Source organism: Ruegeria sp. AL2, assembly GCF_056540845.1.
In genome coordinates this window covers 287,255-343,395 of the sequence record NZ_JBQFXM010000002.1, presented here as the reverse complement: position 1 = coordinate 343,395, position 56,141 = coordinate 287,255, and the positions used below count along the sequence as shown (strand labels likewise).

Sequence of the window (56,141 nt, the reverse complement as noted above, 5' to 3'; positions counted from 1 at the left end):
GCCTTCCGGAAATACTGAACCCTTAATCAGCAAGCAGCCTACCTAAGGGTAAGCCGCACCCTGTCTACTCACGAACTCTGGCACAATTCGCATTTATCTCAAAGCACTAGAGCCGCCCCTTGCGCGTTGACAGCAGCAGGTTCGTTTCCGAACGTGTAACGCCGTCGATCCTGCGAATATGAAACAGAACCTCGTCCAGCTCGGCGAGAGTTTCCGTACTGATTTCGGCAATCAAATCCCAACTGCCGTTGGTCGAATGGACCGCCGTGACCTGCCGCATGGCCCCGATCCGGGACATCACGCGCTCGGTACCGCGCCCCTCGATTTCTAGCATCATCAGCCCACGCACAGGGCTTTGTGCCAGATCCCGACGCGTCAACACAGTAAAACCGACGATCTCACCAGATTGCTTGAGCCGTTGCAAACGGCTGCGCACCGTAGTGCGGGTTACGCCCAGCGTTTCCGACAGCTCTGACAGGCTGGCGCGCGCGTCACGCTGCAATGCGCCCAGCAGACGACTATCCAATTCGTCCATATCACTTTCTCATTAAGGAGTTTCCTGAACCATTTTGAGCAATTTGCGCTCTTCACGCAAGACACAGTGACGGCCTAAATGGACCACATGGAACGCAATAACATCATTTTAGTCGGCGCGCCGATGGACGCCGGAAAACGGCGTCAGGGTTGCCGAATGGGTCCTGACGCATATCGCGTGGCCGGGCTGGATCAGGCTTTGACAGATCTTGGTCACTCCGTTTGCGATTGGGGCGACGTGCAACCTGAAGAAACCGGCTTGCCCGAACATCCGCACCTGTTCGCGCTGCCCGAATGCATCGGTTGGACGCAAGCGCTGAGCAAGGTCGCGCTAAAAGCGGCTGATCGGGGCATTCCGATCTTCATGGGCGGCGATCACGCGTTGTCCATGGGAACCGTGACCGGGATGGCCGCTTATGCTGCAAAGATTGACCGCCCACTGTTCGTTCTGTGGCTGGATGCCCATAGTGACTTTCACACCCCCGACAGCACAGACAGCGGCAACCTGCATGGCACACCCGTCGCCTATTTCACAGGAAGGCCGGGGTTCGAGGCATTTCCTTCCTTACCTGCCATCGTGCCAACGGACCGCGTCGGCATGATCGGCCTACGCTCTGTCGACCCGGCAGAACGTTCGGCGCTGGAACAAAACCGGGCCATGCTGGCCGACATGCGCAGCATTGACGAACATGGGATCAAGGCCCCGTTGCTGGCGTTTCTGGACCGCGTCAAAGTTGAAAACGCCCTTCTCCACGTTTCGTTGGATGTTGATTTCCTGGACCCGGCCATCGCCCCTGCCGTCGGCACCACTGTTCCTGGCGGTGCGACCGAGCGCGAGGCTCATCTGGTCATGGAACTGCTGCATGAAAGCGGACTGGTCAGTTCGCTGGATCTTGTCGAACTGAACCCGTTTCTGGATGAACGTGGCCGCACTGCAAAACTGATGGTCGATCTGGCCGCCTCACTTATGGGCCGTCGCGTCTTTGACCGCCCCACCCGGAGTTTCTGATGCTATCGCTACAAGCACCGTCTGCAGCAGTAATGATCCGGCCACATGCCTTTGCCTCCAACCCGGAAACACGCGATGACAATGCGTTTCAAACGCTGAGTATCACGTCGGCCGCAGCCACGTCGGAAGCTGCGAGAGATGAACATGACCAGGCAGTTCAACGCCTGCGCGACACAGGAATCACTGTTCACGTTTTTGATGATTTTGGCGATCTCGACACACCCGACAGCGTTTTCCCAAACAATTGGTTTTCCACACATCCTGGTGGTCACATAGCAGTTTACCCGATGTTCGTGCCGTCTCGCCGACGCGAGCGGCGAACCGATGTCATCGAACTGCTCAAACATGAGTATCGCGTGCAGGATGTCATAGACTATTCCGGGCTGGAACAAGACAAACTTGCGCTGGAAGGGACAGGTGCGATGGTGTTGGACCACATTGCCCGCATCGCGTATACAGTCACGTCCAATCGCGCCGACCCGGTCTTGCTGGAGCGGTTCTGCACTCATTTCAACTATGAACCAATTGCCTTTCAGGCCCGCGACGCAAAAGGCAGGGACGTTTATCATACCAACGTATTGATGGGGATCGGCACTCATTACGCGTTAATCTGCCTCGACATGATATCGGACCCCGACCGTCGCTTGAACATTCGCAATCGGTTAGAGGAATCCGGTCGAACCGTGATTGATCTGACTCATGACCAAATCGCCGAATTTGCGGGGAATGCAATTGAGTTGAAGGGACGCGATGGATTGGTGCTGGCATTGTCGAGCCGAGCGTTAGGCGCCCTCACTCCTGATCAAATCAAAATAATCCAAGCCAGTGCAACGCCTTTGCCACTGTCCGTCCCAACAATCGAAACCGCTGGTGGGTCAGTACGCTGCATGATTGCAGGCGTCCACCTTGCCCGCCGATAGGAGAGTACGATGCAACCTTCTGACAAGGCACTCGTGCCTTTTGTGTCCGTCGACAACATGATGCGTTTGATCCACCACATTGGCGTCGAACAGATGATCGTTCAGATCGCCGATCAAATCGAATCCGATTTCAAACGGTGGGAAAGCTTTGACAAGACCCCGCGTATCCCGGCGCATTCTCCGCACGGTGTGATTGAACTGATGCCCACCTCGGATGGTGAGGCATATGGGTTCAAATACGTGAACGGTCATCCCAAAAACACCTCCGAGGGTCTGCAAACTGTGACCGCATTCGGATTGCTGGCGGATGTTTACACCGGATATCCCACTCTGCTGACCGAAATGACGATGCTGACGGCGTTGCGCACGGCGGCAACGTCGGCTCTGGTCGGACGCTATCTTGCCCCGAAGAATGCCACAACCATGGCCATGATCGGCAATGGGGCGCAGTCCGAGTTCCAATGCCTCGCTTTCAAAGCAATGTGCGGGATCGACACTGTGCGGCTTTACGATATCGATCCCGGTGCAACAGCGAAATGCGCCGCAAACCTACAAGGCAAGGGCCTGACGGTCGTCCCATGCAAGACGCCGGAAGATGCTATTGAAGGCGCTCAGATCATCACCACCTGCACGGCAGACAAGAAAAACGCCACCATCCTCACCGACAACATGGTCGGTCCCGGCGTCCACATCAACGCCATCGGTGGCGATTGCCCCGGCAAGACAGAATTGCATCGCGACATCTTGCTGCGCTCAGACATTTTCGTCGAATATCCCGAGCAAACCCGGATCGAGGGCGAGATTCAGGCGCTGGATGCTGATCATCCCGTGACCGAGATGTGGCAGGTCATGACCGGTGCTGCCAAAGGGCGCACAGACAACCGCCAAATCACCCTGTTCGACAGCGTTGGCTTCGCGATTGAAGATTTCTCAGCCCTGCGTTATGTCAAGCAGGCGATCGAAGGCACCGCATTCTTTGAACCTCTGGACATGCTGGCAGACCCGGACGATCCGCGCGACCTGTTCGGAATGCTGATGCGGGCCGGTTAGGCGCACCTAAGGGGGCTCTGCCCCCGTCGCCCGTGCCGGGCGCCTCCCCCGGGATATTTATTGGCCAGATGAAGCAGGGGATCCGTTCTTCATCTGGCTTTAAATATCCCGGAGCGCGAGGCAGAGCCTCGCATCCCACCTAACCCGCAAGCGATGGCAGGTAGAGTACAATACCAGGGAACGCCACAAGCATTGCTATGGTCAGGGCGTCGGCCACGAAAAACGGCGTCACACCTCTGAAGACATCCTGAACACTCAAATCCGGACGCACCCCGGCGACGACAAAGCAATTCAATCCAATTGGCGGTGTAATCAGGCAGAATTCGGCCATTTTGACTACCAGAATTCCGAACCAGATCGCGCACATCGGGCCGGACATGCCAAACGCACTGTCTGCGGCACTGACAGATTCACCACCGTTCAGCGCCATAACCGCCGGATAAACAACAGGTAAGGTCAAGAGCAGCATTCCAATCGCATCCATGAACATGCCCAACACGGCGTAGGCAAGAAGAATACAGATCAGGATCAACATGGGCGACATCTCGAGCCCGGTTATCCAGTCAGAAAAGGCGCCGGGAAGGTCTGCAAATCCTAGAAACCGCACATAGATCAGAACGCCCCAGATGATCGAAAAGATCATCGCGGTAAGCTTGGCCGTTTCCAGCAGCGCGGATTTGAATTCACTCCACCGCATCCCGTGGAACAGGGCGAAGCAGAAGACGATAAAGGCGCCGATTGCACCGCCTTCCGTCGGTGTGCCCCACGCTTTTTCACCAAACGGGTTATAGACAAAGCAGATGATGATCAGGATGACGGCGACAATAGGAATGGCTCCGGGAAGGGCCGAAAAGCGCTGTTTCCATGTAAAGCCTGTGACCGGAGGACCGACGGACTTAAAGATCACAGCGATCCCGACAATCAGCACGGCATAGATGATCGCTGAAAAAGCACCCGGAATGAACCCCGCCAGAAGTAGCTTCCCGACATCCTGCTCGACGATGATCGCGTAGATCACCAGTATGGCCGATGGTGGGATCAACGAGGCCAGCGTTCCTCCGGCGGCCACCACACCAGCAGCAAAGCGTTTGTTGTAGCCGACCTTTAGCATTTCCGGGATCGCGATGCGGGCAAAGACGGCAGAGGTGGCGACCGAGGCACCCGAAACCGCGGCGAAACCGGCGGTGGCAAAAACAGTTGAAACCGCCAACCCTCCAGGAACCCAGGCGACCCAGCGTTTGGCAGCTTCAAACAACGCCCGCGTGAGCCCTGCGTAATAGGCCAGATACCCGATCAGGATAAAGGTCGGGATCAGGCTGAGGGTGTGAGAGGCAACTTTGGAATGCGGCACTTGCCCGGCGGTTTTGACCGCAACTGTCAGCGCCTTTCCAAACCGCGCAGGATCATACCCAAACTTGGCCCAAAAAATCCAAACCAGCCCGATAAGCCCGGCCAAGCCCGCAGCGAACGCCACGCGCATGCCGACCACGACAAAGACCAGAAGCCCGCCCGTGACCCAGAGGCCAATTTCAATCGTGTCCATAAATCAGTCCTGCCCTTCGAACTGTTCGGCCTCAGCCGCTGCTTGTGCTGCCGCGTCCTGTATCAACGGAACGGCCACCGGAGCTTCCAGTCCCAGCCATAATGCGCGGCCATAGCCCCAAGCCTGCAAAGCAAGCCGCAGGCACAGTACGGAAAACGCGATGGGGGCCAGTAGTTTCGCGGGCCACAATGGAATTCCGATATCAATGGAACTGTCGCGGCTCCACAATGGTGCGCCCAAGTCAAAGGAGCGGTCGAAGTGAGACCAACTGCCCCAAACCAGTGCAAGCATCAGAAGCAGGATCAAAACCACCGAGACCAGTTCGAACAGCCACAACCCCCTGCCGTGAAGGCGCGATAGAACGATGTCCATGCGGATGTGGCCGCCATCGCGCTGAACATATGAAATGCCCAGAAATGCGATCAGTGGCATCGCCTGTTCGATCCAGTCAACATATCCTGGCAATGGGGCATTCAGGGCATTGCGCCCACTGACCGAAATAACGGCCAGCACCATCAAGCCAAATACTGCGAAACCGCTGATGAGCGCCAGAAAACGCTCCAGTTTCAACAACTTCTGATCCAGCTGGCTCAGACGGCTTCCGTCCACCAGCACTGTGGCCTGTCCTGCCATTCCGGTGTTCCCCAATATTTGTGTACCGGGTGCCCGTTGGGCACCCGGGTTTAGGATCAGTTGCCGCCGCGCTGTTGGGTCAGCGTCGCCTGAACGAGATCATAAAGATCCTGCGCTGGCAGTCCCTGTTCCGTCATTTCCGCGATCCACTTTTCACGGATCGGGTCGGCTGCCTTGGTGCGGAATTCTGCGATCACGGCATCATCGATCATGACTTTCTGGACACCCTTTTCTTGCAGAACACTGTCCCATTGCTCGAGCAATCCGTCGTAATTTGTCAGGTAATGGTCAATCGCCTCATCAATCGAGTTGTCCAGCGCTTCGCGATGCGCGGCTGGCAGGGCCTCATAGGCGTCAATGTTGACCACAACTGGGCAGTTTACCGTTCCTGGGTTCAGGTTTGCCGTCCACCAGTCGGCTTCGTTGATCGTCCCGAAAGACAGATGTGCGTGCTGGGCAAAGGCTACAGTGTCGACGACACCTGATTCCATGGCGTTGAACGCTTCGGTTGCGGGGACCGATGTCGGAACACCTCCGACCGCCTCAAAGGCTTGCCCCAAACCGCCAGTTGCACGGACCCGCATTCCGTCAAAATCGGCCAGTTCATCGCGTGGCTCGCCGGTACCGACCAAGTTATACTGCGGCATCGGCGAGGTCATGATGATGCGGGCGTTCCATTGGGCCATCTCATCTTTGACTGCGGGATGGTCATATACCGCATGGCTTATCGCCACCTCCTCCTGCAGGTTGTTCACGCCAAGGAAGGGCAGCTCCAGAACAGTAATCGCGCGGTTTTTGTCGCGGTGGTAGCCTGCGCAGAACTGAGCCATCTCGAAGGCGCCGATTTCAATACCGTCCAAGTTCTCGCGCGGCTTGGATAGTCCGCCATAGCTGACATTGATGGTGAATTCACCGCCGGTTTTTTCGCTGACAAGCTCGGCCAGTTTTTCAACATGCTCGGTGAAGGCACGACGTTTGCCCCAGACTGATGCGTTCCATTCAGTTGCAAAGGCTTCACCGACAAAAGCAAAGCTCAGGGCGGCGACGGCCGCGCCGCTCAACATCTTTTTCATCATTTGATCTCCCATTGCTGCGCCTCCTCCCGAGGCGCTTGAGGATCAAGCTAGCGCCAACATTCTACTGTGCCAACCCTGCCTTGGCTTTCCGCTGGTATCAGAAGAAGTTCCCGCTTGGATTGCGCATGCAGGAAAACCAGGTGTTCGTGGACTGACCCCCGCTTGTGTCAAGCAATGCAAGCAGGACATGTGTTACACCTATCCATTTACTTTAAAAAGATTTTCACAAAATTTACGCATTTTCTTTACTAGATGTGGCCGTGGTTAGAAATTTCTTTACAAATAAATTCAGGGATTCCGGCAATTTATTTATTTATTTTCAGAACTCGGTAATATTCGACCTTGGGGAGGAACGGGATCGACATTGCCGGACCAAGTGGCAAAAAATGTCCCAACGTAATCCAGTCCAGAGGGAGGAGCCTCAAAAATGACCACCGCTGCCCAGGCAGATGCCAAGACCTATCCGCCATCCGCAGAAACCGTCGCCCGTGCGCATGTTGATGCCGAAAAATATGCCGGCTTGTACGCCGCTTCGATCAGTGACCCCGACGCATTCTGGGGCGAGCAAGGCAAGCGCGTCGACTGGATCAAACCCTTCACCCAGGTCAAAGACGTTAACTACGATTTCGGTTCGGTTAAAATAAACTGGTATGCCGATGGCACCTTGAATGTCTCGGCCAACTGTTTGGATCGCCACCTGAAAACCCGTGGTGATCAAACGGCAATCATCTGGGAACCGGACGATCCAAATGATCCGGCTCAGCATATCTCTTACGCAGAACTGCACCGCCGCACCTGCCGCATGGCCAACATCCTTGAATCTATGGGTGTGCGCAAAGGCGACCGCGTCGTCATTTATCTGCCTATGATCCCCGAGGCCGCTTATGCCATGCTGGCCTGCGCGCGGATCGGCGCAATCCACTCTATTGTTTTTGCAGGCTTCTCGCCGGACGCTCTGGCAGCCCGGATCAACGGCTGTGACGCCAAGGTTGTCATCACCGCGGACGAGGCTCCGCGCGGTGGTCGTAAGACGCCGCTGAAATCCAATGCTGACGCGGCACTGCTACACTGCAAGGATACGGTCAAGTGCCTTGTCGTCAAACGCACCGGTGGCCAGACCACCTGGATTGACGGTCGTGACTTTGACTACAACGAAATGGCCCTTGAGGCGGACGACTACTGCGCACCAGCCGAAATGAGCGCCGAAGATCCGCTGTTCATCCTCTACACCTCCGGCTCGACAGGTCAGCCAAAAGGCGTTGTTCACACAACCGGCGGCTATCTTGTTTACGCCGCAATGACGCATGAGATCACCTTCGATTACCACGAAGGCGACGTGTACTGGTGTACGGCGGATGTGGGCTGGGTGACCGGCCACAGCTATATTGTCTATGGCCCGCTGGCCAATGGTGCGACAACGCTGATGTTCGAAGGCGTTCCAACCTTCCCCGACGCGTCGCGTTTCTGGCAGGTCTGCGAAAAACACAAGGTGAACCAGTTTTACACCGCGCCCACAGCGATCCGCGCCCTGATGGGTCAGGGCAAAGAGTTTGTCGAGAAATGCGACCTCAGCGATCTGCGCACTCTGGGAACCGTGGGTGAACCGATCAACCCCGAAGCCTGGAATTGGTACAACGAAGTCGTTGGCAAGGGCAAATGTCCCATCGTTGATACATGGTGGCAAACTGAAACCGGCGGTCACCTAATGACCCCCCTGCCCGGCGCCCATGCAATGAAGCCCGGATCGGCAATGAAACCGTTCTTTGGCATCGAACCTGTGGTGTTGGACCCTCAGTCCGGCGTTGAGATCGAAGGTAATGGTGTCGAGGGTGTGCTCTGCATCAAAGACAGCTGGCCCGGCCAGATGCGCACTGTCTGGGGCGATCATGAGCGGTTCGAAAAGACCTATTTTTCGGATTACAAAGGCTACTACTTCACTGGTGATGGCTGTCGTCGCGATGAAGATGGCGACTACTGGATCACCGGCCGCGTGGACGATGTGATCAACGTGTCTGGCCACCGCATGGGAACGGCCGAGGTGGAAAGCGCTCTGGTTGCACACGCCGCCGTAGCAGAAGCTGCGGTTGTTGGGTATCCCCATGAAATCAAGGGGCAAGGCATCTATTGCTATGTCACTTTGATGAATGACCGTGAACCAAGCGAAGAGCTCCGTAAGGAGTTGCGCACCTGGGTCCGGACCGAAATCGGACCGATTGCCAGCCCCGATGTGATCCAATGGGCCCCGGGCCTGCCCAAAACACGTTCCGGTAAGATCATGCGCCGCATCCTGCGCAAGATCGCCGAAAATGATTTTGGTTCGCTGGGTGACACCTCGACACTGGCCGATCCGTCGGTGGTCGAAGACCTGATCGAAAACCGCGCAAGCAAGTGAGGATGTGATGGACGCCGCCACGATCACCACTCCCGCAGTACTCATCCTTCTCGGCCCTCCGGGCGCCGGGAAGGGCACGCAGGCCCGGATGCTGGAAGAGAAATTCGGGCTTGTTCAACTCAGCACGGGTGACCTGCTGCGCGAAGCCGTTGCCGCAGGCACGGACGCAGGCAAAGCCGCCAAAGCCGTGATGGAAGCCGGTGATCTGGTCAGTGACGAGCTCGTCATTGCGATCCTGCGCGACCGTATGGCGCAATCAGATTGCGCCAAGGGCGTCATTCTGGATGGGTTCCCCCGCACAACGGTTCAGGCAGAGGCGCTGGATGGTCTGCTGGCGTCCAATGACCAGAAGATCAACGCAGCAATCAGCCTGGAAGTGGAAGATGCCGAAATGGTGATCCGCATTTCGGGCCGCTACACCTGCGCGGGCTGCGGCGAAGGGTACCACGACCAGTTCAAGAAGCCAGCCGAAGACGGAAAGTGCGACAAGTGCGGCAGCACCGAATTCAAGCGCCGCGCGGATGACAACGCTGAAACCGTGGCTTCGCGCCTGGCGGCTTATCATGCACAGACCGCGCCGCTGATCACCTATTACGACGGTCACGGTGTTCTGAAACGCATCAATGCCATGGGCAGGATCGAAGATATCGCTGGCGATCTCGAAGGGATCGTGAGCGACACCATGAGTTAAGGGGAGGAGATAAGCCACAAGGCTTTGATCCTAAAAAGAATACTTCAAAAGACCGCTTTGGCGGACTGGTGAAGTTTTACCTGGCACCATACGGTGTTGGGCATTGTCGAGAAGCGGACCGACGCACTGGAGGAGTTGAGCACCGGGCCGCCAAACGAGGAAGCGAAGGAGGAACCCGCAATGGCGGATCAATCTACAAACTCCGCGCAGGCAGCCGAAGCCGACAAGGGCTATTGGCAGGCCAACCTGCGCCTCATCTACATCAGCCTCGTGATCTGGGCGCTGGTGTCATTTGGATTCGGCATCCTGCTGCGTCCGCTGCTGTCGGGCATCGCCGTCGGTGGTACTGATCTGGGCTTTTGGTTCGCTCAGCAAGGATCGATCCTGGTCTTTCTGGTGCTGATCTTCAACTACGCCTGGCGCATGAACAAGCTAGACGCCGAACACGGCGTGGATGAAGAGTAAGGGAGAGCGGGGATAATGGATCAGTTTACCATCAACCTGCTGTTTGTCGGCGCATCCTTCGCGCTGTACATCGGCATTGCGATTTGGGCCCGCGCGGGTTCCACATCAGAGTTCTACGCCGCCGGTCGCGGCGTACACCCGGTCACCAACGGTATGGCAACAGCGGCGGACTGGATGTCTGCGGCCTCGTTCATCTCGATGGCGGGCCTGATTGCCTTTACCGGCTATGACAACTCGACCTTCCTGATGGGGTGGACGGGTGGCTACGTGCTGTTGGCCCTGCTGCTTGCGCCGTACCTGCGCAAATTCGGCAAGTTCACCGTATCGGAATTCATCGGCGACCGTTTCTACAGCCAGACAGCGCGCATCGTTGCGGTGATCTGTCTGATTGTCGCATCGGTGACCTACGTTATCGGTCAGATGACCGGTGTTGGGGTTGCCTTTGGCCGCTTCTTGGAAGTGTCGAACACCACCGGGCTGTTGATCGGTGCAGGCGTTGTGTTTGCCTACGCGGTGTTCGGAGGGATGAAGGGCGTGACCTATACACAGGTCGCTCAGTACTGCGTGCTGATCACCGCCTACACCATCCCTGCCATCTTTATCTCGCTACAGCTGACCGGCACTCCGATTCCGGCGCTGGGTCTGTTTGGCGACACTGCAAGCGGTGTACCGCTACTGACCAAACTGGACGGCATCGTAACAGAGCTGGGCTTCAACGAATACACGGCCCATCACTCCAACACGCTGAATATGGTGCTGTTCACCCTGTCGCTGATGATCGGTACCGCCGGTCTGCCGCACGTTATCATGCGCTTCTTCACCGTCCCCAAAGTGTCTGACGCACGTTGGTCGGCTGGCTGGGCGTTGGTCTTCATCGCGCTGCTGTATCTGACCGCTCCGGCTGTTGGCGCAATGGCCCGTCTGAACATCACCGACATGATGTGGCCCAATGGTGGCATCGAAGGTGGTGCCGTTACAGTCGAACAGATCGACAATGATGCACGGTACGACTGGATGGCCACATGGCAGAAAACCGGCCTGCTGGATTGGGAGGACAAGAACGGCGACGGCAAGATTCAGTACTACAATGACAAATCTGAATCGATGCAGGCGATTGCGGAACAAAAAGGCTGGGTCGGTAACGAGCTGACCAAGTTCAACCGCGATATCCTGGTTCTGGCCAACCCCGAGATTGCCAACCTGCCCGGTTGGGTAATCGGTCTGGTCGCTGCCGGTGGTCTTGCGGCTGCTCTGTCGACTGCTGCGGGCTTGCTGCTGGCGATTTCGTCGGCCGTGTCCCACGACTTGATCAAGGGCGCAATCAACCCGCAGATCTCGGAAAAAGGCGAGCTTCTGTCGGCACGGATTGCGATGGCTGTGGCGATTGCTGTAGCGACCTGGTTGGGTCTGAATCCTCCGGGCTTTGCAGCACAGACTGTTGCTCTGGCCTTTGGTCTGGCGGCAGCCTCGATCTTCCCGGCACTGATGATGGGGATCTTCTCGACCCGCATCAACAACACCGGTGCGGTTGCAGGTATGCTGGCAGGTCTGGTCGTTACCCTGGTCTACATCTTCCTGCACAAGGGTTGGATGTTTATTCCGGACACCAACTCGTTCACCGATGCCGATCCGTTGCTGGGTCCGATCCAGTCGACCTCGTTCGGCGCTGTCGGTGCCATGGTCAACTTTGCTGTCGCCTATGTTGTGGCTGGCATGACCAAGGAAACTCCGCCGGAGATCAAGGAACTGGTCGAAAGCGTTCGCATTCCCCGTGGTGCGGGTGCAGCTCAGAACAAGTGAGCATGATGCGGTCGTTGGCTCTTGCCTTCGACCGCGTCTTTCGATCCACTACTCCCGCCCGGCATACCACTGGGCGGGATTTTTTCACCAGAACACCGGAGACATCAGATGCCCCTGTCCCACGATGAAATCGCCCGGTTTCTGAAATCCGTTCATCCCTATGACGCGTTACCGGCTGAAGCCCTGGATCAGATCGTAAAACAGATCGAGGTCTGGGAAGTAGAGGAAGACACCTCGGTCTATGAACTGGGTCATGCGCTTCCCGGCGTATTCGTGATCTATGAAGGACAGGTTGAAATCACCGATGAGAATGGTGCCGTTGTCTCTCAACTAGGCTTGCGCAATTCTTTTGGAGAGCGCGGACTGCTGAAAGACGGCAAGGCAGCCACCAAGGCGCGTGCGCACACTCCGTCGGTCCTGATTGTTTTGCCACCGGATCTGGTGCGCGAGTTGATCGACGGTCACGATGTGGTCGCCAAGTTCTTCAACCGCACACGCGGCGACAGAAGCGGCCCGCAAAGCCTTGCGACCAGTTCCATTGATATTCTGATGGCGCATAACCCGGCTACCTGCCCCGCGGATACGCCTGTTCAGAAAGCGGCGCAGATCATGCGCGACAAACACATCTCGTCACTATGCATCACAGACGGCGACACGTTGCAGGGCATCGCGACGCTCCGGGATATCTCAGGCAAATATGTTGCGGACGGCCTGCCTCCGTCCACACCGGTTTCCGAGATCATGACCGCGAACCCCGTCACCCTGTCACCCGGTGACATCGGCTCAGACGTGTTGCACATCATGATGGAACGCGGCATCGGCCACGTCCCGATTTCAGAGGGCGGTCGGCTGGTCGGTATCGTCACACAAACCGACCTGACACATTACCAGGCCGTGAACTCGGCCGAACTGGTGCGACGCATCGCCCAGGCAAATACCGCCGAAGATATGGCGCGGGTAACGGCGGAAATCCCACAGCTGCTGGTACAACTGGTTGCAGGAGGGAATCGGCACGAAATCGTCACACGCCTGATCACCGACGTTGCTGACACGGTTACCCGGCGCCTTCTGGCCCTTGCTGAACAGAAACTGGGCCCGCCCCCTGTGCCGTATCTGTGGCTGGCATGCGGCTCGCAAGGGCGGCAGGAGCAGACAGGCGTGTCGGATCAGGACAACTGCCTGATGCTGGATGACAGCCTAACCGATGCGGATATGGAGTACTTTGTAATGCTGGCCAGGTTCGTGTCGGACGGGCTGGATACCTGTGGCTATTTCTATTGTCCCGGCGACATGATGGCGACCAATCCGCGCTGGTGTCAGCCGGTGCGTGTCTGGCGCGACTATTTCAAGGGATGGATCGCCAAACCGAACCCCGAAGCGCAGATGCTGGCCTCGGTCATGTTTGACTTGCGCCCGATAGGCGGCACGTTCGACCTGTTCGCCGACCTGCAAGCCGACACATTGGCGGCGGCCAGGTCCAATTCGATCTTCGTCGCACATATGATCTCGAACTCGTTGAAACACACGCCGCCGCTGGGGTTGCTGCGTGGGTTTGCAACCATCCGGTCGGGCGAGCACCGCAACACGCTGGATATGAAACACAATGGTGTTGTTCCGGTCGTGGATCTGGCGCGGATCTACGCCTTGCAAGGCGAACTGCCCGAGGCCAATACCCGCGCCCGCCTTAAAGCGGCTGAGGCCAATAGCGTTCTCAGCGCGTCGGGTGCACGCGATTTACTGGACGCCTATGATCTGATCGCCGAAACCCGGCTGGAACATCAGGTCCAACTGGTCAAATCGGGCAAGAAACCAGACAATTATCTGCCACCTTCCGATCTTTCGGACTTTGAGCGAAGTCATCTTCGTGACGCCTTCGTTGTGGTAAAAACCATGCAATCAGCGGTCGGCCACGGCAAGGGAATGCTGGGCTGACATGCATCTGAAGAACGGAGAGACACGATGTTTCTGGAATTGATCGGCACTGTTTTTGCGGGCTTCGCTTTTGCGGGTATCGTTCTTGTGCTGAACAAGCTGACCGGAGGGCGGTTGCCGAAATGGGTTACTCCGGTCGCGGCGGGTTTGGGGATGATCGCTGTGACCATATCCAGCGAGTATTCCTGGTACGACCGTACGCGCGAACAGCTTCCCGAGGAAATGGCAATCGTGCAAGAGGTTGAAAGCCGCGCCCTCTACCGCCCGTGGACCTATGCCGTGCCCTTCGTCGACCGCTTTGCCGCTATCGACACCGTGTCGGTGCGAACAAACGAAAACGTTCCCGACCAACGACTTGTCGATCTTTATTTCTTCGGTCGCTGGGCTCCGGTTTCAAAACTGCCCGTGGCCGTAAACTGTGCCGAGAATCGTCGCGCCAACCTTGCGGACGGTGCTGAGTTTTCCGATGACGGACGTCTGCTGAATGCAGACTGGATATCTGCCGGGCCTGCCGACCCCATCATCGACGCCACCTGCGGGGTTTGACAATGCTCACAGGGTTAAGCCTGCGGCTCAGGATATTTCTGTTTTTCTGCCTGCTCGCGCTCGGCGGGATATCAATCAGTTCCGCCGCCCTGTGGATCACCTATGCCCGGGCCGCACAACCTGACCTGTTTGATGACTTCATCTTTGCCGAGGTTCTGATCGGGTTTGGATTGCTGGCTTTGATCGCCGGTGTCTGGCTGTTGTTTGACGACAATGTCGCCAAGCCGATCGAACGGCTTTCAGCGCAACTGCGGGCCCGCGCTCATGCCGGTGTCAGCACGGACCTGGACATGCAGGCCGCGCGGTATTTGGGAGATCTGGCCCCTGCTGCAGCTGGCCTGGCCGAGCAACTTGCCGCAAATGCCATGCACACAGCCGAGGCGGTGGCTGCTGAAACCGCTCATCTGGCGGCGGAAAAACAGCGCCTTACTGCCCTTCTGACCGAGATCCCGGTCGCCATGTTGCTGGCCAGTCCAAAACACCAGATCGTTTTGTATGACGGTCAGGCGGCCGAGGTGCTGGCCCAGATCGCGCATCCCCGCCTGAACGCCTCGCTCTTCGAGTATATCGAATCGACGGGGCTGACGGACGCGTATGGAAAGTTGTGCAAATCAGGTAAGGATGTTTTCTGCACCCTGACCAGCGTGGACGGCCGACAAACCTATTCGGCCCGAATGAAGCCATTGGGTGACGCACCCGGTTACATGCTGGTGTTCGAAGACAGCGTTGCCCGTATGTCGCCAGATGAGGCCCGCCCACTGGTCTATGATTTCGAATTGCTGGACACGCCGGGTGACGGCGCGTTTGAAAACCGCTCTTTGCTGGATCTATGTTTTGTGGTCTTCGACACGGAAACAACCGGCTTGCTGCCACACAAGGATGAGATCGTTCAGATCGGCGCGGTCCGCGTTGTGAAAGGCAAGATCGTCGCGGGCGAGCATCTGGACATGCTTGTAGATCCGGGCATTCCGATCCCTGCTGCCTCGACCCGCGTGCACAAGATCAGTGATCACATGGTTCAGGGCGCACCGGATATTGCCAAAGCCGGACGTGTGTTTCACCAATTCTCACGCGATGCGGTGATTGTGGCCCATAACGCGCCGTTCGACATGGCGTTCCTTCGCCGCCATGCCAAGCGTATGGAAGTCGAATGGGATCATCCGATACTCGACACTGTGCTGTTGTCGGCCGTTTTGTTCGGCGCCAGCGATACACATACACTGGACGCGCTGTGTGAACGGCTGGACATCACTATCCCCGAGGCGCTACGTCATACGGCATTGGGCGACGCGGTGGCAACAGCCGAGGCGCTGGTCAAGATGCTGCCCATCCTGCAAGCGCGCGGGCTGAACACCTTTGGCGAAGTCATCGTCCAGACCCGCAAACACGGGCGTCTGCTGGAAGACCTTAATTAACTCCGAAAATTGCAATAGCCGTTCAGCTTTTCGTGGACAATCCGGGCCACGCATGGCACCTGATGCGCGGCCAAGGAACACGCGCGCGATATGACGGAAAAGATTTTCACACCAACCCCGGATCAAAGCCACGCCTTTCGTGAGGCTCTGGGATGTTTCGGAACGGGTGTCACCGTGATCACTGCGCAAACCGAAGACGGCCCACGTGCAATCACCGTAAACTCGTTTGCGTCGGTGTCCCTGGACCCGCCGCTGGTGCTGTGGTGCCTGGCCAGAGAGTCAAACCGCTTCGATACGTTCAGCACCTGCACGCATTACTCGATCCACGTCATGGCTCAGGATCAACAGGATCAGGCGCTAAGATTTGCACGCGACGGTGTGGATTTCACCCATGCCGAGTGGACGACAGACGAGGCTGATCGCCCGCAGCTGGCCAATTGCCTGGCTCGGTTTGACTGCCGTTTGCATGCCCGGCACGAGGCCGGAGATCATCTGATCATTGTCGGTCATGTGGATCAGGTCATGTACCGCACTGGCAAGGGTCTGATCTTCAAGCGCGGTCAGTTCGGCGGGTTTGTAGACCCTTTCTAGTCGTCCAGAGACCCATGCACCGCCAGCACCTCTAGCTGTGCGTCTTGCGGAGTGATCACACGAAAGGATTCGTGCACTCCTGTCTCAGATAATTCTCTGGCGACGGTCAGCAGCGTGTTGGCGGCATGGTCTTCACACAGATCTGACATGTGATCAATCTCAGCCTGTGCCACGCCTAATGCGGCTTCGACCGAGGGCGCTCCATAATACTGCACGAAGTGTTCTGCCAAGTTGCGGGTGACCTGATCCCTTTCAGCGGCTTCGATCTGGGTTACCGCCACAAATGTCACCCGGCCAAAGGTTTCCAGCCCCAGCCAGCCATTCGCAAAAGCCTGACGCGCCTTACCTTCCAGATCCGCGCCGCTCCAGTTCGAAAACTCGAACCCGCCCGAAACGCACCATTCGCCCGTACGTGCCGGAGAATGAAACACGTTCATGTCGCTTTCATCGAAATGGATGGCGCGGGCCAGTTTCATCGTCCGTTCTCCAATAATTCCGTCAACGGGCGCAAACGGGTGTTGACCCCGTCGCGGATCAGCATTCCGAACCGCTCATCCGCTCCAAGGAATACACCGCCATCGACCCGTGGCTCACCTACCCCACGCAGCAGGCCCATCCATTCGGCATGCAGCGGCGCGTTGCCATCCTCCTGCCAGCGGTTGAGCCAGGTCAGCATATGGCGTGACCAGCTTTCGACCAGTTGCGTGGCCGACACCTCGGCGCAGCCTTCATCATAAAGGGCTGTGACATCCGGTGTCTCGCCGGGCGCGGTGCTGGTTTGCATCAATGCGAGCTCCCAGCCGACAATCAGCCAATCCGGTTCTTCTTCCGCGTTTTCCCCGGATGCCGAAACGCGGAACACACCGCATTTCGCGCCATTCACACAGATCACACCGTCCCATTCCAGATGCACCGCCACTTCAGGCGGGGCCAGAGCGCCCAGCGCATTCTGAAACCCGACAGCACAAAGCGGCAGCATCGCCATCGCGTCCCGCAGTGGCACCTCGGGCGCAAATACGATCGCGACACGCAGGTAATCGGCCTGAATGTTATAAACAACCGCCCCCGCATCGCAGCCCAAAGCCGCCATAGCCTGGGCCCGTTCAAACGGGTCTTCCCCACCCTGAACCGGGTGACCCGTCAACAAGGGGGGAAAGACCGGTTGGCTCATGCGGTGCCTTTGGTGATCATGTCGCGGGCGATCTTGCGGAAAGCCTCGGCCTGAGGACTGTCTGGCTTGCTGACCACAATTGGCGCGCCCCCGTCTGCGGCTACACGAATGTCCAGATGCAACGGGATTTCACCCAGCAGCGGCACGCCCATCGCCTCGGCCTCAGACTTGACACCACCATGACCGAAAACATGTTCTTCGTGCCCACAGTTCGAACAGATATGCGTGGACATGTTTTCGATCATCCCAACAATAGGTGTCTTGAGCTGATTGAACATGTCGATCCCCTTGCGGGCATCAATCAGCGCCACGTCCTGCGGCGTCGAGACGACAATAGCGCCGTCCACCTTGAATTTCTGGCTTAGCGTCAGTTGCACGTCACCGGTGCCGGGCGGCAGGTCGACGATCAGCACGTCCAGGGCACCCCATTGCACCTGGCTCATCATCTGTTGCAGCGCCCCCATCAGCATCGGCCCGCGCCAGACAACCGCCTGCCCTTCGTTGGTCATCAACCCCATCGACATCATGGTGACGCCGTGGTTGCGCAGCGGTAGGATCGTCTTGCCATCGGGGCTGGCCGGGCGGCCCGAGACGCCTAACATCCGAGGCTGCGACGGCCCGTAAACATCCGCGTCCAGCAGACCCACGCGCCGCCCTTCTGCGGCCAGTGCACAGGCCAGATTGGCCGACACGGTGGATTTGCCCACCCCCCCCTTGCCAGAAGCAACCGCGAGGATCCGGTCAACACCGGGAACGGCCTGCGGTCCAGTTTGGGATGGTTTGGGTTTCGGCTTCAAATCCGGCGGCGCCTTATCGGAATGCGCAGTCATCAGGGCCGATACATTTGCAACGCCCTCAACCATCTGCGCAGCCTTCTCAGCTGTTGCGCGCACAGGTTCCATCTTGTCGGCATGCTTCGGATCAATCTCAAGAACAAAGCGAACCGTGTCGCCCTCAACATTCAGCGCGCGCACGATGCCCGCGCTGACAATGTCCTGACCCGAAACCGGATCGGTGATCTTTTTCAGGTTCGCCAGAACCGCGTCACGAACACTCATGCTGTTCTCTCCTTGGTGTGCCCCGCCGACAGGGGCGTGCGTGTCGACATGTATTGGTCGCCGCTCATTGCATGTGTCTCCGTCTCTTTCTGTTCATTTGACGCATCGCAGCCTTCATAGTTAGGCTAAACCATGCGCCTTGTCTTGTTGTGCCTGAGCCTGACGCTCACCGCCACCCCCTCCTTGTCGCAGGAGGCGATTGGCCTTGCGGCTCCGGCAGAGGTTAAAGACTCCGGTCTGTTGCAACATATCCTTCCTCGCTTCTCTCTCAAGACCGGGATACGCGTTGTCGCAGATGATGCCGGTGCCATGGTGCTGGAAACCGCGCCGCCCGGTGATCCTGTCTTTGCCCGTGGTGGAGTGGTCTATCACCTGCGGATCGAAGGTGATAATCGTCAAATCCGGTTTCGCGACTGGCTGCAATCAGATATCGGCAAGCGCACTGTCGAAGGTTTTCTTCCTGCGGTGGGTGAACCGTTCAGCACCGGCTTTGATCCCACATTCACCCAGTCGGACGATACCCTGGATGGCAACACCGTGCTGGGCGAAGAACTATCTATGACCCATTGTGGTCGATGTCATGTGATTGGCCCCCGAAACCGGATGAGCGGGCTTGGCTCAACCCCCTCTTTCGCGGTTCTGCGCGCGATGCCGGATTGGTCGGAACGGTTCGAGGCGTTCTTTGCCCTCAATCCCCACCCCGCATTCACGCAGATCGACGGGTTGACACCCCCCTTTGATCCCGAGCGACCATCCCCAATTCACCCGGTCAAGATGACGTTGGACGATCTTGAAGCCATCCTGGCATTTGTTTCGCGCATTGACGCCGCAGATCTGGGCTCGCCGCTAAAGCTTCAGTGATCCTTTCTATCCGAATAGTAATCCTCGGTGGTAACGACCCGAGGCTTTGGTTTTGACTGGAACGGATTGTCCTGCTGCTGGAAATGAGCATTCACCCGGCAATTGTCACACATCTGGATCATCCGCGCCTGTTCCGTTGAGGCAAACATCGGGTGCGTGCCCGAAAGCTTTTCCATGATCCGTTCAACGGTTGATTTCACCCCAAACAAAGCCCCGCATTCGACGCAGGCAAATGGTTCCTCCTCGTTCAGGACCTGCTGAGACAAGGCAGCATCGCTCAGGTCCAGTTGTGGTACCAAGGTGATCGCATCTTCGGGGCAGATCGTCTTGCACATTCCGCATTGCAGGCACGCATCCTGCTGAAAGTTCAACTGGGGCTTGTCAGGGTTATCCATCAAAGCCCCGGACGGGCACAGAGACACACAACTAAGACAGAGCGTGCAACTGTCAGTATTCACTGCAACGGCACCGTAAGGCGCACCTTCAGGCAATGGCAGCGGGGCTTTGGCCTGCGGATTCAGGGCCTGTGCGGCCAGTCGCGCGATTTGTCGGCGGTTGCCAAGTGGCAAGACCGGATCTGCCAACGGTTCGGGGACATTTTGCGCATACAGCAAGTCTGCCATCGCATTAGGGTCCACCTCCTCAATCAGCCCGATCCCATCCGAACTGGCTATGGCACGTGCCAGTTCAAGTTCGCGATCCAGCGCATCCCGCTCGGTCCTCGGTGCCAGCAGCACATCCACACGCGCAAATCCATGAGCCAGTGAGGCCAGCATTTCCGAATGACCGAACCCGGATATCACTTTCAATTCCAGCGGGATAACATCCGAAGGCAATCCCCGCCCGAACCTTGCTGCAAGCCTTATCATTTCGGCCCCGTGGGCGTCGTGCACAAGCAACCGGGGTGCGATACCGCCTGCCCTTCGGTACGTGCGCGCCAGAGTGTGCATCCGTGACAACAAGGCCGAAACAGGTGGATCTTCATAGGTTATCGCCGTCGACGGGCAGACCGCCGCGCATTCACCACACCCGGCGCAGACCATCGGATCAATCGCTACATGCTCGCCCGAGGGCGTGATTGCACCGGTTGGGCAGATATCCAGACAGTTTGAGCACCCGACCTGTTCCGCCCGCGAATGGGCGCAAAGTGTTTCTTCCAGTCGCACGTACAGGGGTTTTTCGAATGTTCCGACCAGTTGGGCGGCGTCGAAAGCCAGACGTTCTACAGAAACCGCATCCTTGGGATCAGCCCGCAAGTACCCCTCGCGCTTGGCCGGGGCCTGCACAAAGGGCGTGCCCCCCGTCAGATCAACAATGATATCGCAGGCCGATTGCGCCCCATCTCTTGGTTCCGTCCAATTGAAAGCACCCCTGCCTGCGGGAACCACTTGCTGCACATTGTCCAGACGCAAAGAAAACCCACCCAGAGCACCCGAAACAGACCGCAACTGTCCCCGAATGACGTCGAAGGCCCGAGAGTCCGGCTCAGCCTGATCTGTGACCAGAACGGTTACAGCCAGTGTCCGGGCCAACCTTTCCGCCAGTCCAAAGGCAACGGTGCCCGGACCCACGATGAAACACGTGCCTTCGCTGATGACATCAACGCTGGGCGTCACGGGTTGCGGCAGGAACGCTTCGGCGGCTAAGGCAGCCATTTTGGCCGTCGCATCCGCGCCCTGATCGGACCACCCAGCGCGATCCCGCAGGTCGACAAAGCCGGGGGTCTCGATATTCATATCTTCGGCAAGCGACCGGAACACCTCTTGTTCTTGCAGACAGGCGATGACGATATCGCCCTCTTGCATCGAGGCCGCAGCGGATTGCAGTTCTTTTGTACAAAGCGCGGTATGCACCTTTGAACAGGAAATTCCGCAGGCGCTTTCGATCCTGTCGGTATCCAGCGCCTGAGTTCCCGCGCAATCGCAGAGCAAAAGTTTCGTGCCCATGTCCCCTCCCTCGGGAAGCAGTCCCGATCCTCTGCACTTTAGGCTGCATTCCCGATGAAGCAACTTCAACCCTGTGCAGCGCGCAGGGCGCCGGGCAGAATTGCGCGGCAAAATCCCATAAAACAAAAGCATTCTCAGGCTTTGATCACGAAGACGCTACCGGGAATACGACCAAAGTATTAACGCACGGGCTTGGCACGTGGCTATTTTGTGTACCATAGTGGACGTGGAAAGGCAGGGGAGAGCCTTTCGGGGAGGATCCAGTGGCCAAGGCCGCAAGCCAGATCGACATGCCGGTTGGCGTCATTGTGCGCAAAACACCCGGGGTCACGCGTTGGGCCCGCTGGAACTGGCGCGCGGTCGCCGTGTTGCCTGGTGCAGGGCCAGCCGATTGGCAGGAACTGCGCCGCGAAGGCGAGGCGGTCGAATACCACGCTGCCACCCTTCCTCTGACCCTTTGGGCGGACGAGACCGAAGCCTACCTGGTCAACCTGTCGGACGGGCAGCCCTCGATCTATCTTGTACTGCGGAATGAGCTGAAGGGCGACACGCCGCTGAATGCAGTTCTGATCACCGCTTCTCCGTTCCAGGGGCAGGATTACGCAGATACCGGCGAAGAAATTGTCGAGAAAATCCCAATGACCGAAGGGCTGATCGCCTGGGTGCGGGATTTCACCCTGAAACATCACCAGCACGAAGTGTTCGTCAAGCGCCGTCGCGACAAGAAGCGGACGGATCTGGTTGAAGACGGCAAAGGTGATGCACGTATCCGGCAGGCATCGGACGTGTACCGCTCGCCGAGACGGGTGCTGCAATGACAGAGCGGCGTGATTTCTGGTCGCGCCGGAAGGCAGCCGTTCAGGCCGAAGCTGAAGCCGAGGCGATGGCCCTCGAAGAACGGGTGATAGCAGCACATCACACCGAACTTGAAGAAAAGAGTGACGCCGAGATTTTGGCCGAATTCAACCTTCCCGATCCGGATACCCTCGGACCCGGCGATGATGTTTCGGGCTTTATGTCCAAGGCAGTGCCTGATCGCCTGCGGCGCCGCGCCCTGCGTCGGCTGTGGCGGTTGAACCCTGTTCTAGCCAATGTCGACGGGCTGGTCGATTACGGCGAGGACTATACCGATGCGGCCTGCGTGATCGAAAACATCCAAACCGCCTATCAGGTTGGAAAAGGCATGCTGGCGCATGTCGAAGCGCTGGCCGCCGACGCGCAAGAAACGGAAGAAAACGAAATCGAAACTGATACGCTCTCTGAACCAGAGGTCGTGCCAGTTGACCCCGATCCCGTGCCACAGCCGGTTTCAGTGGTTCAGGTGGAAGAGCCGGAAGAAGTCGACCGTCCCCCGTCTCCACGTCGAATGACATTTGAATTTGAAGGATGACCGAATGACCGCAAGTGACGCGCACACTCTGGATGTTTCAGCCGAGGATCGCCTGCGCGCGGATTTCTATAACTTTCTGGGTCTGTTACTGGCAGGTCCTCCGGACCAGATGTTGCTGAACCAAATGGCTGGTCTGGTCGGAGATAACACGGATCTCGGCAAGGCCATTCAATCCATGGCGCGGGTTGCCAAGGTCACCAAGCCAGCCGCTGCCGAACGGGAATTCAATGCGTTGTTCATCGGATTGGGCCGGGGTGAGTTGCTGCCTTACGCCAGTTTCTACCTGACGGGCTTCCTGAACGAGAAACCCTTGGCTCAGCTGCGCAATGACATGGCGGTTCGCGGGATCACACGTGCCCAAAACGTGTTCGAGCCCGAAGATAACATCGCCTCATTGATGGAGATGATGGCCGGAATGATCGTCGGGCGTTTTGGCAGCCCGGCATCCCTGGATGACCAAAAGGCATTCTGGAGCAAGCATATCGGCCCCTGGGCCACGCATTTCTATTCGGATTTGGAAGCAGCCGAGAACTCGGTTCTTTATGCATCCGTCGGCACTGCCGGTCGGGTGTTCATGGAGATCGAGCGCGAAGCGTTCCGGATGACGGCGGGGTAACCCGCACATCGCCGGTGTCCTATGGGCGCCAAACCGCAATTGGGAAAGGAGGTTCCCATGAGCAAGACCAAGGAAGAAGGCGCCACCCGCCGTGACTTCCTCAAACTGGCCGGAACCGCAGCACCCGCTGCCGTTGCCGCCGCCAGCCTGACCGGGAAGGCCGAAGCCGCCGCGCTGCCGGCCGACGAAACCCGCATTCAGGATACTGCGCATACACGCGCCTACATCGAGAGCACCCGGTTCTAGGATCGGACGCTCTCACACCGACAGACGGTTGCGATTGGCCCTGACGTCGGTTTCAGCAGTACCAAGCCAGCCGTGGCTTACACGGCGCGCAAGGGAGGAAAGACATGCTTAGGAAAAAGACCAACGGGGTTGCGAGACGCCCCCAGCGGACAAGTATCCTGTCCCAGGTCGGCGAGAAAACCGTCGATCGCCGCGCATTCCTGCGTGGCTCGGGCCTGACGATCGGCGGCCTTGCCGCGATCAGCGCCACAGGTGGAACCGTGACGCCAGCCAGTGCCCAGACGGCGGCCAAACAGGCCGTTGAAAACATCAAATCCGTATGCACCCACTGTTCGGTCGGCTGTACTGTCGTTGCCGAAGTGCAGAACGGTGTCTGGGTCGGGCAGGAACCCGGCTGGGATAGCCCGTTCAACCTGGGTGCACACTGTGCCAAGGGAGCCTCGGTTCGCGAGCACGCCCATGGTGAACGCCGACTGAAATATCCGATGAAAAAGGAAGGCGGCGAGTGGAAGCGCATTAGCTGGGAAGAGGCGATCAACGAGATCGGCGATGGCATGATGTCGATCCGCGAAGAATCCGGGCCCGACAGCGTGTATTGGCTGGGCTCTGCAAAGCACAATAACGAACAGGCCTATCTGTTCCGCAAATTCGCCGCCTACTGGGGCACGAACAACGTGGACCATCAGGCCCGTATCTGCCACTCGACCACGGTTGCGGGTGTTGCGAATACATGGGGCTACGGCGCCATGACCAATTCGTATAACGACATCCACAACTCGCGCGCCATCTTCATCATCGGCGGCAACCCGGCTGAAGCGCACCCTGTCTCTCTGCTGCACGTTCTGCGCGCGAAAGAGCAGAACAACGCACCGCTGATCGTCTGCGACCCGCGATTTACGCGCACCGCGGCCCATGCGGATGAATATGTCCGTTTCCGCCCGGGCACAGACGTTGCGTTGATCTGGGGCATCCTGTGGCACATCTTCGACAACGGTTGGGAGGATAAAGAATTCATCCGCACCCGTGTCTGGGGCATGGACCAGATTCAGGATGAGGTGGCCAAATGGACGCCTGAAGAAACAGAACGCGTCACCGGCGTGCCTGGCTCGCAACTGAAACGTGTTGCCCGAACCATGGCCAACAACCGCCCCGGCACGGTCATCTGGTGCATGGGCGGCACACAGCACACCAACGGCAACAACAACACCCGCGCCTATTGCGTGCTTCAGCTTGCGCTGGGCAATATGGGTACCTCGGGTGGTGGCACCAATATCTTCCGCGGCCACGACAACGTGCAGGGCGCGACAGACCTTGGTGTATTGTCCCATACCCTGCCCGGCTATTACGGCCTGTCCGCGGGCGCATGGGGCCACTGGAGCCGCGTCTGGGGTGAAGACCTGGATTGGTTGAAGGGCCAGTTCGCCACGATCAAGGGCAAAGACGGCAAGGACAAACCGCTGATGAATGAAAGCGGTATCCCGGTATCCCGCTGGATCGACGGTGTTCTGGAAGACCCTGCGAACATGGATCAGGACAACAATGTCCGTGCCATGGTTCTGTGGGGTCACGCGCCGAACTCGCAAACGCGGGGTCCGGAAATGAAAACGGCAATGGAAAAGCTGGACATGCTGGTCGTGGTCGACCCGTATCCCACCGTTTCCGCTGTTCTGCATGACCGCACCGATGGCGTCTATCTTTTGCCCGCCTGTACGCAGTTCGAAACCCGAGGTTCGGTCACCGCGTCAAACCGCTCGTTGCAGTGGCGTGACAAGGTCGTAGAACCGCTGTTCGAAAGCCTGCCGGACGAGGTCATCATGGCCAAGTTCGCCAATAAGTTCGGTTGGGCGGATCGCCTGTTCCGCAATATCGAGATGGAAGACCCCGAGACCCCGAATGTTGAAAGCATCACGCGTGAGTTCAACTCGGGCCTCTGGACCATCGGCTATACCGGGCAGTCGCCGGAACGTCTGAAAAGCCATATGGCCAATCAGCACACGTTCGACAGAACCACGCTGCAGGCCATTGGTGGACCAAACGACGGCGAATACTATGGTCTGCCGTGGCCCTGCTGGGGAACCGCTGAGATGGGTCATACGGGGACACCGAACCTCTATGACATGTCCAAACCGGTGGCCGAAGGTGGCCTGACCTTCCGCGCCCGGTTCGGTGTGGAACGCGATGGCGACAACCTGCTGGCCGAAGGGGTCTATAGCGTTGGATCAGAAATTCAGGACGGATACCCTGAATTCACGATGCAGATGCTGATGGATCTTGGCTGGGACGGTGACCTGACGGCTGAAGAACGCGCTGCAATCGATGCCGTTGCAGGCCCCGAGACCAATTGGAAAACCGACCTTTCAGGTGGTATCCAGCGGGTGGCGATCAAGCATGGCTGCGCGCCCTTCGGGAACGCCAAGGCCCGCGCGGTCGTCTGGACCTTCCCGGATCCGATCCCACTGCATCGCGAGCCGCTTTATACGAACCGGCGTGATCTGGTGGCGGACTATCCGACCTACGAGGATCGGCACTCCTATCGCCTGCCCACCCTCTATGCTTCGATCCAAAAGAACGATTTTTCAAAGGATTACCCGATAATCCTGACGTCTGGTCGTCTGGTCGAATATGAAGGCGGTGGTGACGAAAGCCGGTCTAACCCATGGCTTGCTGAACTTCAGCAGGATATGTTCGTCGAGATCAACCCGCGCGATGCCAACAACCTTGGCATTCGGGACGGACAACAGGTCTGGGTCGAAGGTCCGGAAGGCGGCAAGGTCAAGGTGATGGCGATGCTGACCAATCGGGTTGGTGCCGGTGTCGCCTTCATGCCTTTCCACTTTGGCGGCCATTTCCAGGGCGAGGATCTGCGGCACAAATACCCCGCCGGTGCTGACCCCTATGTTCTGGGCGAAAGTTCCAACACCGCCCAGACCTATGGCTATGATTCAGTGACCCAGATGCAGGAGACCAAGTGTACTCTCTGCAAGATCTCGGCAGCGTAAGGAGGACGATTAATGGCTAGAGCAAAGTTTCTCTGCGACGCTGAACGCTGCATCGAATGCAACGCCTGCGTAACCGCGTGCAAGAACGAGCATGAGGTACCTTGGGGTATCAACCGCCGCAGGGTGGTGACGATCAATGACGGCAACCCGGGCGAACGCTCGATCTCGGTGGCCTGTATGCATTGTTCGGACGCACCCTGCATGGCGGTGTGCCCGGTCGACTGCTTCTATCAGAACGAAGAAGGTGTTGTCCTGCACTCCAAGGACCTGTGCATCGGTTGCGGTTATTGCTTTTACGCGTGCCCGTTTGGCGCGCCGCAATACCCGCAGGCGGGCAATTTCGGTTCACGCGGCAAGATGGACAAATGCACGTTCTGTGCCGGTGGTCCCGAAGAAAACCACTCGACCGCAGAGTTCGCCAAATATGGTCGCAACCGGATCGCCGAGGGCAAACTGCCCATCTGCGCCGAAATGTGCTCCACCAAGGCCCTGCTTGCCGGTGACGGCGACGTGGTGTCGGCTGTTTACCGTGAACGCGTCGTGGCGCGCGGTTTCGGCTCGGGCGCCTGGGGCTGGGGTACTGCCTACGACCAGAAAGACGGCTAAGCCGCTGTCTGCACAAAGCAATGGACAACCCGCTCAGCGCGGGTTGTCCGATCTTGGAATTTGACCGAGGTTCAGATGCTCCGCTTTCTCATCGCTTTTCTGTTCACCCTTGGGCTTACCTTTTCGGGTGCCGCCCAAACGACCGATGACAGCACCGCCATACCTGAAAGGGCGGGAACCGGCGGAGCGACGACCCTCGAAGACATCCTCGCCCGGCAACGTGGTGAGAAGGTGGATAACGCTTATCGCTCCGGCAATACCGGCCAGAGCAATGTCGAGGGTCTGATGGGGCAGCTTGGCACCCGTGGTGTTGCATCGAACAGCGATGTGTACCGTGCGTTGCGCTATGGCTCGGCCGATGTGACCGTGTCGTCAAACGGCCCCGCTGCTAGCGTGTTGATACAGGATGGTGGCATGTGGTGGCTGAATTTCCGCACCGGGCCGCTGCGCGAATATGGCACTTACATCATCGCCGGGATGTTGGGCATCATTTTGCTGTTCTTCCTGATCCGTGGGAAAATCCGCATCGATGGAGAGAAAACGGGCCGCACAGTCACCCGTTTCAACGGGATTGAACGTTTTGGCCATTGGCTGTTTGCTGGATCGTTCCTGATCCTCGGCATTACTGGTTTGCTCACGCTCTATGGCCGCGACTTCCTGATCCCGGTCTTCGGCAAGGAAGGTTTCGCCACCATCGCACAAGGCTGCAAGTGGCTGCATAACAATCTGGCCTGGGCCTTTATGCTGGGTCTGATCATCGTCACGGTGAACTGGATTGCTCATAACATCCCCAACCGCACTGACCTGAAATGGCTGGCCGCTGGCGGGGGCCTGTTCACCAAGGGCAACCACCCGCCCGCCCGGAAATTCAATGCGGGGCAGAAGATCATCTTCTGGGCCTGCATCCTGCTGGGCGTGTCAATCAGTCTGTCCGGCTTATCACTGCTGTTTCCGTTCGAGTTGCCCCTGTTCGCCAAGACCTTCTCGGTCGCAAACGCCACGGGCGTTCCTCAGGCGCTGGGTCTGACCTTGCCGGTGCAGATGTCACCGCAGGAAGAGATGCAATTCGCCCAAGTCTGGCATGTCATGATTGCCTATGTGTTCATCGCGATCATCGTTGCGCATATCTATCTCGGCTCGGTCGGTATGGAGGGCGCATTTGACGCCATGGGAACCGGAGAGGTCGAGGAACAATGGGCGCGCGAGCATCACTCGCTCTGGCTGGAAGAGGTGCAGGAAAAAGAGGCTGGCAAAGCAGCCGCCTCACCCGCTGAATAGATGCGTGGGCTGGTTCTGGCGCTGGCGCTGGTGCCCCTGCCTGCCGTGGCAGAGTTCTTTACACTGAAAGGGCATGGCGGCCCCATTATGGGCATTGCCACCGCGCCAGACGGTCGCATCGCAACAGCCAGTTTCGACAACTCTGTGGGTCTTTGGACCGGGCAAAAGCCAGATTGGTTCGAAGGGCACGAAGCGGCGGTGAACGCAGTCGCGTTCAACGGCTCCGCTTTCTATTCTGCTGGGGACGATTTCACCCTGCGCAAATGGCCCAGCGGTGAAGTCATTGGCCGACACAAGGGCAAGATTGTCGGCCTTGCCACGTCAGAAACCCTTATTGCCACGGCCAGCTGGGATGGAACAATCGGCCTGTGGCCTGTCGATGGCACAGAACCCGCGCGGCTTGGACCGACTGGCAGCGGCGTAAACGCGGTCGCATTCTCACCTGACAGCACGCAGCTTTATTCGGCGGGCGTCGACGGCGCTTTGCGGCTATGGGATGTATCCAGCAGGCAGGAAACAAGGCGTCTGGTCGAGCACGGGTTCGGCATCAATGAACTGGCCCTGAATGCACAGGATAACTGGATCGCCTATGGTGCGGTTGACGGTGTTACGCGTATCCTTGACCTTGCCACCGGGGAAGAGCGCGACTTCACACTGGACCGCCGCCCGATCCTTGCCCTTGCACTCAGCCCGGATCGGAGACTCTTGGCCGTAGGCGATGGCGAAGGGTATATTATGGTCATCGACACCGTCGATTGGCGCATTGCACAGGATTTTCGCGCCACGTTGCGCGGTCCGGTCTGGGCTTTGGCATTTTCCGCAGACGGTAAAAACATCCATGCGGGCGGACTTGACGAGGCGATGTACAGCTGGCCCGTGGACGCGTTGTCCGACCAACACCAGATGGCCTCGGCAGAACCGAGTTTCCTGAAAAATCCTGATGAGATGGACAACGGAGAACGCCAGTTTGCGCGCAAATGTTCGATCTGTCACAGCCTGTCCTCCGATAATGCACGACGTGCAGGCCCCACCCTGCACGGTGTATTTGGACGTCCGGCCGGCACAGTTCGCGGATATTTGTACTCGGATACATTGCAAGGCTCTGATATCATTTGGAATGACGAGACAATAAATGCCCTTTTCGACGAAGGGCCAGACCACTACATTCCGGGGTCGAAAATGCCGATGCAGCGGATTTCCAAAGCACAGGATCGCCAGGATCTTATCGCTTTTCTGCGTCGCGCAACAACTGACCGGAACTGAACCGGAGGAGCCCATGAAAGCCTTTCTCGCCGCCGTCGCCGCGATGGTCGTTATTGCAGGCGCAGCCCCGTTTGTGCTGGAACAAATCGGATTCAGTACCGCTGACACAACATCCGGCACCGCCGTGCGCCTCGACTGAATGCCGCAATATCTGACCACCCGTGAACTGGCCGATCTGCTGCGCATTGGCGAGCGGAAGGCCTATGACCTTGCTTCGTCAGGCGAAATACCGTGCGTGCGCGCCATGGGTAAGCTGTTGTTTCCGCGGGCCGAGATCATTGCCTGGCTCAACGCGTCGCGATCCGGTCCTCAGGTCGCCGAACCGCCCCTGCCCCCGATTATAGCGGGCAGCCACGATCCCTTGCTGGACTGGGCGTTACGTGAAAGTGGATCGGGGCTGGCCACCTATTACGACGGTTCTTTTGACGGGCTGATCAGGCTCAGCAAACGCAGCGCGCAGGCCGCTGTGCTGCACATCCACGAAAATGGCGGATTCAACAAAGAATCCCTGCTTGACACTTTGGGCGAAGCCCCGGTGATCCTGTTTGAAATCGCCCGACGTGAGCGTGGATTGCTTCTTGCCCCGGGCATATCCGACATCAATTCTTTTGACGACCTCAAGTCTCGCACCGTCATGCTACGTCAGGACAGTGCGGCAAGCCAGCGCCTGTTTGACTCCCAACTTGATGCCCACGGTCTGAGCCGGGATGATCTGGACATTCGACCAGGCTGCGCACGCACAGAAGAAGAGCTGGCCATCGCCCTGCATGACCGGAAGGCCGAGGCCGGTTTTGGGCTTGGCGCCCTAGCCGGGCTCTACAACTTGGGTTTTGTCCCCACTCATTCCGAGCGGCTGGACCTCGCGATCTGGCGCCGGGCCTTCTTCGATCCGCCAATACAGAAACTGCTGACCCTGTTGCGCTCGGGTCAATTCGCCCAGCGGGCAAGCGAATTTGGCGGCTATGACCTGTCTGGTATTGGCACGATCCACCACAATGGGGCCAGCGGGTGAGCTTCCACCCGCGCCTTCATCTTTTCAAAAATACTCGCCCCGCAGGGGCTGGCCGCAGGCCAGCTTATTGCGCATTGGGGAAAAACACCTGCTGACCGTCCAGTCGGAAAGAGGCGATCGCCTCCTGCCCGTCCGGCCCGGTCAACCAATCGATGAACCGCTGTCCAGAGGCAGCGCGCACATGGGGATGCTTTTCGGGATTTACGAGGATCACACCATATTGGTTGAACAGACGCGGATCACCTTCGACCAGTATCTCAAGATTGCCTCTGTTACCAAAGGATAGCCACGTCGCCCGATCTGTCAGAGTATACGCGTTCATGCCGCTGGCCACATTCAGCGTTGCCCCCATACCCGACCCGGTTTCCCGATACCAACTTCCGGATGCGCCGGTTGGATCCAGCCCCGCGGCAGACCAATGCCGCAGCTCGGCCTTATGCGTTCCACTGTCATCTCCGCGCGATGCAAACGGGGCTTCAGCGCTTGCGATCGCAGCAAGAGCGTTCAAAATTTCGGCACCACCGCGAATTCCGGCAGGATCTGCCTTGGGGCCCACCAATACAAAATCGTTATACATCAGGTCTCTCCGCTCCACGCCATATCCATCAGCGACGAATTTCTCTTCGGCGGATTTGGCGTGAACCAGCAGGACGTCACCGTCACCGTTCACTGCGTTGCGAATTGCCTGACCTGTTCCTACGGCCACGACGCGCACGTCAATGCCCGAATCGGCCTCGAACCACGGCAGAATATAGTCCAACAGCCCCGAGTTCTGGGTGGATGTCGTAGATTGAACGACAATGAACGGAGTCTCTGCCCTGGCCGCACTTGCCGACAGACCAAGGGCTATCACTGCTGCCCGAAATATTGCGCGAAACATCATACTCTCCGTTCTATCTCTTAAGTAACCAATCCACCCGCGAGGTAGCGGCGCGATGCTTCGCTTACAGGGGTATCCAAAACCTGTTTTGCAGGGCCGTGTTCAACCACATGACCGCCCTGCATCATGACCACATCCGAGGCCAAACGACGGGCCTGACCAATATCATGTGTCACCATCACGATCCGTACACCCCGCGCAGAGGCGCGCAGAACCATACGTTCGATCATCTGTGTCGCGCCGGGATCAAGGGCGCTGGTCGGTTCGTCCAGAAACAGTGTTTCGGGCTCCAGCGCCAAGGCACGCAATATGGCCAGCCTCTGGGCCTCGCCGCCCGACAGTGATCGGGCGGATTGCCGGGCCTTACCATCCAGCCCGCCTTCGGCCAGCAACTCGGTGATACGTGCCTTTCTTGCTGTTCGCCCAATGCCCTGTCGCTTAAGGACAAAGCCCAGGTTTGCAGCAACAGACCGTCGCAACAGAACCGGTCTCTGAAACACCATGGCTTGGCGCGCTTTCTGCGCGGCGCTCAGAGGGTTTCCATCCTGCACCACCCGCCCGCGATCCGGCGAGATCAGGCCATGCAAGCACCGCAGCAACAGGCTTTTGCCCGCACCGTTGGGGCCAAGAAGCAACGTCGGCCCCAGACCATCCAGAACCAATGAAGAAACATCCAGCAAAACCTTGCCGTTGCTGCGAATTTGCAAGTTTTCAACTGTCAGACAGTTCGACATGTCACAGGTCACGTCACGCATGGCGCAACCCCTCCTGTTCGGCCCGCAAACTGACCGCGCTGACCATCGCGTTTACGGCAATTGCAATTCCGATCAGGATCGCCCCCAGCGCCAATGCCAGAGACAGATTTCCCTTCGACGTTTCAAGCGCAATGGTCGTCGTCATCACGCGGGTCACATGATTGATGTTTCCGCCAACGATGATAACCGCGCCCACCTCGGCGATGGCGCGTCCAAAACCTGCAAGCAAAGCCGTGACAAGTGCCAGTCGCGCATCCCACAACAAAACCGGCACCGAGGCCAGCCGTGACACACCCAAGGAGCGCAGCTGTTCGGAATATTCCTCAGCCAGCATCTCAACAACCTGACGCGTCAAAGCCGCGACAATGGGGGTGACCAAAACGACCTGCGCAATGATCATGGCAGTCGGAGTGTACAAAAGCTCAAGCACCCCAAGGGGACCGGAACGGGACAGCATCAGATAGATCAGCAGGCCCACGACAACCGGCGGAAACCCCATCAGTGCATTCATCAGGACGATCAGCATCCTGCGGCCGGGGAACCGGGCGACGGCCAACGCAGCCCCAACGGGCATTCCGATCAGAGCAGAAACCAGCACCGCAAACACGGACACTTTCAGAGACAACAACACAATTGCCCACAGCTCAGAATCTCCCCCGAGGATCAAGGCGATCGCAGCGCTGAATTCTGTTGAAAATTCCTGCATTTTCTTCCTAGTTATCTACGCTTCGTACAGAACGCGCTAGATTACAGGGAAATACTACTTCATTTCGATGCCAAGTACAGACACAATTCCGACATCCCGAATACGAAACGCGGCCCCGATTGGGACCGCGTTTTTTTTCACTCAGATGAACCGTTGGCGTCAGTTCAGAGCAGCGTCCGTGATCTGATGCGTCCAGGCCCCTTCGGGTGTTTTGGTGATCACCGGATCAGAACCTCCGGCCAGCAGAGTACCAACGGTGCGATCAAAATCCGCCGGGTCCAACGCGCCGTTCGAACCTGCGGTCAACTTGGCGATCTCACCCATCATGCGTTTCTGATGCTCTTCTGTCTGAGCACCCGTTGCATCGTTCTCCAGCACGATATCTGCCGCTTCATCGGGGTTCTCCTCGGCGTATTTCCAACCTTTCATCGAGGCGCGCACAAACCGCTGCATCTTGTCGGTGAACGCCGCATCGCTGAGATTTTCTTCCAGAACGTAAAGACCGTCTTCCAGCGTCGCGACACCCTGGTCTTCGTATTTGAAGGTTACCAGTTCATCCGGGCTGACACCGGCATCGATGACCTGCCAGTATTCATTGTAGGTCATGGTGCTGATGCAATCCGCCTGACGTTGCAGCAGCGGGTCGACGTTGAAGCCCTGTTTCAGAACTTCCACACCGTTGTCGCCTTTCCCATCAGTGCTGATGCCCAACTGGCTCATCCAGCTCATGAACGGGAATTCATTGCCAAAGAACCAGACGCCCAGCGTGCGGTTCTTCAGGTCCTCGGGCGACGAAATACCGGCATCTTTCCAGCAGGTCAGCATCATGCCCGAGCTTTTGAACGGCTGGGCGATGTTCACCAACGGCAACCCTTTTTCACGTGCGGCCAGAGCGGCAGGCATCCATTCAACGGTCACGTCAGCACCGCCGCCCGCAATCACCTGTGTCGGAGCAATGTCAGGCCCGCCGGGCAGAATGGTAACGTCCAGCCCTTCTTCCTCGTAAAAGCCCTTGTCCTTGGCAACGTAGTAGCCCGCGAATTGTGCTTGCGTGACCCATTTCAGTTGCAGTGTCACTTCATCCGCCGCCAGCGCCGTACTGGCTGCCAGACCAAAGGCGGCAACCGCCCCGCTGAATAGCTTGTTCATCTTCATTTCTCCTAGTTGCTTGTTGCGCCCCGATTTTCAGGGTCTGTTGATTTTCTTCGTCTTATCCGCGTTGTGAGGGGTGCCAGAACGTCACCACTTTTTCGATTCCCGCCACCAGGCCATAAAAGGCCGTACCTGCGATAGCGGCAACAACGATTTCGGCCCAGACCATGTCCAACGACAATTGACCGACGCTGGTGGATATCCGAAATCCCATACCGAGTGTTGGCGATCCGAAGAATTCAGCCACGATGGCGCCAATCAAAGCCAAAGTTGTCGAAATCTTCAACCCGTTGAAAATGAAAGGCATCGCCGCAGGCAGCCGCAACTTCAGAAAGCTCTGCCAATAACTTGCAGCATAGGTTTCCATCAAGTCACGCTGCATCGCTGTGGCCTCGCGCAGACCGGCCACGGTGTTGACCAGCATCGGAAAGAACACCATCACAACGACCACCGCCGCTTTGGAATGCCAATCAAACCCGAACCACATGACCAGAATGGGTGCCGTCCCCACAATAGGCAAAGCCGCGACGAAATTCCCGACTGGCAATAGCCCCAAACGCAGGAAATCCCACCGATCAACAGCAATCGCTATAAGGAAGGCCGATCCACAGCCGATGACATATCCGCTGAGCGCGCCTTTCAGGATCGTCTGAACAAAGTCGGCCCAAAGAATGTCAAGGCTACCTGCAAATCGCACCGCTATGGCGGAGGGTGCAGGCAGAATGACCAGCGGCACTTCAAGCCCGCGGACCACCAGCTCCCAGGCTCCGACGATGGTCAGACCAAAAATCACCGGCGCCAGGAAGCGTACCATCTGGCTGTCGGCTTGCGGGCCACTGGCCAATCGGCTGTTCAACCACCAGCCGAAGGCCCACAGCAGCAAAGCAAAGACAACCAACATCATTGCGCCATCCCCATTCGCCTCAGAACCGACCGTTCAATCAATCCCAGCAAACCGACCAGGCACGCGGCCAGAATGGCTGCTGCAAACAGCGCTGACCATATCTGCACGGTTTGACTATAGTAACTGCCTGCCAGCAACCGAGCGCCCAATCCTGCGACAGCGCCTGTCGGCAGCTCGCCCACGATTGCGCCGACCAGCGATGCCGCAATACCGATTTTCAACGAGGTGAACAGGTATGGCATCGACGCAGGCAAGCGCAGTTTCCAGAACCCCTGCGATTGGCTGGCATTATAGGTCCGCAACAGGTCAAGTTGCATCGCGTCAGGGCTGCGCAACCCTTTGACCATGCCTACAACAACCGGAAAAAAGCTCAGATACGCTGAGATGATCGCTTTGGGAATGATCCCCTGAACCCCAACCGAGTACAGGACCACGATAATCATCGGTGCCAGAGCGATAATCGGGATCGTCTGGCTCACGATAGCCCATGGCATGACTGACAAATCCATCACGCGGCTATGCACGATCCCAACGGCCAACAAGACTCCCAGCCCGGTCCCGATGACAAAGCCCAGCATCGTAGCGCTGAGTGTCACCCACCCATGAAAGATCAGCGATCTTTTCGAGTTGATTTTCTTCAGGACAGTTGTATCCCACAGTTCAGTCGCCACCTGATGAGGTGATGGCAAACGGGGCTTGCCCTGCTCCCAAGTTGCTGGAATCGCGAACGAGTTATCCAGAACCAGACCGAACTCTCCAAGATCCCGACGCGCGCTCGCGGTGGGTGGCTGAACCTCGGCTCCACCACGTTCAAGTTCGGTCAAAACCCCTTTGATGTTCATTGGAACGCAAGCGGCATACCAGAACAGAACGATCACGGCGACGACGGTGAAAACGGCGATGATCTGCTTCATGCGTGCCACTCCATACGAAAGACGGGCACTGTGTCTGGCGGTGCAGGCAGTTCTTCGGCGGTTACATCGAACCCTTCACGGCGGTAAAACCTCTGCGCCGCCTGATTGGGTTTGTGTGTTGTCAGCCAAAGGTGGGTCCGACCCTCCTTCGCCTTGTCAACGAAACACTTGCCAATTCCCTGCCCCGTCCGGCTGCAATACAACGCACCGATTTTACTCTGTGCCGGATCAACGGACATGTAGCAATCAACCGGATCACCCGCGACCCAGATCTCACGGCTGTCGAACGCATCGCGGATCAAGGCCGCCAATTCCTCCACCGGCATTTCATCAGGCATCCAGTCCGTCTGCGAGGCCCAATTGTAAATCACGCGGGCACAAGCCGGCACGTCACCTACTACGGCCCGTCTGATGGTTTCTGCCCCCGGATCAGTCGTCATAAGAATGCCCCGCCCGCAACCCGTCGCGAACACGATGGGCCACTTCGATGAATTCTGGGGTGTCACGAATGTCCAACGGTCGTTCCTTTGGCAGCGGGCTGTCGATCACATCCGTAATCCGCCCCGGCCGCGGGCTCATCACGACAATTTTGGTGCTCAGATATACGGCTTCGGGAATCGAATGTGTCACGAAACCGATGGTTTTTTCGGTTCTTGCCCAAAGCGCCAGAAGCTGCTCGTTCAGGTGGTCGCGCACAATCTCATCCAAAGCGCCGAACGGCTCATCCATCAACAAGATATCAGCATCAAAGGCCAAGGCCCGTGCGATGCTGGCGCGCTGCTGCATCCCTCCGGATAACTGCCATGGGAATTTCCCACCGAACCCTTCAAGATCAACCAGTTCCAGGACTTTTCTCACCCTTTCTTCCTGCTCGGACGCGGAATAGCCCATGATCTCAAGAGGCAACTTGACGTTCTTTGCGATGGTGCGCCAGGGATAAAGGCCCGCTGCCTGAAAGACATATCCATAGGCCCTGTTTCGCCGCGCTTCGTCCGCTGTCATTCCGTTGACAGTCAGCGACCCGCCGGTCGGTGACTCCAAGGCCGCGATACAGCGCAGGAAAGTGGTTTTCCCACAGCCCGAGGGGCCAATGAAACTAACAAATTCACCCTTGTCGATCGTCAGGTTCACGTCTTTCAACGCGTGAACAGGCCCGTCATTGGTTTGAAAGGTGAGGTCAAGCTGCCTTGCTTCGATGACGTGCTGGTTCGTGCTTTCAGTGGTCATTCTACTGCCTTGAAAAGAGTGGTGCCGGGGCCGCCCAAATAGCGGCCCAACGGATCAAACCCCCGTCGCCGGGATACCTGTCCGCTCAACTGGCCGAGGGGCGGTTAGTTCTTTCCACGCGCTCAAAGCCTTGTTGACGGTCGTATTTGCCTCGCGCGCAACGAACTCGCCATGGCCTTCCTGCGTGCGGATTTCACCATCATGTACCGCAACCTGTCCACGGGTCAGCGTAAAGCGCGGCAAGCCTTTGACCTCTTTGCCCTCAAACACGTTGTAGTCGATCGAAGATTGCTGCGTACTGGCTCTGATCGTTTTCGTTTTCTCAGGATCCCATACGACGATATCTGCGTCCGCTCCAACAAGGATCGCGCCCTTTTTCGGATAGCAATTCAGTATCTTGGCGATGTTTGTTGAAGTCACCGCTACAAATTCGTTGGGCGTCAGGCGCCCGGTATTCACACCGTGTGTCCACAGCATCGGCATCCGATCCTCCAGACCGCCGGTCCCGTTAGGGATCTTGGTGAAATCCCCAACTCCAAAGCGTTTCTGTTCGGTCGTAAAGGCGCAATGGTCGGTTGCCACAACACTCAGCGATCCTGATTGCAGGCCATTCCACAGGCTGTCCTGGTGCTGCTTATTGCGGAACGGAGGGCTCATGACCCGCCGCGCGGCGTGATCCCAATCCTGATTGAAATATTCACTTTCATCCAGGGTAAGATGCTGAATCAGCGGTTCGCCCCACACTCTCTTGCCCTGCATTCGGGCCCGGCGAATGGCCTCATGAGACTCTTCGCAGGATGTATGAACAACATAAAGCGGCACGCCCGCCATATCAGCGATCATGATGGCCCGGTTGGTGGCCTCACCCTCCACCTGCGGTGGTCTGGAATAGGCATGCGCTTCGGGGCCAGAGTTCCCCTCGGCCAGCAGCTTGGCGCTCAGCTCGGCAACAACGTCACCATTCTCGGCATGCACCATTGCGATTCCGCCCAGTTCGGCCAAACGCCTGAACGAGGCGTAAAGCTCATCGTCATTCACCATCAATGCGCCTTTATAGGCCATGAAATGCTTGAACGTGTTGATGCCGCGCGTCTCGATCACGGTCTTGAGGTCGTCAAATACCTGTTCACCCCACCATGTCACTGCCATGTGGAACGAGTAGTCGCAATTCGCCCGTGTCGATTTGTTGTCCCAGCGCTTCAGGGCATCCAGCAGGCTTTCACCCGGATTGGGCAGCGCGAAATCAACAACCATCGTCGTGCCCCCCGCCAGGGCCGCCCGCGTACCGCTTTCGAAATCGTCGCTGGAATAGGTGCCCATGAACGGCATTTCCAGATGGGTATGCGGATCAATCCCACCGGGCATCACGTAACAGCCGGTCGCATCCAGCTCTTTATCCCCTTTCAGACCCATCCCGATCCCGGTGATGACGCCGCCTTCGACCAATACATCCGCCTTGTAAGACAAATCCGCGGTGACAACGGTTCCGTTTTTGATAACAGTACTCATTTTGAACTCCCTGATGCGGTCTGCGCCGCTTGCTTCATCTGGCCAATAATATCCCGGGGGGGTCGCCCAATGGGCGACGGGGGCGGCACCCCCTATTCCACGATTTCGGCAGTCTCGACCACGGCATGCAGCAGGACATCTGCCCCGGCTGCCGCCCAATCCTTGCTGATCTCTTCAGCCTCATTATGGCTCAACCCATCAACACAGGGGCACATGACCATGGCGGTCGGGGCCACACGGTTGATCCAGCAGGCATCATGCCCCGCGCCCGAGATGATGTTGGTATGCGAATAGCCCAACCTTTCAGCCGCATCGCGCACGGCGGACACGCAATCGTCGTCGAATTTAACCGGATCAAAACCGCCGACTTTCTCGAATTCGATCTGCAGGCCCATTTCTTCGACAATATCTTCCGCCGCCACCCGCAGGCGGTTTTCCATGTCGGTGATCACCTCCAGCTCGGGCGAGCGGAAATCGACCGTGAAAACGACTTTTCCGGGGATCACATTTCGCGAGTTCGGGAAAACGTCAATATGCCCCGCAGCACCAACCGCATGCGGTGCATGAGACCAGGCGATTTCGTCCACTTTCTCAAGAATGCGCGCCATGGCAAGTCCGGCATTCTTGCGCATCGGCATCGGAGTCGAACCTGTATGGGCATCCTTGCCGGTCACCGTGATCTGTGTCCAGCTCAGACCCTGACCGTGGGTAACGACGCCGATATCCTTGCCTTCGGCTTCAAGGATCGGGCCCTGTTCGATATGCAACTCAAAGAAAGCGCGCATCTTGCGCGCGCCGACTTCTTCTTTGCCGCGCCAACCGATCCGGTTCAGTTCATCCCCGAATTTCTTACCCTCGGCATCTTCACGGTCATACGCCCAGTCCTGCGTGTGCATTCCTGCAAAGACACCGGACGACAGCATGGCAGGCGCATATCGCGTCCCTTCCTCGTTGGTCCAGTTGGTCGCCACGATGGGATGTCTTGTCTTGATCCCGAGATCGTTGAGCGTTCGGATAATTTCCAACCCGCCCAGAACGCCCAGCACACCGTCATATTTTCCACCGGTCGGCTGCGTATCCAGATGCGATCCCACATAGACCGGCAAAGCGTCCGGATCGGTGCCCTCACGATGCGCAAACATGTTGCCCATCTGGTCCAGACCCATGGTGCATCCAGCCTCTTCACACCACTTCTGGAACAAGGCGCGGCCTTCGGCATCTTCGTCAGTCAGAGTTTGCCGGTTATTCCCCCCCGCAACACCGGGACCGATCTTAGCCATCTCCATCAGGCTGTCCCACAACCTGTCGCCATTGATCCTGAGATTCTGCGCCGGAGCTGCCATTGTCTTATTCCCTGTTTGCTTGCGATTTTGCTCGCTATTGGTGTCTTGATTTGACCAACTGGTCAAACTCACGCTATCACGGGTTCGGTATCAGTCAAGAAATTGCGCGGCAAAGCCTGAAATTTCAGTGTAATCCGTGCCTATCCGACGAAAAAAGAGACACACTGAAATCATGCCGAAAGACCGCGCACCGACTCGTATCCAGAAGAAGAACCGAGCCGCGATTCTCGAGGCTGCCCTGAATGTGTTTTCCGCACACGGGTTTCGTGGGGCGACCGTCGATCAGATTGCCGCCGAGGCGGGGTTGAGCAAACCCAATCTCCTCTACTATTTCGCGTCGAAAGAGGCGATCCACACCGAATTGCTTTCGGGCTTGCTGGAAACCTGGCTGGCGCCCTTGCACGATCTGGATGAGACCGGTGATCCGATGGAGGAAATGCTGTCCTATATTCGCCGGAAACTGCAAATGAGTCAGGAGCTACCACGGGAAAGCCGCCTTTTTGCCAATGAGCTTGTGCAAGGCGCGCCCCGCATTCACGATGCTTTGTCCAATGATCTCAAACAACTGGTTGACGAAAAGGTCACCATTCTCACTAACTGGATGGATCAGGGCAAAATCACGCGGCTGCACCCTTATCATCTGATGTTTTCGATCTGGGCGCTGACGCAGCATTATGCCGATTTCGACGTTCAGGTGCGGGCTATTCTGGGCGACGAAAACCCGTTTGAGGGTGCAGAACCCTTTGTCGATACGCTGTACCGAAAGCTCCTGACACCATGAACTCAGGGGCCGCGTCAGCGGCCCCTCAGGGATATTCCCTGTCTCGATCATTCCGCTGCTTTGGCCATCGGATTGTTCGGGTGCGTGGTCCAGTTCGCGTAGGTCGGCTGAACCTCTTTCCCGGTGCGCGGATCGATTTCACCCGCCGCCATCGGCACCATCGAAATGCAGCCTTCGACCGGGCAGACATCAACGCAGAGGTTACAGGCGACGCATTCGTCATCCTTTACCTCGAACACACGGTCATCCGACATTGAAATCGCTTGATGGCTGGTATCTTCACAGGCGGCATAGCACCGGCCGCATTTGATGCACTGGTCCTGATCGATCTTGGCTTTGGCGGTGTAGTTCAGGTTCAGGTATTGCCAATCGGTGACATTGGGCACCGCGCGTCCGATCACCTCATCAATGCTGGTATACCCCTTTTCATCCATCCATTCCGACAGACCTGCTGTCAATTCATCGATGATCTTGAACCCATAGGTCATCGCAGCGGTACAGACCTGCACCGTGCCACATCCCAGCGAAATAAACTCGGCCGCATCACGCCATGTGGTGACACCCCCGATGCCCGAGATCGGCATGCCATGCGTCGCCTCGGCCCGTGCGATTTCGGACACCATCGACAGGGCGATCGGTTTCACGGCAGGGCCACAATACCCTCCGTGGCTGCCCTTTCCATCAATCGAGGGTTCGGGGCTGAAGGTGTCAAGATTGACGCTGGTGATCGAATTGATCGTGTTGATCAGCGACACCGCGTCCGCGCCACCATTTCTGGCCGCCGCCGCGGGTTTCCGGATGTCGGTGATATTCGGTGTCAGTTTCACGATGACCGGACGGTCATAGTATTGCTTGCACCAACGCGTGACCATCTCGATATATTCCGGCACCTGCCCCACGGCGGACCCCATGCCGCGCTCACTCATCCCGTGCGGGCAACCGAAGTTCAATTCGATTCCGTCCGCGCCGGTTTCGGCCACGCGCGGCAGTATGGCTTTCCAGGCCTCTTCCTCGCAGGGCACCATGATCGAAGCGATCAGGGCGCGATCCGGATAGTCGGACTTGACCCGCGCCATTTCCTCGAGGTTCACCTCAAGCGGGCGGTCGGTGATCAGTTCGATATTGTTCAGTCCCAGCAAACGGCGGTCGGCACCGTAAATCGCGCCATACCGCGGGCCGTTCACATTTACGACCGGCGGTCCCTCGGACCCCAGTGTCTTCCACACAACACCGCCCCAACCGGCCTCAAACGCGCGACGAACATTGTATTCCTTGTCCGTCGGCGGCGCAGAGGCCAGCCAGTAAGGGTTTGGGCTGGAAATGCCCAGAAAGTTAGTCGTCAGATCGGCCATGGCTTCTCCCTTCCCGGCTCAGCCGGATTTTTTGAATATCATTTCGGTCGGGCGTATGCGCCCGGCCTTGAGGTTTTTGACGTAGTTCTGGAACTTTTCAGGCGCCGTCTCGCCCATCATCAGATGAATGCCCAGCGGTGCCGGGCCGGATTCGGCAATCTTTGCAAAGACGTCCTCGAAGAACTGTATCGCGAATTCGGTGCGATCCGTTTCTGTCACCAGTTCAAAACCCGCGGCGCTTGCCGCAGACTTATAAACATCCGGCGCATCCACGAACGAGGTCTCGGCAACAGTGGACCACGGCAGAGGGAAAGCCAGCGGCTCGTCCACGTCTCCGGCCATCACATCGAAAAGGGCAAAAGTACCGCCCTTGGCAAGCGCCCGCGACACTTCGGCGAACAGCCCGGCCTTGTCCTTTATGTTCATGCCCACATGCATCATGACGGCCAGGTCGAACCCAGCATCCGGCACCGGCATCTCCAAAGCGCTGCCCACATGAAAGCTGGTTTTCGAGGAATGCCCGACCATATCGCTGAGAACCCTGGCGGTTTCAACGAATTCCGGTGTCAGATCGACACCTGTTACTGTCGAATCATAGCGATCCACGACATAGCGAGAGGTTCCGCCGATACCGCATCCGACATCCAGAACACGGGTCGCATGGGTCGGCGACAACTGCGCAAACAGGTTGTTGGTCGCAAGAACGCCGCCCGTGTGGAACTCGTCCCCCGCTTTCAGGTCTGCGGCCGTGGCCGCATCCGGATCGATACCGCTGGCCTCAAGCGCCGCGCGAACGCGGTCGGCCAGTGCTCCGGTGGTGTAGTGTTGCGCTACGGCTTGTTCGATCTGGGACATGGGAATACCTCAGCAGCGAAAGAAATGGGGCGAATACCCCATCCTATCACGAAACCAGCGTCGCGTGGATGTCCATCGCAGCATCCCGGCCTTCAGCAACAGCCGTAACGGTGAGGTCTTCGCCGCCCGCCGCGCAATCTCCACCTGCCCAGACACCAGCCACGGAAGTGCGGCCTGCACCGCTGACAGCGATCTTGTTGCCGTCCAGCTTCAGCCCTTCCGGCGCACCTTCCAGCGTCTGACCGATGGCTTTGAGAACCTGATCTGCCCGCAGCCGGACCGTCTCTCCGGTTCCGGTAAGCTGACCGTTCTGGCTCGAGGTATATTCCAGCTCAATCTCGGTAGCGGCTCCATTGCCGTGTACTGCCACCGGCTGCACGTTGGTCAAAATCTGAACCCCGTGCGAGGCTGCCAGATCCTGCTCGTACCGGCTGGCACCCATGGCGTCGCGGCCCCGGCGATAGGCAATGGTGACGTTCTCGGCACCTAACAACTTGGACTTTACCGCCGCGTCCACGGCAGTCATGCCTCCGCCAATAACGACGACGTTCCGCCCGACAGGAAGCTTTGCAAGATCACCAGCCTGCCGCACGTCCGCGATGAAATCGACGGCATCCCGCACGCCGTCCTTGTCAACACCATCCGCGCGCAGGGCATTGACCCCGGCAAGCCCGATGGACAGGAACACCGCGTCGTAGTTTTCGACCAGACCATCCAGTGAGATGCCTTCACCCAGAACCGACCCGGTTTCAATCGTGATACCACCGATTTTCAGCAGCCAATCGACCTCGGCCTGCGCAAAATTGTTGGTCGATTTATAGGCGGCAATCCCATATTCGTTCAGACCGCCCGGTTTGGGCTTGCCTTCGTGGATCACCACGTCATGGCCCAGCATGGCAAGACGATGGGCGCAGGCCAGACCGGCAGGCCCTGCCCCCACGACAGCAACCGTTTTCCCGGTCGATGCCGCACGTTCAAACGGATGCGCGCCCGAGGACATAAGATCATCTGTCGCAAAGCGCTGTAGCCGTCCGATCTCGACCGGTTTGCCCTCGGCCGCCTCACGAACACAGGCCTCCTCGCACAGTGTTTCCGTCGGACAGACACGGGCGCACATTCCGCCCAGAATGTTTTGCTGAAAGATCGTTCGCCCGGCAGCCTGGGGCTGTCCGGCCTGAATCTGCCGGATGAATAGCGGAATATCGATGTCTGTCGGACACGCTGTCACGCAAGGTGCGTCATAGCAGAAATAACAACGGTCTGCTGCAACTGCGGCCTCATGCGGGGCCAATGGCGGATGCAGATCGGTGAAATTCGAGGTCAGCTCATCGCTTGAAAGCCGCCCCGCGACGATGCCGGGTGCCATCTGGCCCTGTGCCATCACTCTACTCCCTGTAGATATGTTTGTTATGACCTCAGCTTGCCACAAATAAATTTTTTATCAATTGGTAAAATTTGCCAAATGGTCAAAAAATCGAAAATCCGGGCCGTTAAACCCGGATTTATTGGCATTTTAGCTGATTTCAGGGCCGAAAAGCATTCAGACCATTTCACCAAGGTGGCAGGACTTGATCCAGACTCGGGCCCCATCAGGCCCTGCAACAGCCCGCGAGTGCGTTCCGGGAGGCAGGCGCAACCAGTCCCATTTCGAAAATTCTTCCCCCGATTCAGAGAAACTGCCCCTTATGACAAACACTTCCATGCCGTCGCGCGCGTCCAGTTCGACCACGCCCCCATCAGCCCATGTCCGCACAAAAACGTCCTCATGATCATCTTTGAACAGCTGTACGTCAGAATCGCCATTTATCGAGCGACGCACCTCAGTCCGGTCCTGCGGGTCAAACTGGTGCAACTTGACCAGAATGGTTGCGCCCTCGGCAGCGGACGGAGTGTGCGAGGAAGTTGGAGGGTTGCGAACATAGCTGCCGACGGGAAAATCTCCGGTCTCGTCCTGAAATACACCGTCCAGCACCAGATATTCCTCGCCGCCGTCATGGGTATGGGCGGAAAAGGTGCTGCCGGGCGCAAAGCGGACAATGGTTGTTGCGCGGGCCACCTCATCACCAATCCGGTCCAGCATTTTGCGCTCGACCCCTGCTGCGGGAGAAGCGACCCATTCACTTTCGTCAAAGTGTACTGCGACCCGTTTGGTGAAATCCGCATTGATCCGCATGTGTATCCCTTTCTGAAGCAACCCCTGAAAGAAATGGGATCGCGTGATGAAATTTCAAATTATCCGCTTTTGACGCCTTGGGCCGCTTGATGTAATCCGAACGTCAAGGTGCATGGTCAAACACCTGTCGGGAACGGGCATAGATGCAGGCAACGTCACAGAAATTCAACGTCGCGGTCGTCGGTCAAAACAACCGCCTGCAATACGAGGCCCTGCTGTTTGCGGCTTCACTGCGCCATTCTTCACCGCAGTTCGGGGGCAAACTGTTTGTCGCCACGCCCAATCCGGGGCCACGCTGGAAACAGGATCCCCGCATTCAGGACGAAGATGTTCTGAAAGCCCTGAAACAACTGGATGCTGAAATTCTGCCCTTCGACTCGCATGTATTCGGTGAAAGCTATCCCTACGGCAACAAGATCGAAGCGCTGATGGCCCTGCCGGAAGATGAGCCCTTTGTGTTCTTTGACACCGACACGCTGATCACTGGCGAGATCACATCCGTCCCATTTGACTTCGACCGCCCCAGCGCGTCACTGAAAGTTGAAGGGACATGGCCCAAACCAACGCTGTATGGTCCCGGTTTTGACGGTATCTGGCGCGCACTTTACGCCCGGTTCGGGTTGGATTTCGAAAGCTCGCTGGACACCGATCAACCCCATGACCACTGGCGGCGGTACCTGTATTTCAATGCAGGCTATTTCTTCTACAAATGTCCCCGGAAATTTGGTGAGCGTTTTCTGGACTACGCCAGAACAATCCGCGACGAAAACATTCCGGAGTTGACGGGCCAAAACCTTGACCCCTGGCTGGATCAGGCCGCCCTGCCCCTTGTCATTCACTCGTTCGGCGGTGGTCGTGATGTTTTGCCCTCTGGTTTGCTGGACGGATCCGTCAGTTGCCACTATCGCCTGTTTCCCTTGCTGTACGCCCGTGAAAGCGACCATGTGATAGACGTCTTGGAAACCGTCGTCACACCAAACAAGGTCAAGAAAGTTCTCAAGCAATACGAGCCGCTGAAAAAGATGGTTTTGCAGGGGAAAGGCGCTAAAGTCCGCGCCTTGTTTGACCGGGATCATCTGCCACGACGTGAACAGGCCATCCGCAACACGATCAAAAGCAAGGGCCTCTGGCTGCGCTGACAGGATCGTTGTGCGCAAGCGGGCAATGGCCTACAGATTTCGCAAGACAAATTCCAACAGGAGATTTTCAAGATGTCTGACGGTCCCACCTACGGTTTCGACACGTTGCAAATTCACGCGGGCGCCCGCCCCGACCCGGCGACCGGAGCGCGCCAGACACCCATTTATCAAACCACAGCCTATGTGTTTCGCGATGCAGACCACGCAGCGGCCCTGTTCAACCTGCAAGAGGTGGGCTTTATCTATTCCCGCCTGACCAACCCAACCGTCGCCGTTCTGCAGGAACGCGTGGCGACTCTTGAAGGCGGCGTTGGTGCCGTTTGCTGCTCGTCCGGGCACGCGGCCCAGATCATGGCGCTGTTCCCGCTGATGGGTCCGGGTTGCAATGTGGTCGCCTCAACCCGTTTGTACGGCGGCACGGTCACCCAGTTCAGCCAGACAATCAAACGCTTTGGGTGGTCTGCCAAGTTTGCCGACACCGATGATCTGGACGCGGTGAAGGGCGCAATCGATGAGAATACCCGTGCGATTTTCTGCGAGTCCATCGCTAATCCCGGCGGCTATGTGACGGACATTCGTGCACTGGCAGATGTGGCCGATGCGGCGGGCATTCCGCTGATTGTCGATAACACCTCGGCAACACCATATCTGTGCCGCCCGATCGAACACGGAGCGACCCTGGTCGTGCATTCGACCACCAAGTACCTGACTGGCAACGGTACGGTCACCGGCGGTTGCATCGTGGATTCGGGCAAGTTCGACTGGTCGGCAAATGACAAGTTCCCCTCGCTCAGCCAACCCGAACCAGCCTATCATGGACTGAAGTTCCACGAAACGTTCGGACCTTTGGCCTTTACCTTCCACGGCATCGCCATCGGTCTGCGCGATCTGGGCATGACCATGAACCCGCAGGCGGCCCACTACACGCTGATGGGGATCGAAACCCTGTCGCTGCGGATGGAGCGCCACGTGGAGAACGCCCAGAAAATCGCAGCGTGGTTGGAAGCGGATGACCGGGTGGACTACGTCACCTATGCTGGATTGCCGTCATCGCCCTATCAGGATCGGGTCAAAGCTCAGTATCCACGCGGTGCCGGCGCCCTGTTCACATTCGCCGTGAAAGGTGGCTATGACGCCTGTATCAAACTGGTCAATGCGCTAGAGATTTTCAGCCACGTAGCCAATCTGGGCGACGCGCGTTCGCTGATCATTCATTCGGCTTCGACCACACACCGTCAGTTGACCCCGGAACAGCAGGAAGCCGCGGGCGCAGGTCCGGGCGTGGTGCGCGTATCCATCGGGATCGAGGACGTGAACGATCTGATTGCCGACCTTGATCAGGCTCTGGCCAAAGCAACCGCCTGACCATGACCCAGCACGATAAAAACAACCTTGGCCAGCCCATCGGTTTACCGGTTTCGGGTAACTTTCCACGCCCGACACCACCCTATACGCCGATGGTGGGCCGGTATTGTTCTGTCGTGCCCCTTGATGTGAACAGACATGCGCCCGGACTGTTCCGGGCGTTTGCCAAGGACACGGATGGCCACAACTGGACCTACCTGCCCTACGGCCCGTTTGACAGCGAACCTGAGTTCGAAGACTGGGCGCGCGCCAACTGCGTGGACGCGGACCCGATGTTCCATACCGTTCTGGACGGTGATGAGGTACCGTTGGGCATGGCTTCTTACCTCAGGATAGCTCCCGCCGCCGGAGCGATTGAGGTCGGGCATATCCACTTTTCTCCCCTGCTTCAGCGCAAGCCGCAATCAACCGAAGCCATGTATCTGATGATGCGGCGCGTGTTCGATGAACTGGGTTACCGGCGATACGAGTGGAAATGCGACGCGCTGAATGGTCCGTCGCGCAGTGCGGCAGAGCGGCTTGGGTTCACCTTCGAAGGCGTGTTTCGCCAAGCAACCCACTACAAAGGGCGCAACCGCGACACGGCCTGGTATTCAATCATAAATACCGAATGGCCACGCATCCGTGATGCTTTCGAGGCCTGGTTGTCACCCGATAATTTCGACGCTTCGGGCCAACAACGAAAACCGCTGTTGGCCCGCGCGAAGGGTTGAATTCATTCGGAAATCTCGAACACCATCGAGACGCTGACAGACACCGAAACCTCACCACCTGCCACAGGTACACCCCCTGCGTCAGCCATGCTCATCATACGCATCTCGGGCATCGGGCGCACGCCCCCCGTTTGTTCCGAAATCGTTTGCACCGCGCCAAGGGTTACACCCGCCGCCTGTGCCAGCTGCTCGGCCTTGGCCATAGCTTCGCCCACAGCTTGCGCGCGCGCTTGGGCCTCGATTGGTTTGGTATCCTGCACCCCAAAGCTCAAGCCCCCGAAATCGTTGGCGCCATCCTGAATGACCGCATCCATGATACTTCCTAGTTTGGACAGATCACGCACACGCACAAACACGCGGTTCGAGGCAGCGAACCCCGAAATTTCCGGTGTTTCCCCATTCTGCCCGTGCCGCCCGGACCAGACAGGGGAAAGCGACAGATCGCGGGTCTGGATATCGCGGTCTTCAATCCCCATCCCGGTCAGGCGCGCAAGCACCTTCGCAACTGCGTCCGAGGTGGCCTGCATCGCCGCCGAAGCCTCGGCGTTTTCATTTGTCACACCCAATGTGATCGTCGCCATATCGGGGGCAACCTCTATGGTTCCAGTAGCGTCAACGGTGATGCGACGTTCTTCCGCATGGGCAAGTCCAGCGGTCGTTGCGGCCATCATCGCGGCCAGAAAAGCGAATGTCTTCAATGTTATCACTCCGATTTGCTTGGGTTAAAGATGGGTCGGCGATGCATTGCCTTACAAGAGGAGAGTTTGCCTTTTTCTTTCCCTCGGCAAGTTCCTGCTTTAATGTCGGTCTGCGAACGCCAAGGTGTTTGCATTGACGTTGATAATTATGGTTCCTGCGGATTATGAAACCTGCCTTTGCGCTGTCTTTTTCTGCGACCGGAATATCATTGCATCATCACTCGGATGACGAATGGTTCGTTATCGGCTCGATTCCCTTGAATTCGCCGGACTTGTCTGGTCAGATGCAGGTTTTGCGGGAAAACGCTTTTGCGTTGGAAAACGACCTGAGCTGCAAGCTTGTTTTGCCTTCCGAACAGGTTCGATACCTTCAGGTTGCAACCGATGACTTACCCCCCGAAGACACGGTCGAACGTATAGAGAGCGCACTTGCCGACGCAACGCCTTACGCTTTGTCCGAACTCAGCTACGACTATCAAACCGAAGGCGGCACCACCTATGTTGCGGCTGTTGCGCAAGAAACGCTGAGCGAGGCTCGGGCCTTTGCCTCGGACCATGGTTTCGTGCCGGTTTTATTTTGCGCCGAAGAAGACGCAGACGCATTCCCCCGAGAAGCATTGTTCGCAGAGCGTTCGGGCGCATCGGAAACCCGACCAGCAGAGCCACCGCTGTCGGCAAAAAACACAGACCAGCCCGAACCGGCAAAATCCGCCGGGAAACCAGCGCATCCCATTGCAGGCACAGCCGCACCAAACGTGTTTCTGACCCCCGAAACACCTGACAATAAGTTTGCGAATACGAAAGCGCAGGCACCGCGCATTGCGATCCCGGCATTTGCCGCGGCGGTTCTTCTTGGCGGCGCTTTCGGCGTTTGGCTGGCCTTGGACAGCGGTGGAGAAACAGATCAGACCGCACTGAGTCCAACTTCTACCGAGATAGGTGTTTCCGAGCCGGATATCGACGCCCTGCCACTGATAGTGCCCGAAGTTGCGGCAATCACCCCCCCTGAAAACTTGCCGCCTGAGGCTCCACTGGACAGGGATGTGCCCCCCACGCCAGAACCTGCCGAGGCCGAGGCCGAAGCCGTAGAACAACCAGAGCTCACCCCTACCGACGCGGCAATCCTTGAGGCGCTCAAGGTGGCCCCTACCCCGGTAGACCCCATCGCTCAGGACCCCGAGGCAGATGAGGATATCAGCGCTGCCTCCGGTGTGAATGTAACGCCTCCGGCCGCTTTGGACGTGCCAGAAGCCCCGGAACCGGACGATTTGTATCTGACATCGATCGACAAATCCGACCTGTCCAGCGATGCGGTTGCCCTGCCTCCGGCTTCCAGTTTCGATACCGACGAACCCTTTGTTCGGGACGTGCAACATGGCATAGCAGGAGCGCGGTTCAATCTGGATGATCGCGGGCTTGTGGCACCTACACCGGAAGGAACGCTGAACCCTGATGGGATTGTCGTTTATCAAGGCCGACCGTCAAAGGTCCCGCCAGCGACGCCAGTGCGTTTCGAAGATGAACCCGTACTTGACGAGGTCGACGAAAGGCTGGCTGGTCTTCGCCCCAAACCTCGACCCGCAGATCTGGTTGAGAGTTTCGAACGCGGGCAGTTGGGGGGGCGGTCGCTGGCAGAGCTTTCGGCCAAGCGCCCAAAAGCACGCCCGGACAGTCTGCAAGCGCGCACAGAAATCGACGAGACGCCAACCGCGTTGGCCGTTGTCCGTGTCCCGCGCCCCAAGGTGCGCCCGGCGGGTCTGGACACTGCAAAGGCACCCGCTTCTGGTAACTCCAATCTTGGATCAACGGCCGCGCTGGACCAGAGCTCTGACGAATCCGGATCGTTTCAGGCGAAATCGGTCGCCCCCAAGATTCCCACAACTGCGTCTGTCGCCCGGCAGGCCACGATCGATAACGCGATCAATTTGCGTCGCCTGAATCTGATCGGTGTTTACGGCACACCCGCCAACCGGCGCGCCTTGGTCCGGCTTCCCAGTGGACGTTACAAGAAACTGAAAGTTGGGGACAGTATTGACGGCGGCAAGGTCATTGCCATCAGCGACAGCGAGCTGCGTTATCAGAAGAAGGGTCAAAACGTGACGCTGGCGATGCCGCGTGGCTGATATCGGCACTCAAGGCCTTGACCCATTAACTGTAAACAGGCGCGTCGGAGGCGGCAGAACCGCCTCCGACATGTTGGTTTACTTTGATCAAGCCGCCGAAATCTCGCCGCTTTCGATCTGTTCGCGCTCGATGGATTCAAACAGCGCCTGGAAGTTCCCTTCACCGAAACCATCGTCACCCTTGCGTTGAATGAACTCGAAGAAGATCGGGCCAATCACCGTTTTCGAGAATATCTGCAACAGAATACGCGTCTCGCCTCCGTCAACGACGCCTTCGCCGTCGATCAGGATGCCATGTTTCATCATCCGGTCCAGCGGCTCTTCATGGCCGACCACGCGGGTCCTGGACTTCTCGTAATAAGCTTCGTTTGGACCCGGCATGAACTTCAGCCCGTTTTCAGCAATAGCATCGGTCGAAGCGTAGATGTCGTCGCTGCCAACAGCGATATGCTGAATGCCTTCGCCTTTGTATTTCTTCAGGTAAGACACGATCTGCCCGGTCTCGCCGCGGTCCTCGTTGATCGGAATACGGATACGGCCGCAGGGAGACGTCAGCGCTCGGCTGTAAAGGCCGGTAAACTTCCCCTGAATGTCAAAGAAACGGATTTCACGGAAGTTGAACAGGTCGCCATAGAACTTGAACCACTTGTCCATGTTGCCCTTGTAGACGTTGTGCGTCAGGTGATCGAGATAGAAGAACCCCTCGCCCCGAGGTTTTGATTCCTTGATCCAATTGAATTCCTGATTATAGGGCGATGTGTCGTAGTACTGATCAATGAAATAAATCAGCGACCCGCCAATACCCTTGATCGCAGGCACATTCATTGTTCTGTCATCGTGGTCGTAAGGTTCCGCACCTTTTGACAGGGCATGCTCATACGCTTTTTGCGCGTCCACCACCCGCCAGCCCATCGATGGCGCGCAGGGCCCATGTTCGGCCACGAACTTAGCCGCGAAACTGTCCGGGTCAGCATTCAGGATGTATGTGACATCCCCTTGTTGCCAAAGCTCGACAGCAGGTTTTTCCTTGTGGCGGGCCACCAGATCAAACCCCATCTTTGCGAACAGATCACGCAGCTCCTGCGGTTCTGGATGGGCGAATTCGACGAATTCAAACCCATCTGTACCGGCAGGGTTTTCTTCGCTGATCACGGATTTCGGGGCATTGTGCGGGAAAGGACCCATGGCGCGTCTCCTACGAAAACAGGAATTTCTTTGCTGATTCAAAAATACGACTTTTCTGGCGCTGTTTCTGCGCATTGTTTTCGTATAAACTGCAAGATGACGCGCAAAACGCGCATATAAATTGATAAAATCAGGATTTTTCCGCACATGCTGGATGCAACCGACAAGCGACTGCTTTCCGCGCTGCAAAAAGATGCACATCTGACGGCGCATCAACTGGGTGAAATGCTGAACTTGTCGTCCAGTCAAGCGGGACGCCGCCGACAGCGGCTTGAAGTCGAAGGGTACATCACCGGATACGCTGCCCGGCTGGACCCGCTGAAACTGGGCCTGCAGGTGCAGGGGTTTGTTCAGGTGCATCTGGGCACCCATGGCCCCGAGCAATCCGCAAGCTTTGCCCGCATGGTCGACACCCGCCCCGAGATTACCAGCGCATGGACGATGACGGGCGAGGCCGACTATCTGCTGCACATCTACTGTGACGACCTGTCCGCCCTCAACAGCTTGCTACATCAGGTGATCCTGCCGCATCCTGCCGTTGCAAGAGTACAAAGCCAGATCGTAATGGATCAACTTAAACGCGACGCCCCCCTTCCCACCTGAAAAGGTTCCGAGGATACACATGGACGACTTTCTATACCAGGCTTCGATCTATCTGGCAGCGGCTGTCATTGCCGTTCCCCTGTCTGCCAGACTGGGGTTGGGATCTGTGCTGGGCTATCTTGCCGCCGGGATCATTATCGGACCCGTACTGGGACTTGTCGGAGCGGAAACCGAAAATCTTCAGCATGTGGCCGAATTTGGCGTGGTGATGATGCTGTTTCTCATTGGCCTGGAACTGGAGCCACGCGCCCTATGGGACATGCGCGACAAGCTATTGGGTCTGGGCGGATTGCAGGTGTTGCTGTCAACAATCGCGATTGCTGCCGTGGCCATGTACGCCAACCATCCATGGTCGGTCGCCCTGGCGGTGGGGTTGACCCTTTCGCTTTCATCGACCGCGATCGTTCTTCAAACCCTGTCAGAAAAAGGCCTGATGCAGACAAATGGCGGCCGTGCGACATTTTCGGTTCTGTTGACGCAGGACATTGCGGTGATCCCAATTCTGGCTTTGTTGCCACTGCTGGCCCTGCCCGCCATGCCGCGCTTCCAAGCCGATGGATCGATAGACAGGGGGGCCGGAGGTTCACATGGCGCGGGCGATCACAGCCTGTCACTGGTCGAGGGGTTGCCGGGCTGGGCCGTTACCCTGGTCACAATCGGCGCGGTGGTGTTTGTCATTCTGGCCGGTGTCTACCTGACAAGACCGTTGTTTCGCTTCATCCACGCAACCCGTCTGCGCGAGATGTACACCGCACTAGCACTGATGATCGTCGTGGGGATTTCGTTTCTGATGACACTGGTCGGCCTGTCACCTGCCTTGGGCGCGTTCCTGGCAGGTGTTGTTTTGGCCAGTTCTGAATTTAGACATGAAATGGAAAGTGACCTTGAACCGTTCAAAGGGTTGTTTCTGGGGCTGTTTTTCATCACGGTCGGGGCCGGAATAGACTTTGGTTATTTCTTCAACGACCCGCTGGACCTGATTGGACTGGCGCTGCTTGTGATACTTGCCAAGGGGATCATCCTTTATCTAGTGGGCAAGGCTTTCAAACTGCGGGGGCGTGATCACTGGTTGTTCACCCTTGGGTTAGCGCAGGCTGGTGAGTTCGGATTTGTCCTGCTGGCATTTTCGACGAAACAGAATGTTATTCCGCCCAACCTGTCGCAAAAGCTGCTGATGATCGTTGCTCTGACGATGTTGATCACACCTCTTCTTTTCATTGTCTACGACGCCTTGTCAAAGAAGATTGGCGATTCAGCGACCACCCCCGAACCGGACGTGATCGACGAAAAGGGCCCGGTCATCATCGCCGGCATTGGTCGCTTTGGTCAGATCGTCAACCGGCTGGTACGGGCCAGCGGTTTCAAGACAGTCGTTCTGGACCACAATATTGAAACCATTCAGCTGATGCGCCGATTTGGTGTCAAAGGCTTTCTGGGTGATCCCACTCGGCCGGAACTGTTGCGCGCGGCGGGATTGGACAAAGCATCCGTTCTTGTCGCCGTTATGGATGATCACAAGCAAGTCACGCGACTGGTCAGCTATGCCAGACGGCAGCGCCCTGACCTGCACATCATCGCCCGCGCCCGCGACCGGACCCATGTGTACGAGTTGTATCAGGCGGGTGCCAATGACATCGTGCGGGAAATGTTCGACAGCTCGCTGCGTGCAGGTCGCTATGTTCTGGAGAATATCGGGCTGAGTGAGTACGAAGCAGCCCAGGCCGAACAGACGTTTTACCACCACGACCGGAAGTCATTGCGTGATCTGGCCGAGCTTTGGGTTCCCGGACTGCCAACCGCCGAAAACAAAAAGTACATTGAGCGTTCGCAGGCGCTGGAAAAGGATCTGGAAACCGCGCTGCTGGAACTGGCCGAAGAGCACGCGAAAAAATCGGCCTGACCCAAGCCTTTGCCCGAGTCAGGCGCGGGTTTAGCCGTCAGAAACCCCAGCTTCGGCAAAGGTTGCCATGCCGGAATGACAGGCAACGGCACTTTTCAGAATGTTGATCGCCAATGCCCCGCCGGACCCTTCGCCCAACCGCAGGCCAAGGCTCAGCAACGGCTCTTTACCCAATTTCGCCAGCACGGCGCCATGGGCCGCTTCGGCGCTTTGGTGACCTGCCACAGCATGATCCAGCGCGCCATCGGACAGCTTCCACAAACAGGCGGCGGCGGCCGAACAAATGAACCCGTCCAGGATCACCGGGATGCGCAACACCCGCGCAGCAGCAATTGCACCCGCCATTGCGACTATCTCGCGTCCACCCAGACAGCGCAGGATGTCCAGACCATCATCTGACGCGTGTTTGGCGACACCCTCGGCCACGACACGGGTTTTGTTGACCAAACCTGCGTCATCCACACCAGTTCCGCGACCTGTCCAATCGGACGCGTCGCCACCAAACAGAGCACAGGCAATAGCCGCAGCCGGGGTGGTGTTGCCAATACCCATTTCGCCGACCACCAAAAGATCAGATTGCGGATCAACGGCCTGCCAGCCAGTGCGCAACGCGGCTAGCAATTCATCCTCTGTCATGGCTGGGGCTTGGGTGAAATCCGCGGTCGGCTTGTCCAGATCCAGCGCGTGTACATCCATCTTCGCGCCTGCGGCCCTGGCCAACTGATTTATCGCCGCCCCGCCATGTTCGAAATTCATCACCATCTGCACGGTCACTTCCGGTGGAAAGGCCGAAACACCCTGCGCGGTAACACCGTGATTTC

The 56,141-nt window shown here is 57.7% G+C and carries 54 protein-coding genes (1 of these 54 cut by a window edge); 29 read left to right on the top strand and 25 right to left on the bottom strand.

Features of this window, described 5'->3' with window-relative positions:
* Nucleotides 1–106: 106 nt before the first annotated feature.
* Nucleotides 107–535 (bottom strand): Lrp/AsnC family transcriptional regulator, encoded by a 429-nt coding sequence (locus tag ACR0ID_RS05585; protein ID WP_480472343.1) that lies wholly within the window; start codon nucleotides 533–535, stop codon nucleotides 107–109.
* Nucleotides 536–622: 87 nt separating this feature from the next.
* Between ACR0ID_RS05585 and rocF the strand changes: the two genes are divergently transcribed.
* Genes rocF through ACR0ID_RS05570 form a run of 3 tightly spaced genes read left to right on the top strand, consistent with a single transcriptional unit; the run spans nucleotide 623 to nucleotide 3,513 of the window.
* A complete protein-coding gene (gene rocF, locus ACR0ID_RS05580) occupies nucleotides 623–1,543 on the top strand; it encodes an arginase (protein WP_480493559.1) in 921 nt (306 codons plus the stop codon).
* The gene (gene ctlX, locus ACR0ID_RS05575) at nucleotides 1,543–2,463 is read left to right on the top strand and encodes a citrulline utilization hydrolase CtlX (RefSeq protein WP_480604275.1); all 921 of its coding nucleotides are present in this window, start codon (nucleotides 1,543–1,545) and stop codon (nucleotides 2,461–2,463) included. The genes rocF and ctlX overlap by 1 nt, the downstream gene beginning before the upstream one ends.
* Nucleotides 2,464–2,472: 9 nt before the next feature.
* Entirely contained in the window at nucleotides 2,473–3,513 is a 1,041-nt protein-coding gene (locus ACR0ID_RS05570) for an ornithine cyclodeaminase (protein WP_480604273.1), read from the top strand.
* A 139-nt stretch (nucleotides 3,514–3,652) separates the two neighbouring features.
* On the opposite strand, the gene ACR0ID_RS05565 is transcribed toward ACR0ID_RS05570, so the two are convergent.
* The 3 genes from ACR0ID_RS05565 to ACR0ID_RS05555 are packed head-to-tail and all read right to left on the bottom strand — an operon-like array spanning nucleotide 3,653 to nucleotide 6,762.
* The gene (locus ACR0ID_RS05565; RefSeq protein ID WP_480553294.1) at nucleotides 3,653–5,056 is read right to left on the bottom strand and encodes a TRAP transporter large permease; all 1,404 of its coding nucleotides are present in this window, start codon (nucleotides 5,054–5,056) and stop codon (nucleotides 3,653–3,655) included.
* 3 nt (nucleotides 5,057–5,059) lie between these two features.
* Nucleotides 5,060–5,689 carry a TRAP transporter small permease subunit gene (locus ACR0ID_RS05560; RefSeq protein WP_480472339.1) on the bottom strand — a complete coding sequence of 210 codons (630 nt, stop codon included), beginning with the start codon at nucleotides 5,687–5,689 and terminating at the stop codon, nucleotides 5,060–5,062.
* A gap of 56 nt (nucleotides 5,690–5,745) precedes the next feature.
* Complete coding sequence (locus ACR0ID_RS05555) at nucleotides 5,746–6,762, bottom strand: C4-dicarboxylate TRAP transporter substrate-binding protein (protein ID WP_480553877.1); 1,017 nt, start codon at nucleotides 6,760–6,762, stop codon at nucleotides 5,746–5,748.
* A gap of 430 nt (nucleotides 6,763–7,192) precedes the next feature.
* Between ACR0ID_RS05555 and acs the strand changes: the two genes are divergently transcribed.
* The 8 genes from acs to ACR0ID_RS05515 all read left to right on the top strand — a co-directional run bounded on the left by acs (nucleotide 7,193) and on the right by ACR0ID_RS05515 (nucleotide 16,597).
* Nucleotides 7,193–9,157 carry an acetate--CoA ligase gene (gene acs / locus ACR0ID_RS05550; protein ID WP_480604271.1) on the top strand — a complete coding sequence of 655 codons (1,965 nt, stop codon included), beginning with the start codon at nucleotides 7,193–7,195 and terminating at the stop codon, nucleotides 9,155–9,157.
* A 7-nt stretch (nucleotides 9,158–9,164) separates the two neighbouring features.
* The gene (locus tag ACR0ID_RS05545) at nucleotides 9,165–9,848 is read left to right on the top strand and encodes an adenylate kinase (protein WP_480604269.1); all 684 of its coding nucleotides are present in this window, start codon (nucleotides 9,165–9,167) and stop codon (nucleotides 9,846–9,848) included.
* 180 nt (nucleotides 9,849–10,028) lie between these two features.
* Nucleotides 10,029–10,313, top strand: a complete 285-nt coding sequence (locus ACR0ID_RS05540; RefSeq protein WP_209504901.1) for a DUF4212 domain-containing protein — start codon at nucleotides 10,029–10,031, stop codon at nucleotides 10,311–10,313.
* 15 nt (nucleotides 10,314–10,328) lie between these two features.
* On the top strand, nucleotides 10,329–12,113 hold the full coding sequence (locus ACR0ID_RS05535; RefSeq protein WP_480476698.1) for a sodium:solute symporter family protein: 1,785 nt from the start codon (nucleotides 10,329–10,331) through the stop codon (nucleotides 12,111–12,113).
* Between the two features lie 108 nt (nucleotides 12,114–12,221).
* On the top strand, nucleotides 12,222–14,045 hold the full coding sequence (locus ACR0ID_RS05530) for a DUF294 nucleotidyltransferase-like domain-containing protein (RefSeq protein ID WP_480604267.1): 1,824 nt from the start codon (nucleotides 12,222–12,224) through the stop codon (nucleotides 14,043–14,045).
* A gap of 27 nt (nucleotides 14,046–14,072) precedes the next feature.
* Nucleotides 14,073–14,591: a hypothetical protein gene (locus ACR0ID_RS05525; RefSeq protein ID WP_480516730.1), complete on the top strand. Its 519-nt coding sequence runs from the start codon at nucleotides 14,073–14,075 to the stop codon at nucleotides 14,589–14,591.
* 2 nt (nucleotides 14,592–14,593) lie between these two features.
* A complete protein-coding gene (locus ACR0ID_RS05520; RefSeq protein WP_480604265.1) occupies nucleotides 14,594–16,006 on the top strand; it encodes a 3'-5' exonuclease in 1,413 nt (470 codons plus the stop codon).
* Nucleotides 16,007–16,096: 90 nt separating this feature from the next.
* Complete coding sequence (locus ACR0ID_RS05515; RefSeq protein WP_480476690.1) at nucleotides 16,097–16,597, top strand: flavin reductase family protein; 501 nt, start codon at nucleotides 16,097–16,099, stop codon at nucleotides 16,595–16,597.
* On the opposite strand, the gene ACR0ID_RS05510 is transcribed toward ACR0ID_RS05515, so the two are convergent.
* From ACR0ID_RS05510 to ACR0ID_RS05500, 3 genes are read right to left on the bottom strand one after another with little or no spacing between them, the layout of a single operon-like run.
* On the bottom strand, nucleotides 16,594–17,073 hold the full coding sequence (locus tag ACR0ID_RS05510) for a DUF6505 family protein (RefSeq protein WP_480493367.1): 480 nt from the start codon (nucleotides 17,071–17,073) through the stop codon (nucleotides 16,594–16,596). The two genes, ACR0ID_RS05515 and ACR0ID_RS05510, sit on opposite strands and share 4 nt — an antisense overlap.
* On the bottom strand, nucleotides 17,070–17,768 hold the full coding sequence (locus ACR0ID_RS05505) for a biotin/lipoate--protein ligase family protein (protein ID WP_480476686.1): 699 nt from the start codon (nucleotides 17,766–17,768) through the stop codon (nucleotides 17,070–17,072). The genes ACR0ID_RS05510 and ACR0ID_RS05505 overlap by 4 nt, the downstream gene beginning before the upstream one ends.
* Entirely contained in the window at nucleotides 17,765–18,826 is a 1,062-nt protein-coding gene (locus ACR0ID_RS05500) for an Mrp/NBP35 family ATP-binding protein (RefSeq protein WP_480553290.1), read from the bottom strand. Before ACR0ID_RS05500 ends, ACR0ID_RS05505 begins: the two co-directional genes overlap by 4 nt.
* A gap of 132 nt (nucleotides 18,827–18,958) precedes the next feature.
* Here ACR0ID_RS05500 and ACR0ID_RS05495 point away from each other — a divergent pair, with 132 nt between their 5' ends.
* Complete coding sequence (locus ACR0ID_RS05495; protein WP_480553288.1) at nucleotides 18,959–19,687, top strand: hypothetical protein; 729 nt, start codon at nucleotides 18,959–18,961, stop codon at nucleotides 19,685–19,687.
* Here the strand turns inward: ACR0ID_RS05495 and ACR0ID_RS05490 are convergent.
* On the bottom strand, nucleotides 19,681–21,633 hold the full coding sequence (locus ACR0ID_RS05490) for a 4Fe-4S binding protein (RefSeq protein ID WP_480604263.1): 1,953 nt from the start codon (nucleotides 21,631–21,633) through the stop codon (nucleotides 19,681–19,683). The two genes, ACR0ID_RS05495 and ACR0ID_RS05490, sit on opposite strands and share 7 nt — an antisense overlap.
* A 263-nt stretch (nucleotides 21,634–21,896) precedes the next feature.
* Between ACR0ID_RS05490 and ACR0ID_RS05485 the strand changes: the two genes are divergently transcribed.
* The 10 genes from ACR0ID_RS05485 (at nucleotide 21,897) to ACR0ID_RS05440 (ending at nucleotide 31,043) form a co-directional block, all read left to right on the top strand.
* Nucleotides 21,897–22,451, top strand: a complete 555-nt coding sequence (locus tag ACR0ID_RS05485) for a DUF3305 domain-containing protein (protein ID WP_480476678.1) — start codon at nucleotides 21,897–21,899, stop codon at nucleotides 22,449–22,451.
* On the top strand, nucleotides 22,448–23,023 hold the full coding sequence (locus ACR0ID_RS05480; protein WP_480558612.1) for a DUF3306 domain-containing protein: 576 nt from the start codon (nucleotides 22,448–22,450) through the stop codon (nucleotides 23,021–23,023). Before ACR0ID_RS05485 ends, ACR0ID_RS05480 begins: the two co-directional genes overlap by 4 nt.
* 4 nt (nucleotides 23,024–23,027) lie before the next feature.
* Nucleotides 23,028–23,639, top strand: coding sequence for a TorD/DmsD family molecular chaperone (locus tag ACR0ID_RS05475; RefSeq protein ID WP_480604261.1), 612 nt, complete (start codon nucleotides 23,028–23,030; stop codon nucleotides 23,637–23,639).
* Nucleotides 23,640–23,696: 57 nt separating this feature from the next.
* On the top strand, nucleotides 23,697–23,885 hold the full coding sequence (locus tag ACR0ID_RS05470) for a ubiquinol-cytochrome c reductase iron-sulfur subunit N-terminal domain-containing protein (protein ID WP_480516714.1): 189 nt from the start codon (nucleotides 23,697–23,699) through the stop codon (nucleotides 23,883–23,885).
* Between the two features lie 104 nt (nucleotides 23,886–23,989).
* Nucleotides 23,990–26,884: a formate dehydrogenase subunit alpha gene (locus ACR0ID_RS05465; protein ID WP_480516712.1), complete on the top strand. Its 2,895-nt coding sequence runs from the start codon at nucleotides 23,990–23,992 to the stop codon at nucleotides 26,882–26,884.
* A gap of 12 nt (nucleotides 26,885–26,896) precedes the next feature.
* A complete protein-coding gene (gene fdh3B / locus ACR0ID_RS05460) occupies nucleotides 26,897–27,490 on the top strand; it encodes a formate dehydrogenase FDH3 subunit beta (protein ID WP_209504177.1) in 594 nt (197 codons plus the stop codon).
* Nucleotides 27,491–27,565: 75 nt separating this feature from the next.
* Nucleotides 27,566–28,768, top strand: coding sequence for a formate dehydrogenase subunit gamma (locus tag ACR0ID_RS05455; protein WP_480604259.1), 1,203 nt, complete (start codon nucleotides 27,566–27,568; stop codon nucleotides 28,766–28,768).
* Nucleotides 28,769–30,031, top strand: coding sequence for a c-type cytochrome (locus ACR0ID_RS05450; protein WP_480604257.1), 1,263 nt, complete (start codon nucleotides 28,769–28,771; stop codon nucleotides 30,029–30,031).
* 13 nt (nucleotides 30,032–30,044) lie between these two features.
* Nucleotides 30,045–30,170, top strand: coding sequence for a hypothetical protein (locus ACR0ID_RS05445; protein ID WP_480476664.1), 126 nt, complete (start codon nucleotides 30,045–30,047; stop codon nucleotides 30,168–30,170).
* Nucleotides 30,171–31,043, top strand: coding sequence for a substrate-binding domain-containing protein (locus ACR0ID_RS05440; RefSeq protein WP_480604255.1), 873 nt, complete (start codon nucleotides 30,171–30,173; stop codon nucleotides 31,041–31,043).
* 64 nt (nucleotides 31,044–31,107) lie between these two features.
* Here the strand turns inward: ACR0ID_RS05440 and ACR0ID_RS05435 are convergent, their stop codons facing one another.
* From ACR0ID_RS05435 to ACR0ID_RS05390, 10 genes are all read right to left on the bottom strand, one after another.
* Entirely contained in the window at nucleotides 31,108–31,923 is an 816-nt protein-coding gene (locus ACR0ID_RS05435) for an ABC transporter substrate-binding protein (protein WP_480476660.1), read from the bottom strand.
* A gap of 20 nt (nucleotides 31,924–31,943) precedes the next feature.
* Nucleotides 31,944–32,678 (bottom strand): ATP-binding cassette domain-containing protein, encoded by a 735-nt coding sequence (locus ACR0ID_RS05430; protein WP_480604253.1) that lies wholly within the window; start codon nucleotides 32,676–32,678, stop codon nucleotides 31,944–31,946.
* Nucleotides 32,671–33,384 carry an ABC transporter permease gene (locus ACR0ID_RS05425; protein WP_480604251.1) on the bottom strand — a complete coding sequence of 238 codons (714 nt, stop codon included), beginning with the start codon at nucleotides 33,382–33,384 and terminating at the stop codon, nucleotides 32,671–32,673. The genes ACR0ID_RS05430 and ACR0ID_RS05425 overlap by 8 nt, the downstream gene beginning before the upstream one ends.
* A gap of 159 nt (nucleotides 33,385–33,543) precedes the next feature.
* Nucleotides 33,544–34,533, bottom strand: a complete 990-nt coding sequence (locus ACR0ID_RS05420; RefSeq protein WP_480476654.1) for an ABC transporter substrate-binding protein — start codon at nucleotides 34,531–34,533, stop codon at nucleotides 33,544–33,546.
* Nucleotides 34,534–34,594: 61 nt separating this feature from the next.
* Complete coding sequence (locus tag ACR0ID_RS05415; RefSeq protein ID WP_480516704.1) at nucleotides 34,595–35,440, bottom strand: ABC transporter permease; 846 nt, start codon at nucleotides 35,438–35,440, stop codon at nucleotides 34,595–34,597.
* Entirely contained in the window at nucleotides 35,437–36,354 is a 918-nt protein-coding gene (locus ACR0ID_RS05410; RefSeq protein ID WP_480604249.1) for an ABC transporter permease, read from the bottom strand. Before ACR0ID_RS05410 ends, ACR0ID_RS05415 begins: the two co-directional genes overlap by 4 nt.
* A complete protein-coding gene (locus ACR0ID_RS05405; RefSeq protein ID WP_480558634.1) occupies nucleotides 36,351–36,794 on the bottom strand; it encodes an N-acetyltransferase family protein in 444 nt (147 codons plus the stop codon). The genes ACR0ID_RS05410 and ACR0ID_RS05405 overlap by 4 nt, the downstream gene beginning before the upstream one ends.
* Nucleotides 36,784–37,581, bottom strand: coding sequence for an ABC transporter ATP-binding protein (locus ACR0ID_RS05400; RefSeq protein WP_480516698.1), 798 nt, complete (start codon nucleotides 37,579–37,581; stop codon nucleotides 36,784–36,786). Before ACR0ID_RS05400 ends, ACR0ID_RS05405 begins: the two co-directional genes overlap by 11 nt.
* Before the next feature lie 54 nt (nucleotides 37,582–37,635).
* Nucleotides 37,636–39,090 (bottom strand): dihydropyrimidinase, encoded by a 1,455-nt coding sequence (gene hydA, locus ACR0ID_RS05395; protein ID WP_480604246.1) that lies wholly within the window; start codon nucleotides 39,088–39,090, stop codon nucleotides 37,636–37,638.
* 92 nt (nucleotides 39,091–39,182) lie between these two features.
* Nucleotides 39,183–40,433, bottom strand: coding sequence for a Zn-dependent hydrolase (locus ACR0ID_RS05390; protein ID WP_480604244.1), 1,251 nt, complete (start codon nucleotides 40,431–40,433; stop codon nucleotides 39,183–39,185).
* A gap of 172 nt (nucleotides 40,434–40,605) precedes the next feature.
* Between ACR0ID_RS05390 and ACR0ID_RS05385 the strand changes: the two genes are divergently transcribed.
* The gene (locus tag ACR0ID_RS05385) at nucleotides 40,606–41,214 is read left to right on the top strand and encodes a TetR family transcriptional regulator C-terminal domain-containing protein (protein WP_480516692.1); all 609 of its coding nucleotides are present in this window, start codon (nucleotides 40,606–40,608) and stop codon (nucleotides 41,212–41,214) included.
* A 47-nt stretch (nucleotides 41,215–41,261) separates the two neighbouring features.
* Here ACR0ID_RS05385 and preA read toward each other — a convergent pair whose 3' ends face one another.
* The 4 genes from preA to ACR0ID_RS05365 all read right to left on the bottom strand — a co-directional run bounded on the left by preA (nucleotide 41,262) and on the right by ACR0ID_RS05365 (nucleotide 45,594).
* Nucleotides 41,262–42,566, bottom strand: coding sequence for an NAD-dependent dihydropyrimidine dehydrogenase subunit PreA (gene preA / locus ACR0ID_RS05380; protein ID WP_480604243.1), 1,305 nt, complete (start codon nucleotides 42,564–42,566; stop codon nucleotides 41,262–41,264).
* An 18-nt stretch (nucleotides 42,567–42,584) separates the two neighbouring features.
* Nucleotides 42,585–43,421, bottom strand: a complete 837-nt coding sequence (locus ACR0ID_RS05375) for a class I SAM-dependent methyltransferase (RefSeq protein WP_480493383.1) — start codon at nucleotides 43,419–43,421, stop codon at nucleotides 42,585–42,587.
* 46 nt (nucleotides 43,422–43,467) lie between these two features.
* The gene (locus tag ACR0ID_RS05370; protein ID WP_480476634.1) at nucleotides 43,468–44,802 is read right to left on the bottom strand and encodes an NAD(P)-dependent oxidoreductase; all 1,335 of its coding nucleotides are present in this window, start codon (nucleotides 44,800–44,802) and stop codon (nucleotides 43,468–43,470) included.
* A gap of 159 nt (nucleotides 44,803–44,961) precedes the next feature.
* Nucleotides 44,962–45,594: a cupin domain-containing protein gene (locus tag ACR0ID_RS05365; protein ID WP_480604241.1), complete on the bottom strand. Its 633-nt coding sequence runs from the start codon at nucleotides 45,592–45,594 to the stop codon at nucleotides 44,962–44,964.
* A 143-nt stretch (nucleotides 45,595–45,737) separates the two neighbouring features.
* On the opposite strand from ACR0ID_RS05365, the gene ACR0ID_RS05360 reads away from it, so the two are divergent.
* The 3 genes from ACR0ID_RS05360 (at nucleotide 45,738) to ACR0ID_RS05350 (ending at nucleotide 48,811) form a co-directional block, all read left to right on the top strand.
* Nucleotides 45,738–46,733, top strand: a complete 996-nt coding sequence (locus ACR0ID_RS05360) for a hypothetical protein (RefSeq protein WP_480604239.1) — start codon at nucleotides 45,738–45,740, stop codon at nucleotides 46,731–46,733.
* A 72-nt stretch (nucleotides 46,734–46,805) separates the two neighbouring features.
* Nucleotides 46,806–48,098 carry an O-acetylhomoserine aminocarboxypropyltransferase/cysteine synthase family protein gene (locus ACR0ID_RS05355; protein WP_480604237.1) on the top strand — a complete coding sequence of 431 codons (1,293 nt, stop codon included), beginning with the start codon at nucleotides 46,806–46,808 and terminating at the stop codon, nucleotides 48,096–48,098.
* A 2-nt stretch (nucleotides 48,099–48,100) separates the two neighbouring features.
* Complete coding sequence (locus ACR0ID_RS05350) at nucleotides 48,101–48,811, top strand: GNAT family N-acetyltransferase (RefSeq protein WP_480604235.1); 711 nt, start codon at nucleotides 48,101–48,103, stop codon at nucleotides 48,809–48,811.
* Nucleotides 48,812–48,813: 2 nt separating this feature from the next.
* Here ACR0ID_RS05350 and ACR0ID_RS05345 read toward each other — a convergent pair whose 3' ends face one another.
* Nucleotides 48,814–49,518 (bottom strand): SIMPL domain-containing protein, encoded by a 705-nt coding sequence (locus ACR0ID_RS05345; RefSeq protein ID WP_480604233.1) that lies wholly within the window; start codon nucleotides 49,516–49,518, stop codon nucleotides 48,814–48,816.
* 155 nt (nucleotides 49,519–49,673) lie between these two features.
* Here ACR0ID_RS05345 and ACR0ID_RS05340 point away from each other — a divergent pair, with 155 nt between their 5' ends.
* Nucleotides 49,674–51,632 (top strand): hypothetical protein, encoded by a 1,959-nt coding sequence (locus tag ACR0ID_RS05340; protein ID WP_480604231.1) that lies wholly within the window; start codon nucleotides 49,674–49,676, stop codon nucleotides 51,630–51,632.
* An 87-nt stretch (nucleotides 51,633–51,719) separates the two neighbouring features.
* Here the strand turns inward: ACR0ID_RS05340 and hppD are convergent, their stop codons facing one another.
* The gene (hppD, locus tag ACR0ID_RS05335; RefSeq protein ID WP_480476620.1) at nucleotides 51,720–52,817 is read right to left on the bottom strand and encodes a 4-hydroxyphenylpyruvate dioxygenase; all 1,098 of its coding nucleotides are present in this window, start codon (nucleotides 52,815–52,817) and stop codon (nucleotides 51,720–51,722) included.
* A gap of 147 nt (nucleotides 52,818–52,964) precedes the next feature.
* Here hppD and ACR0ID_RS05330 point away from each other — a divergent pair, with 147 nt between their 5' ends.
* Complete coding sequence (locus ACR0ID_RS05330) at nucleotides 52,965–53,420, top strand: Lrp/AsnC family transcriptional regulator (protein WP_480553259.1); 456 nt, start codon at nucleotides 52,965–52,967, stop codon at nucleotides 53,418–53,420.
* 19 nt (nucleotides 53,421–53,439) lie between these two features.
* On the top strand, nucleotides 53,440–55,320 hold the full coding sequence (locus ACR0ID_RS05325) for a monovalent cation:proton antiporter-2 (CPA2) family protein (RefSeq protein WP_480493394.1): 1,881 nt from the start codon (nucleotides 53,440–53,442) through the stop codon (nucleotides 55,318–55,320).
* Nucleotides 55,321–55,350: 30 nt separating this feature from the next.
* Here the strand turns inward: ACR0ID_RS05325 and cobT are convergent, their stop codons facing one another.
* Nucleotides 55,351–56,141, bottom strand: partial view of a nicotinate-nucleotide--dimethylbenzimidazole phosphoribosyltransferase gene (gene cobT / locus ACR0ID_RS05320; RefSeq protein ID WP_480537630.1) — the 3' portion only. The gene runs 220 nt beyond the window's last position; the window shows 791 of its 1,011 coding nt (coding positions 221–1,011); the start codon falls outside the window, past its right edge — the gene reads right to left on this strand; it ends in the stop codon at nucleotides 55,351–55,353.

What these genes read in the sequence shown, in the direction of transcription:
- ACR0ID_RS05390 (WP_480604244.1), bottom strand. Translation starts at nt 40,433, where the DNA reads ATGGCAGCTCCGGCGCAGAATCTCAGGATCAATGGCGACAGGTTGTGG.
- ACR0ID_RS05450 (WP_480604257.1), top strand. Translation starts at nt 28,769, where the DNA reads ATGCGTGGGCTGGTTCTGGCGCTGGCGCTGGTGCCCCTGCCTGCCGTG.
- ACR0ID_RS05495 (WP_480553288.1), top strand. Translation starts at nt 18,959, where the DNA reads ATGCGCCTTGTCTTGTTGTGCCTGAGCCTGACGCTCACCGCCACCCCC.
- ACR0ID_RS05355 (WP_480604237.1), top strand. Translation starts at nt 46,806, where the DNA reads ATGTCTGACGGTCCCACCTACGGTTTCGACACGTTGCAAATTCACGCG.
- ACR0ID_RS05365 (WP_480604241.1), bottom strand. Translation starts at nt 45,594, where the DNA reads ATGCGGATCAATGCGGATTTCACCAAACGGGTCGCAGTACACTTTGAC.
- ACR0ID_RS05535 (WP_480476698.1), top strand. Translation starts at nt 10,329, where the DNA reads ATGGATCAGTTTACCATCAACCTGCTGTTTGTCGGCGCATCCTTCGCG.
- hydA (WP_480604246.1), bottom strand. Translation starts at nt 39,090, where the DNA reads ATGAGTACTGTTATCAAAAACGGAACCGTTGTCACCGCGGATTTGTCT.
- ACR0ID_RS05425 (WP_480604251.1), bottom strand. Translation starts at nt 33,384, where the DNA reads ATGCAGGAATTTTCAACAGAATTCAGCGCTGCGATCGCCTTGATCCTC.
- ctlX (WP_480604275.1), top strand. Translation starts at nt 1,543, where the DNA reads ATGCTATCGCTACAAGCACCGTCTGCAGCAGTAATGATCCGGCCACAT.
- ACR0ID_RS05565 (WP_480553294.1), bottom strand. Translation starts at nt 5,056, where the DNA reads ATGGACACGATTGAAATTGGCCTCTGGGTCACGGGCGGGCTTCTGGTC.
- ACR0ID_RS05500 (WP_480553290.1), bottom strand. Translation starts at nt 18,826, where the DNA reads ATGAGTGTTCGTGACGCGGTTCTGGCGAACCTGAAAAAGATCACCGAT.
- ACR0ID_RS05545 (WP_480604269.1), top strand. Translation starts at nt 9,165, where the DNA reads ATGGACGCCGCCACGATCACCACTCCCGCAGTACTCATCCTTCTCGGC.
- ACR0ID_RS05370 (WP_480476634.1), bottom strand. Translation starts at nt 44,802, where the DNA reads ATGGCACAGGGCCAGATGGCACCCGGCATCGTCGCGGGGCGGCTTTCA.
- ACR0ID_RS05400 (WP_480516698.1), bottom strand. Translation starts at nt 37,581, where the DNA reads ATGACCACTGAAAGCACGAACCAGCACGTCATCGAAGCAAGGCAGCTT.
- ACR0ID_RS05555 (WP_480553877.1), bottom strand. Translation starts at nt 6,762, where the DNA reads ATGAAAAAGATGTTGAGCGGCGCGGCCGTCGCCGCCCTGAGCTTTGCT.
- ACR0ID_RS05540 (WP_209504901.1), top strand. Translation starts at nt 10,029, where the DNA reads ATGGCGGATCAATCTACAAACTCCGCGCAGGCAGCCGAAGCCGACAAG.
- ACR0ID_RS05570 (WP_480604273.1), top strand. Translation starts at nt 2,473, where the DNA reads ATGCAACCTTCTGACAAGGCACTCGTGCCTTTTGTGTCCGTCGACAAC.
- ACR0ID_RS05510 (WP_480493367.1), bottom strand. Translation starts at nt 17,073, where the DNA reads ATGAAACTGGCCCGCGCCATCCATTTCGATGAAAGCGACATGAACGTG.
- ACR0ID_RS05415 (WP_480516704.1), bottom strand. Translation starts at nt 35,440, where the DNA reads ATGATGTTGGTTGTCTTTGCTTTGCTGCTGTGGGCCTTCGGCTGGTGG.
- ACR0ID_RS05445 (WP_480476664.1), top strand. Translation starts at nt 30,045, where the DNA reads ATGAAAGCCTTTCTCGCCGCCGTCGCCGCGATGGTCGTTATTGCAGGC.
- ACR0ID_RS05410 (WP_480604249.1), bottom strand. Translation starts at nt 36,354, where the DNA reads ATGAAGCAGATCATCGCCGTTTTCACCGTCGTCGCCGTGATCGTTCTG.
- ACR0ID_RS05515 (WP_480476690.1), top strand. Translation starts at nt 16,097, where the DNA reads ATGACGGAAAAGATTTTCACACCAACCCCGGATCAAAGCCACGCCTTT.
- ACR0ID_RS05385 (WP_480516692.1), top strand. Translation starts at nt 40,606, where the DNA reads ATGCCGAAAGACCGCGCACCGACTCGTATCCAGAAGAAGAACCGAGCC.
- ACR0ID_RS05440 (WP_480604255.1), top strand. Translation starts at nt 30,171, where the DNA reads ATGCCGCAATATCTGACCACCCGTGAACTGGCCGATCTGCTGCGCATT.
- ACR0ID_RS05455 (WP_480604259.1), top strand. Translation starts at nt 27,566, where the DNA reads ATGCTCCGCTTTCTCATCGCTTTTCTGTTCACCCTTGGGCTTACCTTT.
- fdh3B (WP_209504177.1), top strand. Translation starts at nt 26,897, where the DNA reads ATGGCTAGAGCAAAGTTTCTCTGCGACGCTGAACGCTGCATCGAATGC.
- ACR0ID_RS05465 (WP_480516712.1), top strand. Translation starts at nt 23,990, where the DNA reads ATGCTTAGGAAAAAGACCAACGGGGTTGCGAGACGCCCCCAGCGGACA.
- rocF (WP_480493559.1), top strand. Translation starts at nt 623, where the DNA reads ATGGAACGCAATAACATCATTTTAGTCGGCGCGCCGATGGACGCCGGA.
- ACR0ID_RS05375 (WP_480493383.1), bottom strand. Translation starts at nt 43,421, where the DNA reads ATGTCCCAGATCGAACAAGCCGTAGCGCAACACTACACCACCGGAGCA.
- ACR0ID_RS05420 (WP_480476654.1), bottom strand. Translation starts at nt 34,533, where the DNA reads ATGAACAAGCTATTCAGCGGGGCGGTTGCCGCCTTTGGTCTGGCAGCC.
- ACR0ID_RS05530 (WP_480604267.1), top strand. Translation starts at nt 12,222, where the DNA reads ATGCCCCTGTCCCACGATGAAATCGCCCGGTTTCTGAAATCCGTTCAT.
- ACR0ID_RS05350 (WP_480604235.1), top strand. Translation starts at nt 48,101, where the DNA reads ATGACCCAGCACGATAAAAACAACCTTGGCCAGCCCATCGGTTTACCG.
- ACR0ID_RS05340 (WP_480604231.1), top strand. Translation starts at nt 49,674, where the DNA reads ATGAAACCTGCCTTTGCGCTGTCTTTTTCTGCGACCGGAATATCATTG.
- ACR0ID_RS05560 (WP_480472339.1), bottom strand. Translation starts at nt 5,689, where the DNA reads ATGGCAGGACAGGCCACAGTGCTGGTGGACGGAAGCCGTCTGAGCCAG.
- ACR0ID_RS05470 (WP_480516714.1), top strand. Translation starts at nt 23,697, where the DNA reads ATGAGCAAGACCAAGGAAGAAGGCGCCACCCGCCGTGACTTCCTCAAA.
- preA (WP_480604243.1), bottom strand. Translation starts at nt 42,566, where the DNA reads ATGGCCGATCTGACGACTAACTTTCTGGGCATTTCCAGCCCAAACCCT.
- ACR0ID_RS05325 (WP_480493394.1), top strand. Translation starts at nt 53,440, where the DNA reads ATGGACGACTTTCTATACCAGGCTTCGATCTATCTGGCAGCGGCTGTC.
- ACR0ID_RS05505 (WP_480476686.1), bottom strand. Translation starts at nt 17,768, where the DNA reads ATGAGCCAACCGGTCTTTCCCCCCTTGTTGACGGGTCACCCGGTTCAG.
- ACR0ID_RS05330 (WP_480553259.1), top strand. Translation starts at nt 52,965, where the DNA reads ATGCTGGATGCAACCGACAAGCGACTGCTTTCCGCGCTGCAAAAAGAT.
- ACR0ID_RS05520 (WP_480604265.1), top strand. Translation starts at nt 14,594, where the DNA reads ATGCTCACAGGGTTAAGCCTGCGGCTCAGGATATTTCTGTTTTTCTGC.
- ACR0ID_RS05435 (WP_480476660.1), bottom strand. Translation starts at nt 31,923, where the DNA reads ATGTTTCGCGCAATATTTCGGGCAGCAGTGATAGCCCTTGGTCTGTCG.
- ACR0ID_RS05360 (WP_480604239.1), top strand. Translation starts at nt 45,738, where the DNA reads ATGCAGGCAACGTCACAGAAATTCAACGTCGCGGTCGTCGGTCAAAAC.
- ACR0ID_RS05405 (WP_480558634.1), bottom strand. Translation starts at nt 36,794, where the DNA reads ATGACGACTGATCCGGGGGCAGAAACCATCAGACGGGCCGTAGTAGGT.
- ACR0ID_RS05585 (WP_480472343.1), bottom strand. Translation starts at nt 535, where the DNA reads ATGGACGAATTGGATAGTCGTCTGCTGGGCGCATTGCAGCGTGACGCG.
- ACR0ID_RS05480 (WP_480558612.1), top strand. Translation starts at nt 22,448, where the DNA reads ATGACAGAGCGGCGTGATTTCTGGTCGCGCCGGAAGGCAGCCGTTCAG.
- ACR0ID_RS05525 (WP_480516730.1), top strand. Translation starts at nt 14,073, where the DNA reads ATGTTTCTGGAATTGATCGGCACTGTTTTTGCGGGCTTCGCTTTTGCG.
- hppD (WP_480476620.1), bottom strand. Translation starts at nt 52,817, where the DNA reads ATGGGTCCTTTCCCGCACAATGCCCCGAAATCCGTGATCAGCGAAGAA.
- ACR0ID_RS05430 (WP_480604253.1), bottom strand. Translation starts at nt 32,678, where the DNA reads ATGCGTGACGTGACCTGTGACATGTCGAACTGTCTGACAGTTGAAAAC.
- ACR0ID_RS05475 (WP_480604261.1), top strand. Translation starts at nt 23,028, where the DNA reads ATGACCGCAAGTGACGCGCACACTCTGGATGTTTCAGCCGAGGATCGC.
- acs (WP_480604271.1), top strand. Translation starts at nt 7,193, where the DNA reads ATGACCACCGCTGCCCAGGCAGATGCCAAGACCTATCCGCCATCCGCA.
- ACR0ID_RS05490 (WP_480604263.1), bottom strand. Translation starts at nt 21,633, where the DNA reads ATGGGCACGAAACTTTTGCTCTGCGATTGCGCGGGAACTCAGGCGCTG.